The 48,978-nt window shown below is 72.3% G+C and carries 45 protein-coding genes; 23 read left to right on the top strand and 22 right to left on the bottom strand.

The genetic code is table 11. The features are described 5' to 3' along the window. Window positions 1–328 precede the first annotated feature (328 nt). Entirely contained in the window at window positions 329–1,498 is a 1,170-nt protein-coding gene (locus ACYU96_RS17240; RefSeq protein ID WP_460756253.1) for an ABC transporter substrate-binding protein, read from the top strand. Window positions 1,499–1,577: 79 nt separating this feature from the next. Here ACYU96_RS17240 and ACYU96_RS17235 read toward each other — a convergent pair whose 3' ends face one another. Further along, the gene (locus ACYU96_RS17235) at window positions 1,578–1,937 is read right to left on the bottom strand and encodes a hypothetical protein (RefSeq protein WP_460756250.1); all 360 of its coding nucleotides are present in this window, start codon (window positions 1,935–1,937) and stop codon (window positions 1,578–1,580) included. Between the two features lie 384 nt (window positions 1,938–2,321). On the opposite strand from ACYU96_RS17235, the gene ACYU96_RS17230 reads away from it, so the two are divergent. Continuing rightward, window positions 2,322–2,570 carry a WhiB family transcriptional regulator gene (locus tag ACYU96_RS17230; protein WP_123813288.1) on the top strand — a complete coding sequence of 83 codons (249 nt, stop codon included), beginning with the start codon at window positions 2,322–2,324 and terminating at the stop codon, window positions 2,568–2,570. 187 nt (window positions 2,571–2,757) lie between these two features. Here the strand turns inward: ACYU96_RS17230 and ACYU96_RS17225 are convergent, their stop codons facing one another. Next, window positions 2,758–4,263 carry a sensor histidine kinase gene (locus ACYU96_RS17225; protein WP_460756265.1) on the bottom strand — a complete coding sequence of 502 codons (1,506 nt, stop codon included), beginning with the start codon at window positions 4,261–4,263 and terminating at the stop codon, window positions 2,758–2,760. Between the two features lie 140 nt (window positions 4,264–4,403). Here ACYU96_RS17225 and ACYU96_RS17220 point away from each other — a divergent pair, with 140 nt between their 5' ends. The 3 genes from ACYU96_RS17220 to ACYU96_RS17210 all read left to right on the top strand — a co-directional run bounded on the left by ACYU96_RS17220 (window position 4,404) and on the right by ACYU96_RS17210 (window position 7,849). Beyond that, entirely contained in the window at window positions 4,404–4,928 is a 525-nt protein-coding gene (locus tag ACYU96_RS17220; RefSeq protein WP_460756247.1) for a DUF2505 domain-containing protein, read from the top strand. Between the two features lie 268 nt (window positions 4,929–5,196). Further along, window positions 5,197–6,726 (top strand): GH1 family beta-glucosidase, encoded by a 1,530-nt coding sequence (locus ACYU96_RS17215; protein ID WP_460756245.1) that lies wholly within the window; start codon window positions 5,197–5,199, stop codon window positions 6,724–6,726. Window positions 6,727–6,811: 85 nt separating this feature from the next. After that, entirely contained in the window at window positions 6,812–7,849 is a 1,038-nt protein-coding gene (locus tag ACYU96_RS17210) for a LacI family DNA-binding transcriptional regulator (RefSeq protein ID WP_460756242.1), read from the top strand. Between the two features lie 63 nt (window positions 7,850–7,912). Here ACYU96_RS17210 and ACYU96_RS17205 read toward each other — a convergent pair whose 3' ends face one another. Beyond that, window positions 7,913–11,491 carry a proline dehydrogenase family protein gene (locus ACYU96_RS17205; RefSeq protein ID WP_460756240.1) on the bottom strand — a complete coding sequence of 1,193 codons (3,579 nt, stop codon included), beginning with the start codon at window positions 11,489–11,491 and terminating at the stop codon, window positions 7,913–7,915. A gap of 251 nt (window positions 11,492–11,742) precedes the next feature. On the opposite strand from ACYU96_RS17205, the gene ACYU96_RS17200 reads away from it, so the two are divergent. Next, a complete protein-coding gene (locus tag ACYU96_RS17200) occupies window positions 11,743–12,501 on the top strand; it encodes a helix-turn-helix domain-containing protein (RefSeq protein WP_460756237.1) in 759 nt (252 codons plus the stop codon). Between the two features lie 131 nt (window positions 12,502–12,632). Here ACYU96_RS17200 and ACYU96_RS17195 read toward each other — a convergent pair whose 3' ends face one another. Next, complete coding sequence (locus ACYU96_RS17195; protein ID WP_460756234.1) at window positions 12,633–13,091, bottom strand: MaoC family dehydratase; 459 nt, start codon at window positions 13,089–13,091, stop codon at window positions 12,633–12,635. A gap of 233 nt (window positions 13,092–13,324) precedes the next feature. Here ACYU96_RS17195 and ACYU96_RS17190 point away from each other — a divergent pair, with 233 nt between their 5' ends. The 3 genes from ACYU96_RS17190 (at window position 13,325) to ACYU96_RS17180 (ending at window position 16,723) form a co-directional block, all read left to right on the top strand. Beyond that, a complete protein-coding gene (locus ACYU96_RS17190) occupies window positions 13,325–13,942 on the top strand; it encodes a biotin transporter BioY (RefSeq protein WP_460756232.1) in 618 nt (205 codons plus the stop codon). A gap of 241 nt (window positions 13,943–14,183) precedes the next feature. Then, window positions 14,184–15,464 carry a Glu/Leu/Phe/Val family dehydrogenase gene (locus ACYU96_RS17185; RefSeq protein ID WP_460756263.1) on the top strand — a complete coding sequence of 427 codons (1,281 nt, stop codon included), beginning with the start codon at window positions 14,184–14,186 and terminating at the stop codon, window positions 15,462–15,464. 287 nt (window positions 15,465–15,751) lie between these two features. After that, entirely contained in the window at window positions 15,752–16,723 is a 972-nt protein-coding gene (locus tag ACYU96_RS17180; RefSeq protein ID WP_460756229.1) for a class I SAM-dependent methyltransferase, read from the top strand. Between the two features lie 90 nt (window positions 16,724–16,813). On the opposite strand, the gene hemQ is transcribed toward ACYU96_RS17180, so the two are convergent. From hemQ to ACYU96_RS17165, 3 genes are all read right to left on the bottom strand, one after another. Then, window positions 16,814–17,611, bottom strand: coding sequence for a hydrogen peroxide-dependent heme synthase (hemQ, locus tag ACYU96_RS17175; protein WP_460756227.1), 798 nt, complete (start codon window positions 17,609–17,611; stop codon window positions 16,814–16,816). Continuing rightward, window positions 17,608–18,798 (bottom strand): ferrochelatase, encoded by a 1,191-nt coding sequence (locus ACYU96_RS17170; RefSeq protein ID WP_460756224.1) that lies wholly within the window; start codon window positions 18,796–18,798, stop codon window positions 17,608–17,610. The genes hemQ and ACYU96_RS17170 overlap by 4 nt, the downstream gene beginning before the upstream one ends. Before the next feature lie 132 nt (window positions 18,799–18,930). After that, window positions 18,931–19,842: a LysR family transcriptional regulator gene (locus tag ACYU96_RS17165; protein WP_460756221.1), complete on the bottom strand. Its 912-nt coding sequence runs from the start codon at window positions 19,840–19,842 to the stop codon at window positions 18,931–18,933. Window positions 19,843–19,914: 72 nt separating this feature from the next. Here ACYU96_RS17165 and ACYU96_RS17160 point away from each other — a divergent pair, with 72 nt between their 5' ends. After that, window positions 19,915–21,168 carry an MFS transporter gene (locus ACYU96_RS17160; RefSeq protein ID WP_460756218.1) on the top strand — a complete coding sequence of 418 codons (1,254 nt, stop codon included), beginning with the start codon at window positions 19,915–19,917 and terminating at the stop codon, window positions 21,166–21,168. Between the two features lie 176 nt (window positions 21,169–21,344). Here ACYU96_RS17160 and ACYU96_RS17155 read toward each other — a convergent pair whose 3' ends face one another. Continuing rightward, window positions 21,345–22,496 (bottom strand): glycerate kinase, encoded by a 1,152-nt coding sequence (locus tag ACYU96_RS17155; RefSeq protein ID WP_460756215.1) that lies wholly within the window; start codon window positions 22,494–22,496, stop codon window positions 21,345–21,347. Window positions 22,497–22,550: 54 nt separating this feature from the next. Then, a complete protein-coding gene (gene ald, locus ACYU96_RS17150) occupies window positions 22,551–23,645 on the bottom strand; it encodes an alanine dehydrogenase (RefSeq protein ID WP_460756213.1) in 1,095 nt (364 codons plus the stop codon). Window positions 23,646–23,748: 103 nt separating this feature from the next. Between ald and ACYU96_RS17145 the strand changes: the two genes are divergently transcribed. Next, entirely contained in the window at window positions 23,749–24,663 is a 915-nt protein-coding gene (locus ACYU96_RS17145; protein WP_460756211.1) for a LysR family transcriptional regulator, read from the top strand. On the opposite strand, the gene ACYU96_RS17140 is transcribed toward ACYU96_RS17145, so the two are convergent. Together ACYU96_RS17140 and ACYU96_RS17135 are read right to left on the bottom strand one after the other, a co-directional pair. After that, window positions 24,660–25,190, bottom strand: a complete 531-nt coding sequence (locus ACYU96_RS17140) for a MarR family winged helix-turn-helix transcriptional regulator (protein WP_460756208.1) — start codon at window positions 25,188–25,190, stop codon at window positions 24,660–24,662. The two genes, ACYU96_RS17145 and ACYU96_RS17140, sit on opposite strands and share 4 nt — an antisense overlap. 145 nt (window positions 25,191–25,335) lie before the next feature. Beyond that, on the bottom strand, window positions 25,336–26,097 hold the full coding sequence (locus ACYU96_RS17135) for an isoprenyl transferase (protein WP_460756205.1): 762 nt from the start codon (window positions 26,095–26,097) through the stop codon (window positions 25,336–25,338). 173 nt (window positions 26,098–26,270) lie between these two features. Between ACYU96_RS17135 and trhA the strand changes: the two genes are divergently transcribed. Then, window positions 26,271–27,086, top strand: a complete 816-nt coding sequence (trhA, locus tag ACYU96_RS17130; protein WP_460756203.1) for a PAQR family membrane homeostasis protein TrhA — start codon at window positions 26,271–26,273, stop codon at window positions 27,084–27,086. A gap of 16 nt (window positions 27,087–27,102) precedes the next feature. Here the strand turns inward: trhA and ACYU96_RS17125 are convergent, their stop codons facing one another. The 3 genes from ACYU96_RS17125 to mca are packed head-to-tail and all read right to left on the bottom strand — an operon-like array spanning window position 27,103 to window position 29,227. After that, on the bottom strand, window positions 27,103–27,915 hold the full coding sequence (locus ACYU96_RS17125; RefSeq protein WP_460756200.1) for a carbon-nitrogen hydrolase family protein: 813 nt from the start codon (window positions 27,913–27,915) through the stop codon (window positions 27,103–27,105). Continuing rightward, the gene (locus ACYU96_RS17120; RefSeq protein ID WP_460756197.1) at window positions 27,912–28,283 is read right to left on the bottom strand and encodes a hypothetical protein; all 372 of its coding nucleotides are present in this window, start codon (window positions 28,281–28,283) and stop codon (window positions 27,912–27,914) included. Before ACYU96_RS17120 ends, ACYU96_RS17125 begins: the two co-directional genes overlap by 4 nt. After that, window positions 28,280–29,227 (bottom strand): mycothiol conjugate amidase Mca, encoded by a 948-nt coding sequence (gene mca, locus ACYU96_RS17115; RefSeq protein WP_460756260.1) that lies wholly within the window; start codon window positions 29,225–29,227, stop codon window positions 28,280–28,282. Before mca ends, ACYU96_RS17120 begins: the two co-directional genes overlap by 4 nt. Before the next feature lie 173 nt (window positions 29,228–29,400). Here mca and ACYU96_RS17110 point away from each other — a divergent pair, with 173 nt between their 5' ends. Together ACYU96_RS17110 and greA are read left to right on the top strand one after the other, a co-directional pair. After that, window positions 29,401–29,817 (top strand): DUF4307 domain-containing protein, encoded by a 417-nt coding sequence (locus tag ACYU96_RS17110; RefSeq protein ID WP_460756194.1) that lies wholly within the window; start codon window positions 29,401–29,403, stop codon window positions 29,815–29,817. Window positions 29,818–30,096: 279 nt separating this feature from the next. Further along, on the top strand, window positions 30,097–30,576 hold the full coding sequence (gene greA / locus ACYU96_RS17105; RefSeq protein ID WP_460756191.1) for a transcription elongation factor GreA: 480 nt from the start codon (window positions 30,097–30,099) through the stop codon (window positions 30,574–30,576). 157 nt (window positions 30,577–30,733) lie between these two features. On the opposite strand, the gene ilvA is transcribed toward greA, so the two are convergent. Continuing rightward, window positions 30,734–31,936, bottom strand: a complete 1,203-nt coding sequence (ilvA, locus tag ACYU96_RS17100) for a threonine ammonia-lyase (protein WP_460756188.1) — start codon at window positions 31,934–31,936, stop codon at window positions 30,734–30,736. A gap of 143 nt (window positions 31,937–32,079) precedes the next feature. Next, window positions 32,080–33,372: an AI-2E family transporter gene (locus ACYU96_RS17095; RefSeq protein ID WP_460756185.1), complete on the bottom strand. Its 1,293-nt coding sequence runs from the start codon at window positions 33,370–33,372 to the stop codon at window positions 32,080–32,082. Between the two features lie 197 nt (window positions 33,373–33,569). On the opposite strand from ACYU96_RS17095, the gene ACYU96_RS17090 reads away from it, so the two are divergent. Continuing rightward, a complete protein-coding gene (locus ACYU96_RS17090; protein WP_460756182.1) occupies window positions 33,570–34,148 on the top strand; it encodes a hypothetical protein in 579 nt (192 codons plus the stop codon). A 67-nt stretch (window positions 34,149–34,215) separates the two neighbouring features. After that, entirely contained in the window at window positions 34,216–34,890 is a 675-nt protein-coding gene (gene msrA / locus ACYU96_RS17085) for a peptide-methionine (S)-S-oxide reductase MsrA (protein ID WP_460756180.1), read from the top strand. Window positions 34,891–34,904: 14 nt separating this feature from the next. On the opposite strand, the gene ACYU96_RS17080 is transcribed toward msrA, so the two are convergent. From ACYU96_RS17080 to ACYU96_RS17070, 3 genes are all read right to left on the bottom strand, one after another. Continuing rightward, the gene (locus tag ACYU96_RS17080; protein ID WP_460756177.1) at window positions 34,905–35,057 is read right to left on the bottom strand and encodes a hypothetical protein; all 153 of its coding nucleotides are present in this window, start codon (window positions 35,055–35,057) and stop codon (window positions 34,905–34,907) included. A 7-nt stretch (window positions 35,058–35,064) separates the two neighbouring features. Beyond that, a complete protein-coding gene (locus ACYU96_RS17075; protein ID WP_460756174.1) occupies window positions 35,065–35,745 on the bottom strand; it encodes an LPXTG cell wall anchor domain-containing protein in 681 nt (226 codons plus the stop codon). A 387-nt stretch (window positions 35,746–36,132) separates the two neighbouring features. Beyond that, window positions 36,133–37,113: a LysR substrate-binding domain-containing protein gene (locus ACYU96_RS17070; protein ID WP_460756171.1), complete on the bottom strand. Its 981-nt coding sequence runs from the start codon at window positions 37,111–37,113 to the stop codon at window positions 36,133–36,135. A 22-nt stretch (window positions 37,114–37,135) separates the two neighbouring features. Here ACYU96_RS17070 and ACYU96_RS17065 point away from each other — a divergent pair, with 22 nt between their 5' ends. The 3 genes from ACYU96_RS17065 to ACYU96_RS17055 all read left to right on the top strand — a co-directional run bounded on the left by ACYU96_RS17065 (window position 37,136) and on the right by ACYU96_RS17055 (window position 40,937). Further along, a complete protein-coding gene (locus ACYU96_RS17065; RefSeq protein ID WP_460756167.1) occupies window positions 37,136–37,534 on the top strand; it encodes a DUF5997 family protein in 399 nt (132 codons plus the stop codon). A gap of 96 nt (window positions 37,535–37,630) precedes the next feature. Further along, window positions 37,631–38,821 carry a class I SAM-dependent methyltransferase gene (locus ACYU96_RS17060; RefSeq protein ID WP_460756165.1) on the top strand — a complete coding sequence of 397 codons (1,191 nt, stop codon included), beginning with the start codon at window positions 37,631–37,633 and terminating at the stop codon, window positions 38,819–38,821. Between the two features lie 88 nt (window positions 38,822–38,909). Next, the gene (locus ACYU96_RS17055; RefSeq protein ID WP_460756162.1) at window positions 38,910–40,937 is read left to right on the top strand and encodes an adenylyl cyclase; all 2,028 of its coding nucleotides are present in this window, start codon (window positions 38,910–38,912) and stop codon (window positions 40,935–40,937) included. 114 nt (window positions 40,938–41,051) lie between these two features. Here ACYU96_RS17055 and ACYU96_RS17050 read toward each other — a convergent pair whose 3' ends face one another. After that, window positions 41,052–41,453 carry an FKBP-type peptidyl-prolyl cis-trans isomerase gene (locus tag ACYU96_RS17050; protein WP_460756159.1) on the bottom strand — a complete coding sequence of 134 codons (402 nt, stop codon included), beginning with the start codon at window positions 41,451–41,453 and terminating at the stop codon, window positions 41,052–41,054. 56 nt (window positions 41,454–41,509) lie between these two features. Beyond that, entirely contained in the window at window positions 41,510–42,436 is a 927-nt protein-coding gene (locus ACYU96_RS17045; protein WP_460756156.1) for a LysR family transcriptional regulator, read from the bottom strand. Between the two features lie 199 nt (window positions 42,437–42,635). Here ACYU96_RS17045 and ACYU96_RS17040 point away from each other — a divergent pair, with 199 nt between their 5' ends. Both ACYU96_RS17040 and ACYU96_RS17035 read left to right on the top strand, forming a co-directional pair. Beyond that, window positions 42,636–43,568, top strand: a complete 933-nt coding sequence (locus tag ACYU96_RS17040; protein WP_460756153.1) for a DMT family transporter — start codon at window positions 42,636–42,638, stop codon at window positions 43,566–43,568. A gap of 193 nt (window positions 43,569–43,761) precedes the next feature. Further along, window positions 43,762–45,771 carry a glycoside hydrolase family 15 protein gene (locus ACYU96_RS17035; RefSeq protein ID WP_460756150.1) on the top strand — a complete coding sequence of 670 codons (2,010 nt, stop codon included), beginning with the start codon at window positions 43,762–43,764 and terminating at the stop codon, window positions 45,769–45,771. Between the two features lie 70 nt (window positions 45,772–45,841). Here ACYU96_RS17035 and ACYU96_RS17030 read toward each other — a convergent pair whose 3' ends face one another. Next, window positions 45,842–46,693, bottom strand: a complete 852-nt coding sequence (locus ACYU96_RS17030; RefSeq protein WP_460756148.1) for a Bax inhibitor-1/YccA family protein — start codon at window positions 46,691–46,693, stop codon at window positions 45,842–45,844. Between the two features lie 305 nt (window positions 46,694–46,998). Here ACYU96_RS17030 and ACYU96_RS17025 point away from each other — a divergent pair, with 305 nt between their 5' ends. Together ACYU96_RS17025 and ACYU96_RS17020 are read left to right on the top strand one after the other, a co-directional pair. Continuing rightward, on the top strand, window positions 46,999–48,072 hold the full coding sequence (locus ACYU96_RS17025; RefSeq protein ID WP_460756145.1) for an ABC transporter ATP-binding protein: 1,074 nt from the start codon (window positions 46,999–47,001) through the stop codon (window positions 48,070–48,072). Then, window positions 48,069–48,947 carry an ABC transporter permease subunit gene (locus ACYU96_RS17020; protein ID WP_460756142.1) on the top strand — a complete coding sequence of 293 codons (879 nt, stop codon included), beginning with the start codon at window positions 48,069–48,071 and terminating at the stop codon, window positions 48,945–48,947. The genes ACYU96_RS17025 and ACYU96_RS17020 overlap by 4 nt, the downstream gene beginning before the upstream one ends. Window positions 48,948–48,978 lie beyond the last annotated feature (31 nt).

The following is a 48,978-nucleotide window of genomic DNA, read 5'->3' as shown; positions in this document are numbered from 1 at the left end:
CCCTCCTGGTCTACATCCTCCTCGGCAAATACTTCATCGGCGGCCTCATGTCCGGCTCCGTCAAAGGCTGAACTCCACCACGCCGCACGTTCGCTATGCTCCTGGGCACCATCTCCCGCCGGGCGCGGGTGCCATCACCAGCCGGGGTCCGGGCATCTTGTCTGCCCGCTCTCCGACGACGAAGGAAGCTCAGGACGTTCAGATGCGAGTGACTCGGACGACGACCGCGGCAGTGGCGGCAGCTGCCGTGCTCGGCATGACGCTTGCCGCCTGCGGCAGCACATCAGGAGACGCGACCTCCTCTCTCAGGACCCACAAGGATGTCGGCGTGTACACCTGGTGGTCAGACGGGACCGAGAAGCTGGGTCTCGACAAGCTCGAGGAAGTGTTCGAGAAACAGCACCCCGACCTCGAGTTCGTCAACGACGGCGTCTCCGGCGGCGGCGGTTCGGCGGCCAAGGACCACCTGCAGTCACGCCTCGAGACCCAGGACCCGCCGGACACGTTCCTGGTCCACGCGGGTGCAGAGCTCAACGACTACATCGAGGACGGCTACGTCGTGGACGTGTCGGACCTCTACAAGGAGTACGGCCTGAACAAGGTCTTCCCGAAGGACCTGCTCGACCAGCTCTCCAGCGACGACGGCAAGATCTACTCGGTCCCCACCAACATCCACCGTGCGAACGTGATGTGGGCGAACACCCAGGTGCTCGAGCAGAACGGCATCAACCCGTCCGCCGAGTACAAGGACATGGACTCCTTCATCGCCGACCTCGAGAAGCTCGACCAGGCCGGCGTCACGCCGCTGTCGGTGGGCACCACCTGGACCCAGGTCCACCTCCTGGAGACGGTCCTGCTGGGCACCATCGGCCCGGAGGCGTACAACGGGCTCTGGGACGGCAGCACGGACTGGAACGGCCCGGAGGTCACCGCCGCGCTCGAGAACTTCAAGACGGTGATGTCCTACACGAACGAGAACCGCGAGGACTGGGACTGGCCCGAGGCCACGGGCATGGTCATCGAGGGGGAAGCCGCCTTCAACATCATGGGCGACTGGGCACTGGCCGCCTTCGACGAGGCGGACATGACCATCGGCCAGGGCTACGTCGCCGTCCCGTCGCCTGGCACGGGCGGTTCGTTCGACTTCCTCGCCGACTCCTTCGCGATGTCCGCGGACATCCTGGACCCCGACAGCACCAAGGCCTGGCTGGAGACAGTCAGCTCGCAGGAGGGGCAGGTCGAGTTCAACCGGATCAAGGGCTCCATCCCCGCGCGCACCGACGTCGACCGCAAGCAGTTCAACGAGTACCAGCGGACGGCGATCAAGTCGTTCGAGGAGGACGCGATCGTGTCCTCCATGGCACACGGAGCCGCCGTCCCCGTCGCGCACCTCAACAGCGTCAGCGACGCCACGCTGAAGTTCTCCAACCCCAACGGGGAGGCGTACGGCAACGTGGCTGCCTTCCAGGCCGCGCTGGCGGCCGCTGCAGGTAGCTGACGCGTGAAGCCGGCGGGCGTGATCCCGCAGTCAGGAGGCCGGGTGCTGAGTGAGCACCCGGCCTCTTGCCGTGAATGTACTAATCCTCATGGACGCTCGTCCTAGTCGTCGCGTCTATTACCGGCGGCAGCATCAGGATCACCACTACCGCCACTGCGAGCAGGACGATCGTCCATCCACCGGCCATCACCCACGGCGGACCTCCGCCCAGCGCGACCATCAATCCCGCGAGGACCTGGAACAACTGCCACGTGACGGCGAATCCCCGCGCCACGCGACTTCCCCGCTGGAGGGCCCGTCCGGCGGTGACCAGCGCCCATGCGGCGCCACCCAGCGCCAGCACCAGGAAGACCGACACCTCGACGGACTCGGCGCCGCGGAACGCCAGCTCTCCCAGGATGGCCAGCGCGAACGCAGCAACCCCGGCAGCCTCTACCACAAGGAGTGCCAGAAGTGAACGCAGGAATGGCAAAGATCTGCTCACAGTATCGCTTTCAGGTACGGTGTTGACGTCTCGGGATAGCGGTGAAGTGCGGATTCACATTAGTGTGACGGAAACCTCACCGGCTGTAACGGGGAAAGTTTGCGACAACCCCTTGTGCCCGGCTTCACGAGATGTGAACCTAGTACCAGCAAGCCCAACCCCCCGAACACGCCTGAAGTTCGAGCGCCCTCGGCGCACTGCGGCCGAAAACGTTGCACAGCCGCCCGTCCACGGACGTAGTGCATGCCCGGCCAGTCTGCGCCCCCAGAACGCACGACGACGGCACGGGCCATCTCGCGGCTCGGACGGAAGGCTGTTCCACCACAAGGAGTATCCGACATGGACTGGCGCCACCGCGCAGCGTGCCTCGAAGAGGACCCTGAGCTGTTCTTCCCCATCGGCAACACCGGCCCTGCCTTGCTGCAGATCGAAGAGGCCAAGGCAGTTTGCCGTCGTTGTGATGTCGTGGACACGTGCCTCAAGTGGGCCATCGACTCCGGCCAGGACTCCGGCGTCTGGGGCGGCATGAGCGAGGACGAGCGTCGCGCGCTCAAGCGTCGCACCGCCCGCGCCCGCCGCGCCGGCTGAGTCCCACCCCACGCAGTCACGCACCCCCCTTTTCGCACGACGGGGCGCCCGGGCATCCCCCACCGCCCGGGCGCCCCGTCGTGTCTCACGACTCCCCCGAGGCGGACCACCGCTGCACGGTCGCCGCGACTCCACGGCCCCTCGCGGCCGGCCCGGGGCCGCCGTCGGCCCTGGGCAGCTACCGCGCTCAGGACGCCCCTCCGCCGCCGTCACGCAGCACCAGGCTCAGCGCCACCTCGGTACCGCCGCCCTCGCGAGCGGACCACGCGATGGTCCCGCCGAGCTCGTTGACCACGAGCGTCCGCACGATCTGCGTGCCCAGGCCGCTGCCCGGACCGCCTGCCGCGCTGGACGTGTCACCGGACGTGTCACCGACCTCGGGCCCCAGCCCGACGCCGTCGTCGGACACGACGACCCGCATGTCGCTGCCGCTGCGTTCGACGTTGACCTCGATGGTGCCCGACGGGCGCCCCGGGAACCCGTGCTCCACGGCGTTCGTCACGAGTTCCGTCAGGACCAGCGCGAGCGGCGTCGCGTCCTGCGCCGGGACCAGCCCGAACGACCCGTTGCGCAGCGTCCGGACCGAGGTCGACGCCGACGCCACGTCGGCGGTGAGGCGCAGGGCGCGGCCCACCATGTCGTCGAGCTCCACCTGCTCGTCGAGCGTCTGCGAGAGCGACTCGTGCACCAGGGCGATCGTCGCGACGCGACGCATGGCCTCCTCCAGGGCGGCGCGCGCCTCGGGCACGTCCATGCGGCGCGCCTGGAGGCGCAGCAGCGCCGCGACGGTCTGCAGGTTGTTCTTCACCCGGTGATGAATCTCACGGATCGTCGCGTCCTTCGTGATCAGCTCCCGCTCCCGGCGGCGCAGCTCGGACACGTCGCGGCAGAGCAGCACGGCCCCGATGCGCTGACCGCGGTCGGTGAGCGGCATCGCGCGCAGCGACAGCGCGACGCCCCGCGCCTCGACGTCCGTGCGCCACGGAGCGCGGCCCATCACCACCAGCGGCATCGACTCGTCCACCGGGTTCGCCTGCTTCTCGACGACCCGGGCCACGACCTCGACGAGCGACTGCCCGCCGAGCGGCCCGATGACCCCCAGCCGGTGGAAGCACGAGAGCGCGTTCGGGCTCGCGTACAGCACCTCCCCCTCAGAGTTGAGCCGGATGAGCCCGTCGCCGACACGCGGCGCGCCGCGGCGTGGACCGGTCGCCGCGTTGGGCAGCGGGAACTCCCCGCGGGCGATCATGGCCACGAGGTCGTCCGCGGCCTCGACGTAGTTCAGCTCGAGGCGCGAGGGCGTGCGCCCGGACCCCAGGTTCGTCTGCCGCGAGACGACGGCGATCGCGCGGCCCTGGTGCACCACCGGGACCGCCTCCTCACGCACGGCGTACGCGCCGAACCACCGGGGCTCCCGGGCGCGCTGGGCGCGCGTCTCCTCGATGGCGCTCACGAGCTGCGGCCGCTGCCCCTCGGGCGCGTAGGAGCCGACGATGTCGTCGTAGTGCACCGTCGACCCCGTCGAGGGCCGGCACTGGGCGAGCGCGACGAACCGGCCGTCGGTGGTCGGCACCCAGAGCACCAGGTCGGCGAAGGCGAGGTCCGAGACGACCTGCCAGTCGCCGACCAGAAGGTGCAGCCACTCGACGTCGGCCGGTTCCAGCTCGGCATGCTCGAGGATCAGGTCACTCATCGCGGACACTGCTCCACCCTAAGAGATCCCGCGGGCACGGCGGGCCCGGCCCGCCGGTCCGGACGAGCCCGGGAACCGGTCGGCAGGTCCCACGCGTTAGAGTTCTGATCACCGGCGCGAACGACCCGGAAGGAGAGCACGTGCACCTGACGGTCGACCTGACGTATCCCGCCAGCACGAACGATGTCTCGGCGATGCTCGCCGACGAGCGGTTCGTCCGGTGGCGCTCGGAGCGCACCGTGCGCGCCGGCACCCCGGGCGGTGGCACCGTCGAGCAGGTGAACGTCACCGGCTCCGTGGACGGCGGATTCACGGTCGTCGTGCGCCGCACGCTCGCCACCGACCAGATCCCGGCCCAGGCTCGCTCCTTCGTGGGCGGTGCCCTGGAGATCCGCCAGGCGGAAGCCTGGGAGGCCCCGGCGAACGGCCGCCGCCTCGGCACCCTCTCCGTGGAGATCCTCGGCGCCCCCGTGCGCATCTCCGGGATCCTCCGCCTGGAACCGCGTTCCGACGGCGGCACCGCGCTCAGGTACGAGGGCGAGGTCAAGGCGACCGTCCCGCTCTTCGGCGCTGTCGTGGAGGACGCGGCCTCGCGGGCCGTGCGCACCGCACTGGAGGCCGAGGCGGAGGCGGGCCGCGCCTGGCTCGCCGGCGAGCGGCCGTAGTCGCAGGTCGCACACCCCTGCGCGAGCGGCTCGACACCTAACCGCTTCACACCGCACCGGGTGCTCGACACGTCACGCGAGGACGACGGAGACTCCACACGCCGTGTGACGCGTGCGTGGCACCCGTCCGGGCTTGACACGGCGCCGGGGATGGGACGACGATCGTTCCGGCATGGGAGCGCTACCACAGTGACGTGAACGGTGCGCCCCCAGGCCGGAAGCCGACCCGGGTCGCACGGCCGCACCCGCACACGTCGAAGGGAACACAATGGACGTCGAGACCGCAGCAGCGACCGGACCTGCGCAGAGCACCGTCGCCGCGCCGGGGACCGCGCTCCCGTACACGCCGACCGCGCCGCGCCCGGCGCGCGGCGCCAACGGGACGGGTCGTGTGGACTTCCCGCAGGAGTTCCTCTGGGGCGCTGCGACCGCGGCCTACCAGGTCGAGGGCGCCGCCCACACCGACGGGCGGGAGGACTCGATCTGGGACGTCTTCGCACGGGTCCCCGGGGCCGTCCTGAACCAGGAGGACGGCGAGGTCGCCTGCGACCAGTACCACCAGTACCCGGCCGACGTCGCGCTCATGAAAGAGCTCGGCATCAAGGCCTACCGGTTCTCCACGTCCTGGGCCCGCATCCAGCCCGGCGGCCGGGAGTTCAACGAGGCCGGCCTGGCCTACTACGACCGCCTCGTGGACGAGCTGCTCGCCGCCGACATCCTGCCCTGGCTCACGCTCTACCACTGGGACCTCCCGCAGGGCATCGAGGACGACGGCGGCTGGCCGGCCCGCGACACGGCCTACCGCTTCCGCGACTACGCCGTCGCCACCCACGAGCGCCTCGGCGACCGGGTCGGCGTGTGGACCACGCTCAACGAGCCGTGGTGCGCCGCGTTCCTCGGCTACACGGGCGGCCAGCACGCACCCGGCCGGCAGTCCCGCGAGGACGGCCTGGCCGCCGCCCACCACCTCATGCTCGGGCACGGCCTCGCCGTCCAGGCACTGCGCGAGCGCGCACCGGAGGCGAACCTCGGGATCACGCTGAACTTCGAGCTGCAGGACCCGCTGGACCCGCGCGACCCGGCCGACGTCGACGCCGCACGCCGGCTCGACGGCGGTTTCACCCGCATCTTCGCCGACCCGATCCTCCGCGGCGCCTACCCGGAGGACGTGCTGGCCGACGTCGCACCGTACGGCCTGACCGACCGCATCCAGGACGGCGACCTCGAGATCATCTCGACGCCGATCGACACGCTCGGCGTGAACTACTACCACGGCAACGCGGTATCGGCCGTCCCCGCGGAGAACCCGCTGGTCGGCGACGCCCCGCTCGACCGGGCGACGTCCTCCCCGATGCCCGGCGGCGACGGCGCGTACGCGCACCCGCGCGGCCTGCCCACCACCGACCAGAACTGGGAGATCCAGCCGGAAGGCCTCACCCGCCTGCTGCTGCGGCTCCAGGAGGACTACACGGGGCCCCGCGGCATCGCCCTGTACGTCACGGAGAACGGCTGCGCCTACGACGACGTGCCGGATGCCGGTGGCTACGTCGAGGACACCGACCGCATCGAGTTCATCGACGGGCACCTGCGCGCCATCAAGGACGCCATCGACGAGGGCGCCGACGTGCGGGGCTACTTCGGCTGGTCGCTGCTCGACAACTACGAGTGGGCGTGGGGCTACGGAAAGCGCTTCGGCCTCGTGCGCGTCGACTACGAGACCCAGGAACGCATCGTGAAGGCGTCAGGACGCTGGTACGGTCAGGTCGCAACGGGCAACTCCCTGCCGGAGCTACCCTGAGAGAGGTCGCGCGAGCAGGTAGCGTCGCCGCCGGTGGTGCGCAGGTTCGGGCACCGCGCGGCGGACGTGCGCGGCTCGCAGGACCTTGTCCACCGACTCGAAGGGGAGCGCGCTGACGCCCGACGGACCACCGACGCTGGACGATGTCGCGCGCGCTGCCGGAGTCTCCCGCTCCACCGCCTCCCGCGCGATCAACGGCGGCCTGCGCGTCTCCCCGGAAGCGCAGGCCGCCGTCGACGACGCCGTCACCCGGCTCGGCTACTCACCGAACCGCGCCGCCCGCTCCCTCGTGACGCGGCGTACCGACTCGATCGCGCTCGTCGTCCCCGAGCCGGACGGGCGCATCCTCACCGACCCGTTCCTCGCGGCCACGCTGCGGGGCATCTCCAACGGGCTCGCCGGGACGGACCTCCAGCTCGTCCTGCTGCTGGCGCGGCCCGGTGAGCACCCCGGACAGATGGCGCGCTACCTGGGCCACGGGCACGTCGACGGCGTGATCGTCGCCTCCCACCACCGGGACGACCGGCTCGAGCCGGAGCTCGCCGGCAGCTCCCTGCCGGCGGTGTTCGTGGGGCGCCCGTTCGCGGACGACGGCCTGTGCTGGGTCGACGTCGACAACGTGGGAGGCGGGCGGCTGGCCACCCGGCGGCTGGTCGAGCGCGGCTGCCGCCGCATCGCGACCATCACGGGGCCGCTCGACATGACCGCGGGCGTGGACCGCCTCGCGGGCTGGCGCGCGGAGATGAAGGAGGCCGGGATGCCCGCCGACGCGGTCGTCGAGGGGGACTTCACCGTGACCGGCGGGACCGAGGCGACCCAGCGCCTGCTCGACGAGCACCCGGACCTGGACGCGATCTTCGCGGCGTCCGACCTCATGGCGGAGGGCGCGCTGCACGCGCTCGCCGCCCGCGGCCTGTCGGTGCCCGGCGACGTCGCGGTCACCGGCTTCGACGACCTCGGCATCGCAGCGTCCACCGCCCCGCGGCTGACCACCGTGAAGAACCCGGTGGTCGAGATGGTCAACGCGGCCACGAGCACCCTCCTGGCGCTCCTGGCCGGCGAGGACGTCGCCCCCGAGCCCCAGGTCTTCGAGGTGACCCTCATCGAGGGCGCCTCAGCCTAGGAGACCGTCGAGGCAGGAGGCCAGCCGTGCGACCTCCCGCCTCGGCGCCGTCCAGGCCGTCCGTCAGCGGCGGATGTGGCCGTAGCGGTGCCTCGTGCGGCTGATCGCCTGCTCGCGGAGCATCGTCAGCAGCTCGCGGCGGCCGCTGGCCACGACCGGGGCGTCCAGGAGCGTGACCGTCGCCAGACGGCTCACCGCCGCCTCGCGCAGTCCCGGAGCCTCACCGATCACCCTGATCCGGCCCGTCACCAGGCCGTCGGCCACCGCCTCGGCGAACTCGTCGTGCGTGAGGTGCCCCATGGCGCTACGGGGCGTGCCCGCGGCGACGGCGTGGTCGGCGACGACGGAACGTGACACGTCGACCGGGACGCCCGCGCGCCGCGCGGCGGCGAGCACGCGGCGCACCTCGACGTCGAGCGCGCCGTCCCCGACGCGCAGCGTCAGGCCGGGCACCGGGCGGTAGCGGAACACGTTCGTCTCGGCCTCCAGCCCGGTCGGGTCGTGCTCGACGGCGAACTCGCGAGCCCACCAGAGCTCGTCGTCGGCCGTCGCCGCGTCGAGCCAGGCAGCCGGGTCCTCGTGGCGGGACGGGACGTCGGCGGCGTCGGACCAGGTGCCGAGCTGGGCCACGTAGTTCGGGCCGCCGGCCTTCGCGCCCGGTCCCACGGACGACGCCTTCCAGCCGCCGAACGACTGCCGCTGCACGATCGCCCCGGTGATGTGCCGGTTCACGTACGCGTTGCCCACCTCGACCGTGTCGAGCCACCGGTCGATCTCCGCCTCGTCCAGGGAGTGCAGCCCCCCGGTGAGGCCGAACGAGACCGCGTTCTGGAGCGCGATCGCCTCGTCCAGGGTGCGGGCCGTCATGATCCCGAGCACCGGACCGAAGACCTCGGTCAGGTGGAAGAAGGAGCCGGGCCGGACGCCGTCCCGCACACCCGGCGTCCACAGGCGCCCGTGCGAGAGGCCCGCGTCGCGGGCCGCGGCGTCGAGGCGGCGCGGCCGCACCAGCCAGGACTCGCCAGGCTCCAGCGTGGTGAGCGCGCGCAGCAGCTTGCCCTGCGCGGGCTCCGTCAGCGGCCCCATCACCGTGGACAGGGAGGTCGACGGCCCGACGGCGAGCGACCGGGCAGCGTCGACGAGCTGGCGGCGGAACCGCTCGCCGGTCGCCGTCCTCGGGTCGCCCACGGACCCCACGAGAATCACCAGCGACGCCGCGGAGCACTTCTGCCCGGCGTGCCCGAACGCGGAGCGCACCACGTCCGCGACCGCGAGGTCCAGGTCCGCCGACGGCGTCACGATCAGCGCGTTCTTGCCGCTGGTCTCCGCGAGGACCTGGAGGCCGGGCCGCCAGGAGGCGAACATCTCGGCGGTCTCGATCGCGCCGGTCAGCACCACGCGGGCCACGCCGTCGTGGGTCACGAGACGGCGGCCGAGGTCGCCGTCGGGCACGCGGACGTACTGCACGACGTCGCGCGCGACGGCCGGGTCCAGCCCGATCTCGGGCGCGACCTCGTCGAGCGCGGCGTGCACCGCCTCGACCGCGAGCTCGTAGCAGCGCGGCGTGGGCGGCGCCGGCTTGGCGATCACTGACGACCCGGCGGCCAGCGCCGCGAGGACGCCGCCGATCGGGATCGCGACCGGGAAGTTCCAGGGCGGCGTGACGAGGGTGACGCCCTCCGGCCGGAACTCCGCGCCGGGGTACGCGCCGGACGCCGGGTCGAGGTGCTCCGCGCTGACCGCATAGTAGGCGGCGAAGTCGATCGCCTCGCTGATCTCGGGGTCCACCTCCGCCACGGTCTTGCCCGCCTCGTGCACGGCGGCCACGACCAGGTCGGTGCGGGAGGCCTCCAGATGGCGGGCGGCGGCGCGCAGCACGCGGGCGCGGTCCGCCGGGGCGACCTCGGACCAGGCGGCCGCGGCGCGCCCGGCGGTCGCGACGACGTCGTCCACCTGGGCGGTGGTCGCGAGCGGCTCGGTGATGACGGGGACGTAGCCGGAGCGGTCGCTGATCGTGTGCGCGGCCCACTCGCGTGAGGCGGCGACCGCGGGGTCGGTGTCCACCGCGTTGCGGAACCCGGTCGAGTCGTCCGCCGGGTCGGCGCCGGCCCCGTCGGGGTGTGCGTCGTCCCCGGCGGGACGGGCGTCGCGCGGGACCCGGCGGGGCGCGACGTCGGACGGCTCGTAGTGCACGCCGTCGGTGACCGACGCACGGAACGCCGCCTCCTGCAGCTCCATCGGGTCGGCCGCCGTGCCCGCGTCCTGCGTCTCGGCGAACATCGCGTAGACGAAGTTCTCCTTGGTCGCGTTCTCCTCGAGGCGGCGCACGAGGTAGGAGATGGCGACGTCGAAGTCCTCGTCCCGCACCACCGGCGTGTAGAGCACCACACGGCCGCCGTCGGGCCGGATCTCGTCCCGCACCGCCGCCGACTCGGCGGGCGCCATGCCCTGCAGCATCTCGATGTCGAGGGCGTCGGCGACGCCGCGGCCGCGGGCCAGCAGCACCGCGAGCGCCACGTGGTAGAGGTTGTGCGACGCCGCGCCGATCCGGACGGCCGCGCCCCGCTCCGGACGCAGCGCGTGGTCCAGGAGCCGCACGTAGTTGGCGTCGACGTCGGGCTTGGTCGGGTAGGGCGCCTGCGGCCAGTCGTGCAGGGCGGCCTCGACGCGCTCCATGGACAGGTTCGCACCCTTGACGAGGCGCACCTTGATGCGGGCGCCGCCCGCGGCGACGCGCCGCTGTGCGAACGCGGTGAGGTCGTCCAGCGCGGCCTGGGCGTCGGGCAGGTACGCCTGGAGGACGATGCCGGCCTCCACGTCCTGGAACTCGTCGCGGTCGAGGACCGCCTGGAACACCTCGGCCGTCAGGGCGAGGTCGCGGTACTCCTCCATGTCGAGGTTGACGAAGACGCCGTGCTCGCGCGCCGCGCGGTACAGCGGGAGCAGGTGCTCGACGACGCGGTCGCGGGAGCCGGGCAGGTCCCAGGTCACGAGCTGTGCCGCGACGCTGGACACCTTGACCGACACGTAGTCGACGTCGGGCCGCTCGACCAGCTCGATGGTGCGCGCGAGACGCCCGGCCGCCTCGGCCTCGCCGAGCACGGCCTCGCCGAGCAGGTTGACGTTGAGCGTGTAGCCCTGGGCGCGGGTGCGGGACAGGTGTGCGGTGAGGCCGGGGCCGGCGTCGGCCACGAGATGACCGACGAGCTGCTTGAGCCGGGCGCGGGCGGCGGGGACGACGACGGCCGGCGCGAGGGGCGCGGCCAGCGCCCCTGCGCGGAACAGCAGCCTGTCGACCGGCCCGAGGAACGTCGCGGACCCCGCCTGGTCACCGAGCCGCGAGAGGGCCCGGGCCGCGACGCGCGAGTCCTGGGGGCGGGCGACGTCGTCCACGAAGCTCATCGCCAGCTCCAGGCCGGCGGGGTCCGAGACGAGGGAGCTGAGCGACGCCGAGGCGCGCGCGGCGGCGCGGTCTGCGGCCGACGGACGGGCGGAACGTTCCTCGCTCGCGCTGATCCAGCGGCGGGCGAGGACGACGGCGTCGTCGGCCAGGGACTCGGCGGAGACGGCGGCGCTGGTGGCGCCGGCCGGCACGTCGTCGTGCACCGAGACTGCACGGGGATGCTGAGCAAGACTCTTCATCCCCCCAGGATGCACCCGTGCGGACCAACCGTATTGGCGGATTTCCCCGCGTCGGGGAGGGAATCCGATCAACACCGCCCGTGGTGGACGACGCGGACGGCGAGCGGCGCGGCGGGCAGTCCGGCGGAAGGCACGGCGAGAGGTGCGGCGGGCAGGCCGGCGGGCAGTGCGGCGGGCGATCCGGGAGAGCGCGGCAAGTGCTCGGCGGCCAGGGCGCGGACGGCATGTGGTTCAGCGGGGATGATGGGGCGATGAGCATTCCCGCGACCGAGGCGTCCTGGCCCGAGGCGAAGGCGCTGCTCGACGCGCTCAGTCCGGCGATGGTCTCGCTGATGGACGAGCTGACGGGGGTCATGTTCTGCGCGAAGGACGCCGGCGGGCGGTACGTACTGGTCAACGAGGTGTTCGTGGCGCGGACGCGAGAGCGGTCGCGGCGCGACGTCGTCGGGCGCCGGGCGCCGGACCTCTTCGTCACGGACCTCGCGGAGCGCTACGAGGACCAGGACGGCCAGGTCCGGGCGACGGGGCGCCCGCTGCGCGGGGAGCTGGAACTCATCCGGCACGTCGGCGGGGCGCCGGGCTGGTTCCTCACGGCCAAGCTGCCCGTGCAGGACGCGGACGGCGGGTTCGTGGGGCTGGTCTCGGTCTCGCAGGACCTGCGTTCCGGGGACGCCGACGACGCGACGATCCGCGACATGGCGCACCTGCGTCACGAGGTGGAGTCGTGGCTGGACCTCGGCGAGGTGCCGTCGGTGGGTGACCTGGTCGCGCTGTCCGGCTACGCCTCCGGGGCCCTGGACCGCCGCGTCCGCCGGGTGTTCGGCCTCTCGCCGAAGCAGCTCGTGCTGCGGCTGCGGGTGGACCGCGCGACGCACCTGCTCACGTCGACGACGGTACCGCTGGCGCAGGTCGCGACGGCGGCAGGCTTCGCCGACCAGGCTTCCTTCACCCGCACCTTCGCCCGCGTCACGGGCGAGACCCCAGCAGCCTTCCGCCGCCGCACCCCCTGACCCCCACCTCCCCCGCCCCGCCCCACCCCACCCTCTCTCCCCCCAACCCGAACCAGGTTGGGTTCAACAGGGTTTCGAATCCATTTATCGGGGTCTGAAAGGTCTGCGAGACCCTGTTGAACCGCTGTCAGTCAGGCGGTGGCGGCCGGGACGTGGAGGGCGATCGCGCGGGCCACCAGGGCCGGCTTGTCCTCGTTCTCGATCTCCACCGTGACGTCGCTCTCCACGCGCGTGCCGCGGGGGCCGGGCGTGACCTCGGCGACGACCGCCGTCGCGCGCACCCGGCGGCCGGAGCGGACCGGGGTGAGGAAGCGGACCTTGTCCGAGCCGGCGTTGACCACCATCGCGGCGCCGTCGACCTCCAGCAGGCCGTGCATCAGCCGCGGCAGCAGCGAGAGCGTGAGGTAGCCGTGCGCGATGGTGCCGCCGAACGGCCCGACGGCGGCACGTTCCGCGTCCAGGTGGATCCACTGCGGGTCCTCGGTCGCCTCGGCGAACTGGTCGATGCGCTCCTGGGTGACCTCGACCCAGTCGCCCGGGCCGAGCGTCGTCCCGACCAGGCTCTCCAGCTCTCCATACGTGGTCTGCATCGTTGCTGATCCTCTCAGGTAGTGACCGGTGGGTGCCGGCCGGCGCCCCGGGGACCGCTGCGGCACGAAGCCCGGTATGCCGCATCGGCGCGAGCACCAGGTAGCAGTGTGCATCAAATTTCAGAATGTTGTAACCCCTTGGCCGGATTGTGGGCTTCCCACAAGTTGACCGCGCTTTCACGGGCACCTGATCCCGACGACTCCCCACACCGTCCCCACGTACTGTCGTCGGCATGACAAGCCTTGCCTTCCCCCTCGTGCCGCGCTCGAACCCGCGCCGCGTCCTCGCCGACCTGATCCCCGCGGAGTCGAGCCGCGCCCGCGTGATCGCCCGGAACGTCACGCTCGTCGTCGCCGTCGCCGCCATCACGGCCCTGGCCGCCCAGATCCGGGTCCCCATCCCGGGTCTCCCCGTCCCGATCACCGGCCAGACCTTCGCCGTACTGCTCGGCGCCGCCGCGCTCGGCCCGCTGCGCGGCTCCGCCGCCCAGCTGCTGTACATCGGCGTCGGCCTGGTCGGCGCGCCCGTCTTCACCGGCGGCGAGGCCGGGACGCAGGTCCTGTTCGGCGCCTCCGGCGGATACCTTGTCGGCTTCGTCGTGGCCGGGTTCGTCGTCGGGGCCCTCGCCCGGCGGGGCATGGACCGCGGCGTGCTCGGCACCGTCGTCGCCTACGCCGCCGGTTCCGCGGTGATCTACGCGATCGGCGTGCCGTGGCTCGCGGTGGTCGCCGGCATGGCGCCCGGCGAGGCCCTCGTGGCCGGGGCCGGCGTCTTCCTCGTCGGCGACGCGATCAAGGCCGCCCTCGCGGGCGTCCTCCTGCCGGCCGCGTGGCGTCTCGCCCGCGACTGAGCCGGACGCCCGTCCGTCACCCTCCGGGCACATCGTCCAGCGGGACGTTTGCCGTATCGTCACGATTCGATCCGGCATTCGTCCTGCTGTTGCGAGTCCCGGAGGGATAGATTGAAGTTGGGACGCAGATCCCGCGCCCCTCTGACCCGCGCCATCGGCCCCACAAGGGTGTCGGCGCCCGTTCTCCCCGGAGGACCATGTGACAACGACGTCCGTCACCGAGGCCGCTGAGGCCGCCCCGGTGGCACCCACCACGCCCGTCGACGAGACCGCTCCGGCCGCCGGCTCGGCGCTCGACACCGCCCACGCGCAGCTCGCCGCCGCCGTCGACATCCTCGGCTACGACGACGGGCTGCACACGATGCTGCGCATGCCGCGCCGCGAGATGCACGTCGCCGTCCCGTTGCGCCGCGACGACGGCACCACCGAGGTACTGCACGGGTTCCGCGTGCAGCACAACGTCAGCCTCGGGCCCGGCAAGGGGGGCCTGCGCTACCACCCCGACGTGGAGATCGGCGAGGTCCGCGCCCTGGCGATGTGGATGACCTGGAAGTGCGGCGTGGTCAGCCTGCCGTACGGCGGTGCCAAGGGTGGCGTCGCCATCGACCCGCGCGGCTACTCCACCGGCGAGCTGGAGCGCGTCACGCGCCGCTACACGTCCGAGATCATGCCCATGATCGGCCCGGACAACGACATCATGGCCCCCGACATGGGGACCGACGCCCAGACGATGGCCTGGGTCATGGACACCTACTCCGTGGCCAAGGGCTACACGATCCCCGCCGTGGTCACCGGCAAGCCGCTCGCGGTAGGCGGTTCGCTCGGCCGCGGCACGGCGACGTCGGCCGGCCTGGTGCACGTCACCGCGGCCGCCCTCACCGACGCGGGCGTCCCGCTCGAGGGCACCACCATCGCGATCCAGGGCTTCGGCAAGGTCGGCGGGCACGCCGCCGGGATCTTCGCCGAGCGCGGCGCGAAGGTGGTCGCCGTCAGCGACCAGTACGGCGGCGTCCGGAACGACGGCGGCCTCGACATCCCCCGCCTGATGGAGCACGTCGAAGGGGCAGGCTCGGTCATCGGGTTCGACGGCGCCGACCCGATCACCAACATCGAGCTGCTCGGGCTCGACGTCGACGTCCTCGCCCCGGCCGCCATCGAAGGCGTGCTCGACGAGCACACCGCCGGCACGGTCCGTGCCCGCTGGGTGGTCGAGGGCGCGAACGGCCCGACGACGGAGGCGGGCGACGTGCTGCTGGCCAAGAACGGCGTCACCGTGGTGCCGGACGTGCTGGCGAACGCGGGCGGCGTCGTCGTCTCCTACTTCGAGTGGGTGCAGGCGAACCAGACGTACTGGTGGACCGAGCAGGAGATCGCCGAGAAGCTCGAGCACCGGATGCACCAGGCGTACCGGGACGTCGCCGACCTGGCCCGGCGCGAGCGCCTCTCGCTGCGCGACGCGGCGATCACCATCGGCGTGCAGCGGGTCGCGGAGGCCCACCAGATCCGCGGGCTGTACCCCTGAGCCAGGGGCATCGAGGTGGCGTGACTGCCCGATGCCCCGCGTTCGGGTGGGATCCTTGCGGAACTCGGATCCTGGAGGTCGTGACCCGCTGTGGCACGGCCTCCAGGATCGCCCTCACCGGCGCTCTCCTGCCCGCCACTCCGCGCACCCGCAGGTCTCTGCTCGGCGAGCAGCGCGACCCCGGTCGACCGGTCCGGCAACGAGCTGGACGTGCGGCAGGTCGTGGAGCTCGCCGCCGACCCCGGCCCGTGCCGCGGGCCCGCAGGTCCACGCACTACGATCAGCCGGTGCACGAGGATCCCGAACTGGTCGCGCGCCTCCGGGCCGCCGGTTGCGTGTTCGCCGAGGACGAGGCGGCGCTGCTGAGCGAGGCCGCCCGCACCCCTCCGACGGTCGACCACCGCTCCGGCGGGACTCCGCCCGGCGGTCCCATCGATCCCGACCTGCTGGAACGTCTGGTCGCCGCGCGGATCGGCGGCGCGCCGCTGGAGCAGGTGCTCGGCTGGGCGGAGCTCTGGGGCCGGCGCTGGACGGTGACGCCGGGAGTCTTCGTCCCCCGGCATCGGTCCGAGCTCCTGGTCGCGGAGGCGCTGTCACACCTGCGCACGCAGCACGGAACACGACAGACCACCGGGGCGAGGCCGCACACCGACGAGGCCGCACCGGACTCCGACACCTGGCCCGCGGACGCCGTCGTCGTCGATCTGTGTTGCGGGTGCGGGGCACTGGGGGGATCCGTGGCGCTCGACCTGGCCGGTGCCGGGGTCGACGTCGAGCTGCACGCCTCGGACGTCGACCCCGCCGCCACCGAGTGCGCACGGAAGAATCTGGCCGGCGTCCTGGCCGGGCCCGGCACGGACTCTCGGGCCGGGCGGCTCACCGCCGTCGTGCAGGACGGCGATCTCGACTCCTGCCTGCCCGCATCGCTCCGGGAGCGGGCCGACCTCCTGCTGTGCAACGCCCCCTATGTGCCGACCGGTGCGATCGCGCTCATGCCCCGCGAGGCCCGCGACCACGAACCTCGCCTGGCGCTCGACGGCGGAGCCGACGGTCTCGGCGTCCTGCGCCGCGTCATCGCGGCCGCGCCCACGTGGCTCAGGCCCGGCGGCGCACTCCTCTTCGAGACGGGCCACGACCAGGCCGAGGCGGCCGCGACCGCCGCCCGGGACTCCGGACTCACCCCGCGCGTGGTGTCCGACGACGCGCTGGGCGCGACGGCGATCATCGCCCACCGCCCACGACCCGCCGCGAGAGCGTGAGGTCGGTCCGTTCGTGAGTGATCGGCAGTCCAATCTGCCGATCACTCACGAACGGACCGACCTCGGCGGTCGCGTGTGCGCGGCGGAGGGTCAGCTCTGCGGTTGGCGGGTCGCCCAGTCCGTGAGGGTCGTGCGGGGGCCCGTGAAGAACGGGACCTCCTCGCGGACATGACGGCGGGCCTCCGTGGCACGCAGGTCCCGCATGAGGTCCACGATGCGGTGCAGCTCGTCGGCCTCGAAGGCCAGGATCCACTCGTAGTCGCCCAGCGCGAACGCGGAGACGGTGTTGGCGCGCACATCCTTGTACCCGGCGGCCGCCATGCCGTGATCGCGCAGCATCGTGCGGCGCTCGTCGTCGGGCAGGAGGTACCAGTCGTAGGACCGCACGAACGGGTAGATGCAGACGTAGTCCCGCGGCTGCTCCCCCGCGAGGAACGCGGGAACGTGCCCGCGGTTGAACTCGGCCGGACGGTGCATCGCGGCCACGGACCAAACCGGCTCCAGGTACCGCCCGAGCGTCGTGGCACGCAGCCGCTGGTAGGCGCCCTGCACCGCCTCGATCGACGGCCCGTGCGTCCACAGCACGAGGTCGGCGTCGGAGCGGAGCCCGCCCACGTCGTACCAGCCGCGCACCACCAGGTCACCGTCGGCCCGGGCGCTGTCCCGGCCCGCGTCCGTCGTCGTCCCCCAGGCGGCGTCCTCCGCCTCGGCGACGAGCGCCTTGCGCTCCCCCTCGTCCTCCGGCAGCGTCTCCGTGAGACTGAACACCGAGAACATCGTGTAGCGGAGGGTCGCGTTGATGGCGTCGGCGTCGACCTCGTGGCCCGTGTCGCCGTGGACGTCGTGGTTGCCCGGCGCCGCGGCGCCGGACTGGGTGCTGTCGCTCACTGGTGCATGTCCTCCGAGCAGAGTGCGGGGGTGTCGCTGGGCTCCTCGTGGCGCCGCAGGCAGCAGTTCGGGCGGTCCACCGACGACACCGCCGGCAGGTCTCCCACCGTGGCCTCGACGACCTGCTCGCCCCGGGCGAGTGCCGCGCGCTCCAGCAGGAGGTCGACCAGGCCGCGGACGAACGGCTCACGCGTGCCGACCGTTCCGGCACGCACTGCCGTGATGCCGAGCTCCTTCGCCGTGGCGAGGGCCTCGGTGTCGAGGTCGTAGGCGACCTCCATGTGGTCGCTGATGAAGCCGATCGGCGACATGACCACGTCGTGCACGCCGTCGCCGGCCAGGGCCTCGAGGTGGTCGTTGATGTCCGGCTCGAGCCACGGCTGGCTCGGCGGGCCCGACCGCGAGCAGTAGGCGAGGTCCCACTCGACGTCGTGCCCGAGCTCTGCGGAGATCGCCTCCGCGACGAGCGCGGCCACGCTCCGGTGCTGCTCGGAGTACGTGGCGTGCCAGATCCCCGAGGCCGCCTCCATCGTGTCCGGGATGGAGTGCGTCACGAAGACGAGGCGTGCCCGATCCCCGGCACCCCCGGCGGCGGCGAGCGCCGTGTAGCCGTCCAGCGCGGCGTCGATGTTGGCCTGCACGAAGCCCGGGTGGTTGAAGTACGGGCGGACCTTGTCGAACTGCACGCCGGTGGAGCCGTCGGGGCCGAGCTGCCCGCGCTCGCGCAGCGTGACGGCGAGGTCCTCACGGTACTGGCGGCAGCCGGAGTAGCTGCTGTAGGCGGAGGTGACGAGGGCGACGGCGCGCTGGGCACCGCGCTTCTCCAGCTCTTCGACGGCGTCGGTGGTGTACGGAGCCCAGTTCCGGTTGCCCCACACGACGGGCAGGTCGAGCCCGCGGCGTTCGAGCTCGGCCTCGAGCGCGGACTTCAGCGCGAGGTTCTGCTCGTTGATGGGACTCTTGCCACCGAACTGGTAGTAGTGCTCGCCCACCTCCTCGAGCCGCTCGTCGGGGATGCCCTTGCCCGCGGTGACGTTCCTCAGGAACGGCACGACGTCTTCGGGCTTGTCGGGCCCGCCGAACGAGTACAGGAAGAGGGCATCGTAGGGCGCGACGACGCTGGTCTCGGACGTGACGGCCGGGCTCGCGGCCTCCGTTGCGGCCGCCGGACGGAGCGTAGGGGGCATGGGTCCCATCTTCCCACCGGCGCTGAACGAGGGTCACATTTTCGGGCGCCGAGCGACGTGACATCGATGCGACGTCCTGTCAGGAACCGCCTGGCGCCGGAGCACCGTGCGGTCGGGCCGCTGATCCGCTGATCACACGTCCGGCGGCACGCCGGCTCCGGGCCCGCTCCGCCGTGCGTGCACGTTTCCTTCCCGGAGCCGCTGCCGAAGCCCGGGCAGCGCGCCGAGGAGCACCGTCGGTGCCGGGCTGCGGCTCACCATCGAGAGCCGGACCCGGCCCCGGACCGGTGACGGCTCGATCCGATCGCCGGGCGCCGCGTACCAGCGCGCCACCATGTCGGGCACGACGACCGCACAGCACCGCTCCCGCGCCGTCCGCACCGCCGACTCCGCCGTGGCCGAGTGCCTTGCGTGCGCGCCCAGACCGGTCAGCCGGCGCAGCAGCAGGTCGCGGGACTCGTCGAGCGCACAGCAGATCACGGTCTGTCCGGAATAGGGGCGCCGTCCTGTCCCGCGCCCCGGGGCGCCCTGGGGCAGGAGCGAGACCAGGTCGTGCTGCCCCACCTCCGTGACCACCAGGCCGCGCGCGATCGGGACCTGCTTCGCGATGGTCACGAACGCCGCGTCGAGCGTGCCGCGCTCCACCCATTCCAGGAGCCGCGGACCGTGCTCCACCTCGGGCTGGACCACGACGTCCTCCAGCAGCACGTCCAGCGCGGCGAACAGCGTCCCCGCGAGGCTCGGGATCGTACCGGCCGACGTGGTCCGCGCCTGCGCGGCGGCGAGCGAACGCTCGGAGATCCCGCGCAGGTGGTCCAGGACGTGCGCGGCCTGAGCACAGAACTCCCGGCCTGCCGCCGTGGGCCGCGCTCCCGTCGTGTCCCGGTCGAACAGGCGGACGCCGACTCGCCGTTCGAGCGCCGCGAGCCGCTGGCTCGCCGAGGGCTGGGTGACCAGCAGCTCGCGCGCCGCCGCGCCGAGGGACCCGTGGCGCACGACGGCGTCGACCAGCCGCAGGTCTTCGACGCCGGGCAATGAACTCATAGGATCATTTTATGACCGGCGCCGGTGACCGGACGCCTACCGGACGGGCCGTGCGGACCGCAGGATCGATGGGTGAACCGCAGCCTCCTCACCCTCACCGCCACCACCTTCGTCACGTGGACCGGCCAGCGCATCACCGCTGTCGCGCTCCCGCTCGTCGCCCTCGACCAGACAGGCGACGCCTGGACCACCGGCCTGGTCGGCGGGTTCGCCGGCCTTCCGCTGCTCACGTCCGCGTGGTGGGGACGCCCGCTGCGGCACCTGCTGACCTCGGGACGAGCGCTGGCGCTACTGCTCCTGACCCAGGCGGCCGGCCTCGCGCTGGTCCCGGTCGCGGCCGCGACCACCGGCGTGAACGCCGTGGTCCTGTGCGCCACCGGATTCGTCACCGGCGCCACCGGCGCCCTCCTCGCGCCCGCCCAGCGGTCCCTCACCGCCGACCTCGCCGACGACGTCGCCCCCGGTGTCGGCGCCAAGGCCCTCGCCTGGCAGGACATGGCGCACCGGTCGTCGATGATCTTCGCGCCGCCGCTCGGCGCGTGGCTGCTGGTGGTGTGGGGCGCGATGCCGCTGCTCTGGTGCGAGGCGGTCGCGGTCGGGCTCGCGGCGGTCGCGATGGTCAGGGTGCCGGGTGCGGGCCGCGCCGCGGCACCGGGCGCGAGGGCGCCGTCCCCTCCGTCGGACAGCGGGACGGAACACGACCCGCGCGACAGCGCCACCGTGCGGGACGTGCTGCGTGGCGACCGCGACCTCGCGATCGGGATCCTCCTGGCGGGGGTCGCCGGTATCACCTGGTTCGCGTTCCCGCTGGGCCTCGCGCTGCTGGGTGCGGAGCTCGACCGGCCCGGGCAGATCGTCGCGGCCGGGATGTCCGGTTACGGGGCGGCGACCGTCGGCGTCTCGTTCGTCGTCCCGCTGGTGATCGACCGGGTACCACGGATGCTCGCGATCCTCGCGTCCTGGGCGATGCTCGGGTTCTCGTTCCTCCTGTTCCCTCTTGCCGCGCCCGACCTGGTCGCCGTGGCCGCCGTCGCCGCCCTGGGCGGGATCACGATCCCGTTCGGGATCGCCGCGCTGAACGCGCTCATCACGGAGCGGACCACGGGCGCCGCCCGACGCGCGGCATTCACCGCGGAGACCGTCCTGCACAGCGGCGGCGCCTCCGCCGGCCTCCTGGTGGGCGGCGCGATCATCGGCACGTTCGGCGCGGGCCCGGTCCTCGTGGTGACGGGCCTGATCCAGGTGGCGGCAGTCCTTGCGGCACTCCCCCTGCTCGGCCGAGAACGCCGTCCCGTCGACCGGACGGCGACCACCACCACTCCCTGAAGGAAACCGCCGGCCCTGCCACATCGCGGAGTGGGCTACCGACCGCGCCAGCTTCGGGGTGGGATCGATGCCGCCCCGCGAGCTGGCGCGGTGGCGTGGTGGCGTTCACCGGATGACATGGTCGGCGGCAGATCTCCCGCTGCGCGGGGCGGGGGCCGTGAGCGGCGCCGGCGCGTTCAGGGGCCGCCCGCGAAGAACAGGTTCGTGACCTGGGCCGTCAGATCGGTGAGACGGGCGGGCGTGCGGTGGATCAGGTCGTCCAGCTCCACCGGGCCGGGCGCGATCGAGAACGCCGCCGTGATCCCCGCCTCCCAGGCCAGCGGCGCGGGCAGCAGCACCTGCCCCGCGAGCACGACGACCGGCGGTTTCGCCGGCGACACCGCGGCGATCCTCGCGATCCCGTCGGCGACCTTGCCGCGCACCGACTGCGAGTCGAACGAGCCCTCGCCGGTGAACACGAGGTCGGCGTCCGCGAGCGCCTCCGGCAGCCCGATCGCCTCGGCGACGAGCAGCGCGCCCTGCTCGGTCTCGGCGCCGAGCGTGGCGACGAGCCCGGACGGGACGCCGCCCGCGGCACCGGCGCCGGGCAGGTCGTGGGTGCGTACGCCGGTCTCGCGTTCGAGGACGTCGGCCCAGCGGCCGAGCGCGGCGTCCAGGTAGGCGGCGTCACCGTCGCCCGCGCCCTTCTGGCGTCCGAACACGCGGGCGGCGCCGTGCTCGCCGACGAGCGGGTTGGTGACGTCGACGGCGAGCCGCCAGCGGACCTCGCGGGCTCGCGGATGGAGTCCGCCGAGGTCGACGCGGGCCACCCGGGAAAGGCCTTCGCCGCCGTCGGGCACCTCGGCGCCGTCGTCGTCCAGGAGGCGTGCGCCGAGGCCGGTGAGGATGCCGGCGCCGCCGTCGGTCGAGGCGGAACCACCCAGGCAGACGAGGACCTCGTCGACCCCCGCGTCGAGGACGGCGCGGGCGACCGCGCCCGTGCCGCGCGCGCTCGCGTGCAGCGGCTGGAGGGGCGCGTCGCTGACGTGCGGGAGGCCGCTGGCCTCGGCGAGCTCGACGACGCCGGTCCGGCCGTCGGGCGAGGCTGCCCACCGGGCCCGGCAGGGTCGTCCGATCGCGTCGACGGTGTCGACTGTCCGGGGCGCGACTCCCCAGGCGGCGAGGAGGGCTTCGAGGGTGCCTTCGCCGCCGTCCGCCATGGGCAGGCGGGTGACGACGGCGTCCGGCCGCACGGCGTGGACGCCGTCGGCGATGCGGGCGGCGACCTCGGCAGCGCTCAGGCTGCCCTTGAAGGAGTCGGGGGCGACGACGACGCGCTTGGTGGTCACGGCCCCGATCGTAGAGGGAGAGTCCCGCGCGGGGGCGAGAACGCTCGCGAGGCGTCAGGCCAGGGGCAGGCCGAGGGCGTCGGCGACCTCCTTGCTGCGCAGCTCGCCCGCGTGGGTGCTCAGGCCCTTCGCGAGGGACGGGTCCGCCACGAGCGCCTGCTCCCAGCCGCGGTCGGCGAGCGCGGCGACGTACGGCAGGGTCGCGTTGGTCAGCGCGCGCGTGGACGTCTGCGGCACGGCGCCCGGCATGTTCGCGACGCAGTAGTAGAGCGCGTCGTGCACGGTGAAGGTCGGGGCGTCGTGCGTGGTCGGGCGCGACCCCTCGAAGCAGCCGCCCTGGTCGATGGCGATGTCCACGAACACGGTCCCGGGCTTCGCCGACTTGACCATCTGGTCGGTGACCAGCCGGGGCGCCGCGGCCCCGGGCACCAGGACGGCTCCGACGACGAGGTCGGCGTGCTCCACCTGTTCGGCGATCTCGTACTGTGTCGAGTACCGGGTGTGGACCTGCCCGGCGAACCGGTGGTCGAGCTCGCGCAGGCGCGGCAGCGAGATGTCGACGACGGTCACCTCGGCACCCATGCCGAGCGCGTTCGCCGCCGCGTGCTCGCCCGCGACGCCGCCCCCGACGACCAGCACCTTCGCCTTCGGGGTCCCGGGGACGCCGCCCATCAGGAGGCCGGCGCCGCCGGCGGCACGCAGGAGGTGGTAGCCCCCGGTCTGGATCGACAGCCGCCCGGCCACCTCGCTCATCGGCGCGAGCAGCGGCAGGGAGCGGTCGGGGAGCTGGACGGTCTCGTACGCGACGGCGGTCGTGCCGGCGTCGAGCAGCGCCCGTGTGCAGGCCTCCGACGCCGCGAGGTGCAGGTACGTGAACAGCACCTGGTTCGCGCGCAGCCGGCCGTACTCGGGCTCGACCGGCTCCTTGACCTTGACCACCATGTCCGAGTCCGCCCACACCTCGTCGGCCATGGCGAGGGTGGTCGCGCCGGCCACGTGGTAGGCCTCGTCGGTGAAGCCCGAACCGGTACCAGCCCCTGCTTGTACGAGGACCTGGTGACCGCGACGAACGAGCTCGTGCGCGCCGGCGGGGGTGATGCCGACGCGGTTCTCGTTGTTCTTGATCTCCGTGGGGATTCCGATCTTCATCCTTCGACGGTAGGCCGGTCCGACTGTGCGGTCCAGGTCACATTTCCGCATAGAATGTTCGGCGAATCCGAACAGCGCCCGAACCACCGACGGGAGGCGCGCAGTGCTCGACCCGTGGCGGCTCCACTTGCTGCGCCAGCTCCACCAGCTCGGCACCGTACGCGCCGTGGCGGACGCGCAGCACCTGAGCCCGTCGAGCGTGTCGCAGCAGCTCACCACGCTGGAGAAGGAGGCGGGAGCGCACCTCCTGGAGCGCACCGGGCGGCGCGTCCGGCTCACCCCGGTAGGGCTCGCGCTGGCCCGGCACGCGGCGGAGATCCTCAACCACATCGAGTCGGTCGAGGCCGAGATCGCCGGCCTGCACTCCGAGCCGACCGGCACGGTGCGGGTCGGCGTGTTCACCAGCGCGGTCCACACCATCCTGATCCCGGCCGTGCGCCGCCTGCGCGACACCCACCCCCGGATCTCCGTCGTGCTCACCGAGGCGGAGCCGTCCGAGGCGCTGCCCGCGCTGCACCGCGGCGAGCTCGACCTCGTGATCAGCGGCGACTTCCCGGACTCCCCGGAACCGTCGGACCCGGACCTCCTCCGCACCCCGCTGGCGAGGGACGACGTCGTCCTCGTGCTGGCCGAGGACGCCTCGCTGCCGGGAACGCCAGACACCTCGGGACCCGGCGACTCCGTGCGCCTGCAGGCGCTGGCGGACGCGACGTGGGCGTTCGAGAACCCCGGCGCGCACCTCGCGGACCTGGCCGAGCGCCTGTGCCTGCGCGCCGGGTTCCGGCCGCGGGTCACCGCCCGGTGCACCTCGTACAGCGCGCTGCTGCGCTACGTGGAGGCGGACCTGGCGGTGACGCTGCTGCCGCGCCTGGCGGTGGACGACCGCTACGCGGTCCGCATCCTCCCGTTCCGTGACCCGCTGGAACGCAACATCCACCTGGTGACGCGGCGCGCGGCGATGTCCCGTGTCGCGGTCCGCGAGGTCTCGGGCGCGATCGCCGAGACCACCGGCACCTAACCGATCGGCCGCGGTTCCCGGAACCTCCGGGCGTCATGGACCTCGGCGGGCTCGCCCGCGCGGTCCGGGATGCCCGACTGAGCCGCGCGGAGCTTGTCGAGGAGGGCGCGGAGGTTCGCCAGGTCGTCGGCACGCATCGCCGAGCCGACGTAGTGGCTGATCGACCGCACGTGCCGCCGCCCGACCTCCCTCTGCAGCCCGACTCCGGCGTCGGTGAGCACGACCTTCACGCCCCGCCCGTCCTCCGGCGCCGCCTCGCGGCGCACGAGGCCCCGCCGCTCCAGCCGATCGACCAGCCTCGACAGCGAGGACTGGGCCATGAGGATGCTCTCGTTCAGGTCTCGCAAGCGCATCGAACCGTCGTCACCGGAGAGCGTGAACAGCACGTCGTACTCACGCATGCTCAGTTCGTCCCAGATATCGTCGGCGAGCAGCCGTCGCATGAGGGTGACCTGCGTGCGGAAGAGCGACTCCCACGCCTCCGCCGCTTCCCTGGCTGTCGGGATCGGCCGATCTGTCGGTGTCATTCGACTTCCTCTCCTGCCTGGGTTGGCACGCTACCCGAGGACGGCTCAGATTTCCGCAGGAAGGGAGAATATGACGCAGGTTTTCACGAGAGGCGCCTCGACGCGGAAACCCCCGCCAGAGACCGCCCGGCCCGGAGGCGCGGCCTCAGCGCCCGAGACGGCGCTCCCGCTGGGCGAAGTCACGCAGCGCGCGCAGGAAGTCCACCCGCCGGAACGCCGGCCAGTAGGCCTCGCAGAAGTAGTACTCGGAATGCATCGACTGCCACATGAGGAACCCGCCCACGCGCTGCTCGCCCGACGTGCGGATGACCAGCTCGGGGTCCGGCTGGCCGCGCGTGTACAGGTGCTCGGCGATGTGCTCGACGTCGATCCGCTCGGCGAGGCCCTCCAGCGTCGCGCCGTTCTTGGCCTCCTCGGTGAGGTAGGAGCGCACGGCGTCGGCGATCTCCTGCCGGCCGCCGTACCCGATCGCCACGTTCACCTGCAGCCCGCCGACGCCGGCCGTGTGCTCCTGCGCCTTGCGCAGCGCACCCGAGAGCCGCTCCGGCAGCAGGTCGAGCCGCCCGATCACACGCAGCCGCCAGCGACCGGACTCCGCCAGGTCGCTGACCGCGTCCTCGATGATCTCCAGGAGGTTCTCGAGCTCGTCCGCCGAGCGCCGCAGGTTGTCGGTGGAGAGCATCCACAGCGTCACGACCTCGATCCCCAGCGGCTCGGCCCAGCCGAGCAGGTCCGCGATCTTGTCGGCACCGCGCCGGTGCCCGGTCGCGGCCGTCTCACCGAACGACTTCGCCCAGCGCCGGTTGCCGTCGAGCATCACGCCGATGTGCCGCGGCAGCGATGCGCCGTCGAGGCTGCGCGCCAGACGGCGCTCGTAGAGTCGGTAGAGAGGTGAGGGCAGACGCACGGGAAAACGCTACCGCGCCCCGGGATGCCCATAGCACGGGCACCGCGGCCAACCCGCCGCAGGATCTTCACACCGCCGACGCCGGTCTCCGTACCCGCCACCTACCCTGAGAGAAACCTACGCTACCGTAGGTTTGCGATCGTTCACCGAGAACCCGGAAGAAGAGGATGTCGATGGCTGCGGCAACAGACCCGTCCGACCGACCGCCGTCGGGCCCCGTGGAGAACGTGCGCGACAAGGTGTCGGGCACGATCGAGGGCACCATCGACCGTGTCGGCGGCACCTTCGACGAGGTGCGCGGGAGCGTGACGAACGTCGTCCAGACCCTCTCGACGACGGTCTCGACCACCGTCGACCGGAGGATCAAGCCCCACCTGCGCGGCTGGATCCACGCGGGAACCTTCCCCCTCGCCCTCGCCGCGAGCATCACCCTCGTCACGCTCGCCCCGGGCGCCGCGGCCAAGTGGTCCGTCGCGGTCTTCGGCCTCACGGCCGCACTGCTGTTCGGTACCAGCGCCGTCTACCACCGCGGCACCTGGTCCCCGAAGGTGGCAGGCATCCTGCGCCGCGCCGACCACTCCAACATCTTCCTCATCATCGCCGGCACCTACACGCCGCTCGCGGTCACGCTGCTCGACCGGCAGTCCGCCACGGTCCTCCTGTGGATCGTGTGGAGCGGCGCCCTGGCCGGCCTGACCGGGCGCATCGTGTGGCTGCACGCGCCCCGGTGGGTCTACACGCCGATCTACGTGGCGCTCGGCTGGGTCGCCGTCGGCTACGTCAAGCCGTTCTGGGAGGCCGGCGGGCCCGCCGTGGTGTGGCTGATCCTCGGGGGCGGCCTCGCCTACACCCTGGGCGCGGTCGTCTACGCCACCAAGAGACCCGACCCCAGTCCTCGCTGGTTCGGCTTCCACGAGATCTTCCACGTCCTGACGGTGCTGGGCTTCGCCTCGCACGTCCTGGCGATCTATCTCGCCGTGCTGTCCTGAGCTCTGCCCTCCCGAGCTACCTCGGGACGACGTCGTAGCGGCGGTTGGCCAGCGACGGGTTGGCGTGCCGGGCGGCCGTGACGCCCGACGGGTCGAGATCGACCGTCCGGATCTCCGGCCCCTCCCCCAGCTCCAGGCCGACGACACCGTCCGGACCCACCAGCAGCGACCGCCCGGTGACCCCCGCGCCCGCCATGCCGACGCCGAGCACGATCGCCGTGTTCTCGATCGCCCGCGCCCGCAGCAGGGTGTGCCAGTGGTCGGTCTTGAGCGGCCCGGCCATCCACGCCGCCGGGTAGACCAGCACGTCGGCGCCGGCGTCCACGACCCGCCGCGCCGACTCCGGGAAGCGCAGGTCGTAGCAGGTCAGCACCCCGAACGTGAGCTCACCGAGGCGCAGCACGACCGGCTCCGCGCCGGCCGGTCCGGGCTCCAGTCGGTCCGACTCCCGGGTCCCGAACGCGTCGTAGAGGTGCACCTTGCGGTAGGTCCCGGCGAGCGTCCCGGCGCCGTCCACCACGACGAGCGCGTTCGCCGCGCGCCCGTCGTCGCCCGGGAGGGTCACCCCCGCGATCACCGCGATGCCGCTCTCGGCGGCACGCCGCCGCAGCATCGAGACGAACGGCCCGTCGAGCGGTTCGGCGTGCTGGACGCCGACACCGCGCGGGTCGTACGCCGAGGCGTACTCCGGCACCACGAGCAGGTCGGCGCCCACCCGGGCTGCCTCGCGGAAGGTCTTCTCGACCGTCGCCCGGTTGGCGGCCGCGTCGTCGGACACGGTGAGCTGCGCGACCGTGACACGCACCCGCGCGAGATCGTCGTCCGTCACGCGGGCCCCCCGCCCGGCGGGACGTCCGCGGCGCCGTGGCCGTCGGGACGGGCGTCCTGGTGCCGACGAGGGTCCGCGTCGGGCTGGATCTCGATGCCCTTCTTCCGGCCCTCGTCGACGTCCAGCCCCTGCTCCCGCGCGTTGTGTCGCGTCCTGCGCAGGTGGCGCGAGAGCGAGAGGAAGAGGAGCACGCAGGCGATCGCCACGGCGAACGTGACCAGGAACCCGGTCAGGCCCGGCGTGATGTCCGTCGTCTCCAGGCCGGGGCGCAGCCCGCCCTCCGTCGGGTCCGGGACGGGGGTCGCGGCGGCCAGCTCCGACAGCCGCAGGCCGACGACCGCGGCCAGGGCGGACATCGCGGTGCTCACGCGTTCACCTCCGCGGTCTCGCGCCCCTCGTCACCGGTTCCGGCGTCCTGGGCACCGGTGCCGGCGAGCGCCTCGCGCACACCGGTGAACAGATCGCTCTCGTGCTCACCGGGCGCACGCTCCGGGAGCGGGATGTTCGACGCTGCCAGCTCGTACTCGTCCCACGGCCACACGTCGGCCTCGATGTCCCGCGGCACGGCGAAGAAGAACCCGCCCGGGTCGATCTGCGAGGCGTGGGCGCGGAGGGCGTCGTCGCGGTTGGCGAAGTAGTCGGACACCTCGACGTAGGTGGTGACCTCCCGCTCGGGGATCTCCCGGGCGGTGCGGGACTCGATCCAGTCGCCGAACGGAGACTCCAGGCCGGCGCCCTCCATCGCCTCGTGCACCGCGCGCAGGCTCGCCATCGAGAAGCCGTGGTCGTAGTACAGCTTCATCGGCTCCCACGGTGCGCCCGACTCCGTGTAGCGCTCCGGGTCGCCGGCGGCGGCGAACGCCTCGGCCGACACGTCGTGGCACTTGATGTGGTCCGGGTGCGGGTACCCGCCCGACGGGTCGTACGTGGTGACGACGTGCGGGCGGAACTCACGGATCAGCCGCACGAGCGGCTCGGACGCCTCCTCGAGGGGGACGAGTGCGAAGCAGCCCTCGGGCAGCGGGGGCAGCGGGTCGCCCTCGGGCAGCCCGGAGTCCACGAAGCCGAGCCAGTGGTGCCGGACACCCAGCGCCTCGGCCGAGCGCGCCATCTCGGTGCGGCGTACCGCGGTGCGGCCCTCGAGCGACTCGAACTCGTGACCGTCGGGCACGACGAACGACGGGTTGAGGACGTCGCCGCGCTCCCCGCCGGTGCACGTGACGACCAGCACCTCCATACCCTCGGCCGCGTAGCGCGCCGTGGTCGCGGCACCCTTGCTCGCCTCGTCGTCGGGATGTGCGTGGACCGCCATGAGACGGAGCGGCTCGCGCTCGTTTACGGACACCTGGACCTCCTGGGACCGGCGTGGGATGCCAGTGCTGTTCGTCGGCATCTGCTCAGGTCCGGCTGCGGGTACGGGCTGCGGCCCGCGCTCTGCGCCACGTCCCTTCGTCGATGCCGGGGGACATGGACCATGATTGCACTATGAGCAGCGATCCCCTTGCAGACCGATACGGGCGCACGGCACGCGAGGCCGGGCCGTCCGGACGGCCGCGTCTCTCCCTGCGCGCGCGGGTCGCCATCGGTCTGGCGCTGGCGGCGGGCGTGGCCGTCGCAGCCTGGTTCGCCTGGTCGGACGCGCAGCGCAACCCGGTCTCGTTCCGGGACATCGGGTTCTCGATCGAGAGCGCCGAGCAGGCGACGATCACGTTCGACGTGATGATGCCGCCGGGGACGGCGGCGGTCTGCACGCTCACGGCGCTCAGCCCCAGCTACGCGGAGGTGGGCTCGCTCGACGTCGAGGTGGGGCCGTCCGGCCGCGACACCATCCGTGCCACGGCGGACATCAGCACCACCCAGGAGGCGACGACGGCCGTGGTGGACCACTGCGCCGAGGCCTGAGCCGGAGACCGGCGCGAGCGGGCCGCCGACAGGACGCCGCGCCCGGGCGACACGCCGACCCGCGCGGTGCGGCTCGCGCGGAACTTCGCGCCGCACGGCCCCCATCCCAGGTAAGGGCTTGACAGTTCCTGGGCGGTTAGTTGATAGAATTGACGTTTCACACGCCGTAGACCCGCTGAACGGGACGTGGCAGTGCGTGTCGACCCGTTCGGCGGGTCTTGCGCTGTCACCGCACCCAGGATCGCCGCTCGAACGAGCTACCACGAAAGGAGAGACCCTGTGACCGACACCTCCGTCACCTGGCTCACCCAGGACGCGTACGACCGGCTTCAGGCCGAGCTGGATCGCCTCTCCGGCCCCTATCGCGCGGAGATCACCGAGCGCATCGCCGCCGCCCGCGACGAGGGAGACCTCAAGGAGAACGGCGGTTACCACGCCGCACGTGAGGAGCAGGCCAAGAACGAGGCCCGCATCAAGGAGCTCACGGAGAAGCTGCGCACCGTCCAGGTGGGCCAGCCGTCCGACGACGGCACCGTGCAGCCCGGCATGGTCGTGACGGTCTCCATCTTCGGGGACAGCGAGACCTTCCTGCTGGGCTCCCGCGAGATGGCAGGAGACACGGACATGGACGTCTTCTCCCCCACCTCGCCGCTGGGTGCCGCGATCGTCGAGAAGAAGGTCGGCGACAGGACCAGCTACGAGGCGCCGAACGGCAACACGATCGAGGTCGAGATCACGGACGCCAAGCCGTTCGCCTGACTGCCTGGCAGGTGCGCGTCACGTGACCTCGGCGTCGCACTCCTCGACGTCCCGCGGGTGCCCGACGACGGCGGTGGGCGGCATGGTGGCCGCCCACCGCCGTCGTCGTCGTTCGGCTCAGGCGCGGTCGAACCGACCGCCCCGCGGACGGACCGGGCTACATGACCTCGACCGCGAACTCGCTGCCGCGCAGCCGTTCGACGACCGACGTGCGGTGCTCGGTGCTCTTCGTCTCCACCTGCAGGTCCACCAGCACCTCCGACACGGACAGCGACACGTCCATGCGTGAGTGCTCCACCTGCACGATGTTCGCGCCCGCCGCGGCGATCGCCTCGACGAGCCCGGCCAGGGCGCCCGGCCGGTCCTGGACCCGCACACGCAACCGCAGGTAGCGGCCCGCCGCGACGAGACCGTGCTGCACCACGCGCAGGAGCACGAGCGGGTCGATGTTTCCCCCGCTCAGCACGGGCACGATGGGCCCGGTGAACTCTCCCGGGGCGGCGGCCAGGAGCCCGGCCACCGCTGCCGCACCTGCCGGCTCCACCATGAGCTTGTTCCGCTCCAGCACCATGAGCAGCCCGCGCGACAGCAGGTCCTCGCTCACCGTGCGGACCTCGACGCCGCGCTCCGCCACGATGCCGAACGGCACCAGGCCCGGCGTCCCGATCGCGATGCCGTCGGCCATGGTCGGCGCCGGCGTGACCGCCGTCGGGCGGCCGGCGTCGAGCGACCCGGGATACGCGGCGGCCTGCGCGGCCTGCACACCGACCACGCGCACCTGCGGCGCGACGTCGGCCAGCACCGCCGCGATGCCGGCCACGAGACCGCCGCCGCCGAGCGGCACGACGATCGTCCGGACGTCCGGCACCTGCTCCAGGATGTCGAGGGCGATCGTCCCCTGACCCGCGACGATGTCGGCGTGGTCGAACGGGTGGATGAGGATGCGGCCCGAGCGGGCCGCCTCGACGCGCGCGGCGGACAGTGCCTCGTCGACGCTGCTGCCGACCTGGCGCACCTCGGCGCCGTAGCCGCGCGTCGCGGACAGCTTGGGCAGGGGGGCGTCGACCGGCATGAACACGAGTGCGTCGATGCCGAGCATGCTCGCCGCGAGCGCCACGCCCTGGGCATGGTTCCCGGCGCTGGCAGCGACGACGCCGTGCGCGCGCTCCTCGGGTGTGAGCCGGGAGAGGCGCGTGTACGCGCCGCGGACCTTGAAGGAGCCCGCTCGCTGCAGGTTCTCGCACTTGAGCATCACCTGGGCACCGGCAAGCTGGGACAGTGCTCGGCTCTCGACGACCGGCGTGCGGGTGATCACGCCGTCGAGAAGGTTTGCGGCCTCGCGGACGTCGTCCGCGCTCACGGAGGGAACAGTACTGGGGGTCACCCCGCGACACTAGACTGCCCGCGGCCCCGGCCGCACGTGGGCAGGTGATCGCGCGGTGCTGCCCCGCCGCCGGCGGGATCTTCGCCGGCGAGAGGGGCAGCGCACCCGGCGCGCCAGGGTTATCCCGCCGGGCCGGACTCCCCGTCCGGCGTGGCCAGGAGGCGTGGGAGGCGGATCGGCTGCGCGTCCGGGCCTCTCCATCTGATGGGGAGCTTGTCGTCGTCGCCGAGCTCGGGGAACTTGTCGTGCCCGTTGAGGTAGAGCACGACCGTGTTGACGAGCGCGACGAGCGGCACGGCGAAGAGCGCACCGGCGATGCCGGCCAGGAACGACCCGGCGGCCACGGACAGGATGACGGCCACCGGGTGCAGGGAGACCGCCTGCCCCATGAGGAACGGCTGCAGCACGTGGCTCTCGATCTGCTGCACGAGGATGACGATGCCGAGCATGATGAGAGCGGCGACCCAGCCCTTGGCGACGAGCACCACCACGGTCGCGATCGCGCCGGTGACGATGGCGCCGACGACCGGGATGAACGAGCCCACGAACACCAGGACCCCGATCGGTACGGCGAGCGGCGGCACGAAGAACACCGAGCCCAGGCCGATGCCGATGGCGTCCACGCCGGCCACCAGGATCTGGGTGCGCGCGTAGGCGGACAGCGTGACGACGCCGCGTCGTCCCGCCTGGTGCACGTGGTCCCGCGCGGCCACCGGGAGCAGGCCGACCAGCCAGCCCCAGATGCTGCGCGGGTCGTGCAGGAAGAAGAACGCGCAGAACAGTGCGATCAGCGTGCCGATCAACAGGTTTCCCGCGGTGGCGGCGGCGCCCAGCGCACCCGCGATGATCGCGTCCCGCTGGCTCTCCAGCTCGTCGAGGACGTCGGTCTGGTAGTCGGTCAGGGTGAGCCCGAACTGTTCGTCGAGGAGGACGGCCAGCTCGTTGAAGCCTGCCACGACCTCCTCGGACAGCTCGGCGAACCCGGTCGCGACCTGCTGACCGGCGAAGGTCACGAGCCCGGCGGCGACGGCGATCATGCCCAGCAGGGAGAGCCCGGCGGCGAGCCCGCGGGGCAGCCGGAGGTGGTCCTCCAGGAACCGCCGCACCGGGGTGAGCATCACCGCCAGGAGCAGCGCCACCGCTACGGGGAGGACGATCACCTGGAGCTGGGCCAGCAGCCAGCCCACCGCGGCGACCGCGGCGCCGATCAGGAGGACGCGCCACGACCACGACGCCCCCTCGCGGATGGCGCGGGGGACGGTGCTCGCGCCGTCGGCCGCGCCGTCGCCGGGGGCGGCCGGCTTCTTCACGTCATCGGCCACCTGCTCCGCCGGATCGCCCGCCGCGGCCTGCGCCCCACCGGCCCCCGGTGCTGCGTCTGCGGCCGCGACGGCGGACTTGTTCTCGCTCACGCTCCCCAAGGTAAGCGATCCGCAGGCAGGCACCACCCGCAACCACGCGCAGGTCACAGGGACACGCCAGTTCCTGCACAGAAACGCCGTCTACCACAGCCGGAGTACCGTGCCGGGCGATTTCGGTCAGGGCTGAAACATGGGCAGGACCCGGGATTTTCCTTTCACCTCGTCGCACCTCTTGCCATCCTGAAAGGGTGTCCGAGACCTACACGCTCCACTGCACCGACGGCGACCCCAGCAGGGTCGTCACCGTCCTGCCCGGGCAGGGTTACACCGCGATGGGGCCGCTCCTGTACTACCCGCGCGCGGCGCTGGACGCACTGGGCTGGACCGTCCGCGTCGTCGAGTGGCAGGGCGAGGTCGACCTCGACGCCGCACGCACGGTGGCCGCGGAGGTGCTGGAGGGCGAGGACGCACCGGCGGCGGACGCGACGCACATCGTGCTCGGCAAGTCCCTCGGCACCCTGGCCCTGCCGGTCGCCGCCCGGCTCGCGCTGCCGGGCGTCTGGCTGACGCCGCTCCTCACGCGGGACGACGCCGCCGACGTCCGGACCGCCGTCGCGGGCCTCCGGTGCGACCACCTCCTGATCGGCGGGACCGCCGACCCGACCTGGGATCACGACCTCGTCTCCGGCCTCCGCGCGGACTTCGTGGAGGTGTCCGGCGCCGACCACAGCCTGGAGATCCCGGACGACTGGCGGAAGAACTCGGAGACCGTCCAGGACGTGACGTCGGAGATCGAACAGTTCGCGGCATCCTTCGACGCCGACTGACCGGGCTGGAACAGGGGACGGCGGTCAGGCGTTGCAGGGGTGTCACGTTCCACGGGAGGTAGCACCCATGTCGTTCTTCGATTCGCTGTTCGGTCAGGGAAAGACCACGATGGTCGCCCCCGAGGAGGCTCTCGCGGGCCGCGAGTCACCGATCCTGCCGGCGCCGCGCTCCCACACCGTCCTCGGCACGTCGCTCACCGGCCCCTGGGAGCCGGGCACGCGCGTGCTGTACCTCGCGATGGGGTGCTTCTGGGGCGCCGAGGAGATCTACTGGCAGCTCCCCGGGGTGGTGTCGACCGCAGTCGGCTACATGGGCGGCACGACGCCGAACCCCACCTACGAAGAAGTCTGCTCCGCGCGGACGGGCCACACCGAGACGGCCATGGTCGCCTACGACCCGGCGCGCGTCTCCGAGGAGGAGCTCCTGAGGATCTTCTGGGAGCGCCACGACCCCACGCAGGGATTCCGGCAGGGGAACGACGTCGGCACCCAGTACCGCTCGGCGGTCTACTGGACCACGCCCGAGCAGGCCGACGCGGTCCGTGAGACGGCCACCCGCTATGCGGAGGTGCTCGCGGCCAAGGGGTACGACCCGATCACCACCGAGATGCGCCCGGCCGCGGAGGTGGGCACCTTCTACCTCGCCGAGGACTACCACCAGCAGTACCTGAGCGACGCGAAGAACCCGAACGGGTACCGCTGCCACGCCACGACGGGCGTCCCGTTCCCCGACGCCGCCTGAGCGCGCGCGGCTCGTCACGGCGGCCCGGCCGCGAACGACCCGGCCGCCGTCGGGGTCGCCCGCACGACGGCCGAGAGGACGACGACGGCACACTCGCCGGAAGACGGCACCGCCGGGGTGACGGCCTGACGGGTCAGGCCGTCACCCCGGCGGTGCCAGGTGATCACCGAGTGATCAGGACATCCGGCGCCGACGCAGCACCAGCAGGGCGGCGCCGCCGCCGGCCAGCGCGAGCGCGAGCAGGGTGTAACCGATCGCGGGGCCGGCACCCGTCGAGGCGAGGACCTCGTCGTCCGGGGTGGTGGGCATGACCGACGGCTCGTCGGTGGGCTCGGCGACCGGCTCCGAGGGCTCCGCACCGGGCTCGGACGGCTCGGTCACCGGCTCCGAGGGCTCGACGCTGGGCTCCGACGGGGTCGGCTCCGGCTCGGACGGCTCGACGCTGGGCTCCGAGGGGGTCGGCTCCGGCTCGGGCTCCGTCGGGGTCGGGGTCGGCTCACCCGGAGCGTCGGTGTAGGTCACGGTGTAGTGGCTGATGTCCTTGCAGGACGAGTGCTTGATCGTCACCTCGGCGACCGGAGGATCGAACGTCTTGTACTCCGGCCCGAGCCCCTGCTTGGCCGACCCTGCCTTGACGCAGTAGCCGGTGATCAGCTTGCCCTCGGGCGCGGTGATGGTGATCTTCTTCTGATTACCCTCGACGTCGATCTTGCCGTCCTTCGGGCAGGTGTCGCCCTTGCCGAGGGTGTTGATCGACGCGGAGGTCTCGTGCGCGACAGGGGCAGCGGCGGCCGGGGCGGCACTCAGACCGACCGCGAGGAGCGCGATGGCTCCTAGAGCGGTGATGCGGTTCATGCGGGGGTGCTCCTTCAGCTGAGATGTCGCGCCACGGTGCACGCAACGAGCCGAAGGCTAGCGAGGATTCACAATTCTTCCAAAGCCCCAGGTAGTAGTTATGCCCGTGGAAGTAGCGGTATACCACGACCCGACCGTTTTTCACCCTTCCCGGTCGGCGCAACAAACCCGGGATGATTGCCTAAATTAGCCCGGACGACGCCTTTCCACGATTGCCGCGAGAGAATTCTTTGCCTTCCCTTTTATTTCTTTGCCCGTCGCCCTGCCCCGCCCCGCAGCCGCGAGGCGGGGCACGGGAGCGCGATGGCGGCCTCCTGGCAGCGCGAGCTTCACCCGCCGAAAGCAGCCTTCGTGCGACCCAACCACGAAAAAGCGAGCGATAACCTCTTATCGCCCTTTTCGCCGTTTCTTGTGGGTCGAGGAACCCTTCTTCTGCGCAGAAGCGCCCTGCCCACGCTTCTGCGGTGAAGCGCCCTGCCCACGACGGCGGACCTGGCCTGCCGACGAGCGGTCGCTCCCCTTCGCGCCTCTCGGAGCCCTCCGCTCGCGGGCCGGCTCCGAGGAGCCGGCCGGGGCGGCCCCCTCAGCACCGGACGGCCGCGACCGTCCCCGCCCTCGCGAGCTGTTGACGGTCCGCCCGCGGACGATCCCGATCATCTCCTCGACGAGATCGGTGGTGCGGTCGGCAGGCCACACGAGACCGACCGGCGCGGTGGGCCCGTCGTCGAGCCGCCGGAACACCACGTCCTTGCGATGGTGCAGCCGGGCGAGCGACATCGGCAGCACGGTGATACCCGCCGCCGCGCCGACGATCGCGAGCGCGTCCGCCGCCGTGGCAGGCCGTTCGAGCGGCGCCCCGTCGGGATCGACGGGCGCCCGCCCGGGCACCGCCGCGGAACCCGTCACCGGCGCGGCGCCCGAGACCCCGCGAGGCACGACCTCGGCACCGGGCCGCGCGGGCCCGTCGGGCCCCGTCGTCGCGTCGAGCGGCGTCGTCATCGCGGGATCGCCGGCACGACCGCCGGGAGCCGCGTAGAGCACGTCGTCGGCCGGGAGCCAGACGGTCTCGTCCACGAGGTCGCCCGGCGCGACCGTCTCCTCCGGCTCGAGGGCCGCCAGGAAGTGCTCGCGGTGCACGCAGACCACCGGGAGCTCCTCGTACAGCGGGATGCGGGAGAAGACCTCGGTGTCGACGGGGAGCCGGGCGATCGCGATGTCCGCCCCGCCGTCCCTGAGCACGGCGGGCGCGTCGGAGGGGTCGACCTGGACGAGCTCCAGCGCGACGTCGGGCAGCCGCTCGCGCCACACCCGCGCCCACTTTCCGGGTGTGGAGCCGGGGACGTAGGCGAGGCGGAAGGTCTCTGACACCTGCAAAGCATAGGCTTGGGCCATGGCAACTCCCTTCTCCCAGCAGGTTCTCAAGCCGACCAACGCGGCCAAGCGGCTCGGCGTCTACCTCCCCGCGACGCCGCCCGAGTTCCAGGAGAAGGGAATCAGCCGGGCCGAGATCGAGGAGCTGGAGAAGAACCCGCCCGAGTGGCTCTCCAACCTTCGCCGCAACGGTCCGCACCCGCGCCCCGTCGTCGCCGGGCGGCTCGGCATCTCCATCTCCGGCCTGGCCCGCGGCGGCGTGACCGAGCCGCTCACCACCGAGCAGATCGACGAGCTGCGCGCCGAACCGCCGGAGTGGCTGGTCCAGGAGCGCGCGAAGCACGCCCAGGTCCTCGCCGAGGAGCAGGCCGCCGAGAAGAAGCCCGCGCGGCCGCACCGCACCCGCAGCACCACGTAGGGCAGCGGAGGGGGCGCCGGAGCACCACCGCGCCGTCGAGCACCGCCGACCGCACCGGACCAGCCGCTCCGCGGCACCGCACCACAGAGGCCACGCGTGACCGACCCACTGACCACCATCCTGGACGCGCTGCGCCCCTACCCCGAGGACGGCACGCGCGCCGACGGCCCGGTCGCCGTGGACGCCACGGACCGTCTCCTGCTCGACGAGGCGCGCGACGCGATCACCTCCGCCGGGCCCGGCGAGGTCGTGACCCTCGGCGATCGGTTCGGCGCGCTCACGCTCGGCGCACTCGGCCTGGGCGCCCGCGACGTGCGCGTCCACCAGGACCCTGTCGACGCCGAGGCGGCGCTGCGCGCCAACGCGTTCGTGGCGCGGCGCAGCTCCTTCGACCACCACCCGCCCGGGGCCGGGCTGCTCGGCGGCGCGCGCGTGGTCCTGCTCCAGCTCCCGAAGTCCGCGGCCGAACTGACGGAGATCGCCGAGCAGGTGGCCCGGCACGCCGCCGACGACGTCGTGCTGTTCGCGGGCGGGCGCGTCAAGCACATGTCTCGCACGATGAACGACGTCCTCGGCACGGTCTTCGAGCAGGTCGTGCCCTCGCTCGCGCGCCAGAAGTCCCGGCTCCTCGTGGCCCGCGGCCCGCGGCCGGGCGTGCGCGAGCGCCTGCTGACCTACCCCGTGCGCGAGGTGCTGGACATACCGGGGTGCGCCGACGGCATCACCGTCGTCGCGCACGGGGGCGTGTTCGCGGGCGCCGCGCTCGACGCCGGCTCCCGGCTGCTCCTCCAGCAGTCGGACGCGTGGCCGCCGGCGTCGTCGGCGCGCCGGTCCGCCGTCGACCTGGGGTGCGGCAGCGGGATCCTGGCGACCGTCCTCGCGCTGCGCGGTCTCGACGTCGTGGCGACCGACCGCAGCGCGGCCGCCACCGCCTCGGCGAGTGCGACCGCGGCGGCGAACGGCGTCGGCCACCTGGTCAGGGTCCTGCGGGACGACGCCGGAGCGGCCCTTCCGGACGGTTCCGCCGACCTGGTCCTGCTCAACCCGCCGTTCCACGACCGGACCGCGGTCAGCACGGACGCCGCGCACCGCATGTTCGCGACGGCGGGCCGGGTCCTGCGGCCCGGCGGTGAGCTGTGGTCGGTGTTCAACTCGGCGCTGCGGTACCGGCCGGCGCTGGAGCGCGCCGTCGGCCCGACGGAGCAGGTCGCGCGGGATCCCCGCTTCACGGTGGCGCGGTCGGTCCGGAGGACCGGTGTCACGGATGCTGCGGCAACCACTTACTGACGCGTCAGTACACGGCTGCTAGATTCACCCGGTACGGAACCGCGCATCGCCGCCCGGGTCTCTCCGGGCGCAGAAAGGACTGTCGACGATGACACCCCAGTCCCCACGGACACGACGGCGCACAGGCGTCGGTATCGCCGCCGCGCTGGTCGTCGGAGGTGCCGCGGCCACGCTGCCGACGCTCGCCTCGGCGGACACCAGCGACGACGCCACCGCGGCCGCCGACCCGGACTTCGGTCCCAACGTCACGTTCATCGACGAGTCGTGGTCCACCGACGAGATCAACGCCACGCTGAACGAGCTCGACGACATCGAGCACTTCGGCACGGAGCGCCACCAGGTCTTCTTCGAGCCCGGCACCTACGGCAGCCCGGACGGCGCGGACGACCCGGCCACGGCTCCGGACATCGTCAACGCCGAGCTCGGCTACTACGAGTCGGTCGACGGCCTCGGCGCCCGGCCGGACGACGTCCTGATCAACGGTGCGATCCACGCGGAGCCCGAGGTGACCTGCCCCGACGCCCCGTGGGAGTGCCCCGGGCCCGGCTCGCTGAACAACTTCTGGCGCTCCATGTCGAACCTGGCGTTCAACCCGATCCAGCGCCCCACCCCCGAGGACGCCCAGCGCCCCCACCCGGCCGGCGTCGTCGAACCGCACCAGATGCGTTACGCGGTCTCGCAGGCGGCGCCGCTGCGGCGCGTCGACATCCAGGGCGACCTGACGATCTTCGGCCAGTTCGGCGAGTTCGGCTCGGGCGGCTACATCTCGAACTCGCGCATCGCGGGCACCGTCGCGAGCGGTTCCCAGCAGCAGTGGTACACGCGTGACAGCGAGATCGGCGGCTGGGACGGCGGCGTCTGGAACATGGTGTTCTCCGGCGTCGAGGGCGCGCCTGCCACCGACTTCGGCGACGCGCTCGGCGACGGCGCGGTCGGCGTGAAGACCACGCTCGACACGAACCCGGTCACCCGGGAGAAGCCGTTCCTGTACCGGGCCGACGACGGCGCGCTGCACGTCTTCGCGCCGCACGCCACGACGGAGACGTCGGGCGTCAACTGGTCGACCGACGCCGACGCCGGCGAGTCCCTGCCGCTCGACGACTTCTACGTCGCGAAGGCGGAGACCGACACGGCCGCCACGATCAACGCCGCGCTGGCCGAGGGCAAGCACCTGCTCCTCACGCCGGGCGTGTACGAGCTGGACGAGGCGATCACGGTCGAGAACGCCGACACCGTCGTGCTCGGCCTGGGCTACGCCTCGCTGACGCCCACCGCGGGCAACACCGCGCTGGTCACCTCCGACGAGCCCGGCATCCACGTCGCCGGGATCACGGTCGACGCGAACGTGCCGGAGTCCGAGACGCTCGTGCAGGTCGGGGCCGCGGACACGACGGCGTCGAAGGGCCACGGCAAGGGGCACGGCAAGGGCAAGGGCCACGGCAAGGGCAAGGGGCACGGCCACGGCCACGGCCACGGCCACGGCGAGCAGACCGCCGCCGACGCCGCCGACCCCGTCACCCTGACGGACGTCTTCATCCGCGTGGGCGGCCCGTGGGAGGGCAAGGCCGTCACCTCGATCGAGGTGAACAGCGACGACGTGCTCATGGACCACATCTGGGCCTGGCGCGCGGACCACGGCAACGGCGTGGACTGGGACGGCAACACCGGCGCCCACGGCGTCGTCGTCAACGGCGACCGCGTCACCGCGACGGGCCTGTTCGTGGAGCACTACCAGGAGAACCAGACGATCTGGAACGGCGAGGACGGTCGGACCGTCTTCTACCAGAGCGAGCTGCCGTACGACCCGCCGAACCAGGAGAGCTGGATGGACGGCGAGACCAACGGCTACGCGTCCTACAAGGTCGCGGACGACGTGGCGAGCCATGAGGCCGCCGGCATGGGCGTGTACTCGTACTTCTGGAACGAGATCGACATCCGCCTCGACTCGGCGATCCAGGTGCCGAACGCGCCGGGCGTCTCGCTCCGGTCGATGACGAGCGTGTACCTGGACGGCGACGGTGGCATCGACCACGTCGTCAACGGCCAGGGTGACCTGGTCGAGAACGGCAAGGCGACCGAGCAGATGATCGCCTACCCGGGGGCCGACGCCTCCTGAGGCCGACGTACTGACCGGGGACGACGACGGCCGCGCGGCCGCCTGTCGGACACGAGAGCCGAGGCGGTGGGTCCACGTGGGACCCACCGCCTCGGCGTCGTCGTGCGGGAGGGCTTACTGGACGCCCCTGACCTCCACGACGAAGACCAGGGTGGCCCCGCCCGGGATGCCGGCCTGCGGCACGCCGCGCGAGCCGTAACCGTGCTCGGCGGGGATGGACAGCAGGACCTTGTCACCGACGTTGCGGCCGACCAGGCCCTTGTCCCAGCCACCGATCACGGCGCCGACGCCGATCGGGAAGTCGATGGTGGTGCCGCGGTCGTAGCTGTTGTCGAACACGCCGCCGCCCCAGGTCTGCCCCAGGTAGTCGACGACGATCGTCCGGCCGGCCTCGACGACCGGGCCGGTGCCCTCCTCGAGCACCTGGACCTGCAGGCCCGCGGGGGCCTCGCTCTCAGGGAAGGTGAGTGCCGGCTTGCCGCCGGCCTGCCACTCGACGGTGGGAAGCGTAGTCACGGAAAGTGCCTCTCGGTCGGATTTGACGCCAGCCCCTGGCGCCCAACCGCTCCACCCTACGACGCACGGCCCTCGACGCGATCGCGGCGGGTGCGTTCGCGGGCCGCGGCCTGGCGCAGGGTCTCCAGGGCGGTGCGCACGGGGGGCGTGTCGGCGATCGGGTCGGCCACCACCGCGTACACCGAGCGGACCGGTGTGGGGCGCACGACCCGGACCCGCACGGCACCGGGCGGCAGGCTGATCGCCCCGAGCTCCGGCAGGACCGTGGGGCCGATCCCGGCGTCGACGAAGGCGAGGGCCGTCGGGTAGTCGTGCGCCTCGACGTGGAAGGTCGGGCTGAAGCCCGCGGAGGCGCACGCCTCCAGGAGCGCGCGGCGGCACCAGCCCTGCGTGAAGTCGTTGTCGATCCACGGCTCGTCGGCGAGCTCGGCGAGCTCCACCTCCTCCTTGCCCGCGAACCGGTGCCCGGCGGGGACGACGGCGACGTAGGCGTCGTCCAGCAGGTGGTGCGCTGTGAAGCCCGGCGTCCTGCGGTACTCCTGCATCATGACGACGAGCTGCAGGTCCGGCCGGTCCTCGGGACGGTCGGGGACGTCCTCGCGCAGCTCGAGGTCGAGGCGCAGGCCGGGGAAGTCGGTGATCAGGCGGCGGACGACGTCGGGCAGCCACGACGCGCCGACCGAGCCGAAGTACGCGAGGCTCAACGACCCGGTTCGCCCCGCACGCAGGTCGGAGACCAGGGTCTCGGCCGCGCCGAGGCGCGCGAGGACGCCGTCGGCCTCGCTCGCCAGCGTGAGCCCGGCGGCCGTGGGCCGCAGGCCACGGCCGGCCTTGGTCAGGAGCGTCAGCCCGGTCTCGCGCTGCAGCGCCGAGATGTGCTGGCTGACGGCTGACGAGGTGTAGCCGAGGTTGGCTGCCGCCGCGGCGACCGAGCCGCTGGCGACCACGGACCGGAAGACCCTGAGGCGGTGGACGTCGAGCATGGACCGATGATACAGCGACACTGAACAGTGATGCAGAAATAGTCGCTTGTGCTTGATGGTTGCCGAGGGTCAACATCGTGCCATGACCACCACCGGCGCCCCACCCCACACCCCGCCCGAAGCCTCCTCCGACGCCTCGTCGACCACCGTGTCCGGAAACCGCCGGACAGGACCCGTGGGCCCGGACGACGCTCACGACATGAAGACGGCCGTCACCCCGGAGCTCCAGGACCTCGACCGACACGAGGCCCCCGACCAGCGCGCCCGCTACCTCGTGCCGGTCGCCGCCGGCGTGACCGTGGTGCTGTGGGCCTCGGCGTTCATCGGGATCCGGGCCGCCGGGCACGACTACTCCCCCGGCGCGCTCACGCTCGGCCGGGTCGCCGTCGGGACGCTGGTGCTCACCCTGCTGGCCGGCGTCGCGGGGAAGCTCCGCGTCCCGCGCGGGCGCGTGCTCGCGGGCGTCCTCGTGTGGGGCGTGCTCTGGTTCGGCGTCTACAACATCGCGCTGAACGCCGCCGAGCGGACGCTCGACGCCGGGACCGCCGCGCTCCTCGTCCAGCTCGCACCGATCCTCACGGCGGTGGTCGCCGGGCTGACGCTGGGCGAAGGGTTCCCTGCCCGGCTGCTGACCGGGATCGGGATCGCGTTCACCGGTGTCGCGGTGATCGCGTGGGCGTCGTCGTCGGGCACGTCCGAGATCGGGGCCGTGCTGCTCGGGCTCGGCGCCGCGGTCCTGTACTCCGCGGGCGCCCTGCTGCAGAAGCGGATGCTGCCGAAGGTCGACGCGCTGACGATGACCTGGCTCGGCTGCCTCGCGGGCACCGTCGCCACCCTGCCTTTCGCGGGGACCCTGGTCACGGAGCTGGCCGCGGCGCCGGTGGCGGCCACGCTCGGCGTGCTCTACCTCGGCGCCTTCCCGACGGCGATCGCCTTCGCCACCTGGGGCTACGCGCTGTCGCACACGACGGCGGGCCGGCTGTCCGCCACCACCTACGCGGTCCCGCCGATCGCGGTGCTGCTCTCCTGGTGGCTGCTCGGCGAGGTCCCGGCACCGATCGTGCTGGCCGGCGGCCTGCTGTGCCTGGTCGGCGTGGTCCTGGCGACGCGCCGCCCCCGGGCCGCCCGCTGACCCGGCGGCGCCCGCACCCACCGAACGGGCCCCGCGCCTGGCGCCTGCCCGCGCTGCCGGCGCTCCGTCGCGGGATCGGTAGCTCCGGCTGTCGATCCCGCGGCCTTCCCCCGGCCGTATGCACGCCCCAAGAAGTCCGACACCCGCACCCACGGTTTGTCCAAGTGCACGCACGTGCGTAACCCTTTAGTCCATGACGACGGATTCACCCGAGGCCGCGGCTCCACAGGCGGCCCGGCGGCGCCCGCAGAAGCGCGCCGACACTCCCAAGCGCCCGGTCAAGGGCCACACCTCCAGCGACGGCGCCTCACCGCGGGCCTGGGACTGGCGCAGCAAGTTCCCGTCGATCGCCGACTACGGCTTCCTCTCGGACTGCGAGGCCAACGCCCTCATCGCGCCGTCCGGCGCGGTGGAGTGGATGTGCGTGCCCCGCCCGGACTCGCCCAGCATCTTCTCGGCGATCCTGGACCGCGGCGCCGGCCGTTTCCGGCTCAGCCCGTACGGGGTCCGGGTCCCGGTCGCCCGGCGCTACATCCCCGGCACGCTCATCCTCGAGACCACCTGGCAGACGTCCACCGGCTGGCTCATCGTGCGGGACACGATGCTCATGGGGCCGTGGCACGACGTCGAGGACCGGTCCAAGACGCACCGCCGCACCCCCACCGACAACGACGCCGAGCACATCCTGCTCCGCACGGTCAAGTGCGTGTCCGGCACCGTCGACCTCGAGGTGATGTGCGAGCCGCGGCCGAACTACGCGCGGAACGAGCCGAGCTGGTCCTACGACAACAGCGGCTACTCGAACGTCACCGCGAGGCTCGGCAAGCACAACCCGGACATCAGCCTGACGTCCGACCTGCGCTTCGGGCTCGAGGGCCGCCGGGCCATAGCGCGCACCCGGATGACCGAGGGCACCACGCACTTCGTCGCCATGTCGTGGGGCTCGCAGCCCGCGCCCAAGACCTGGCCCGACGCCGTCGAGGCGATGTGGCGCACCGAGCAGTACTGGCGCGACTGGATCACCCAGGGCAAGTTCCCCGACCACCCGTGGCGCATCTACCTGCAGCGTTCCGCGCTCACGCTGAAGGGTCTGACCTACTCCCCCACGGGCGCGCTGATCGCCGCGGCGACGACGTCGCTCCCGGAGACCCCCGGGGGCGAGCGCAACTGGGACTACCGGTACTCGTGGATCCGCGACTCGACGTTCGCCCTCTGGGGCCTGTACACCCTCGGCCTGGACCGGGAGGCGAACGACTTCTTCGCGTTCATCCACGACGTCTGCCGCGACAACAAGCAGCTCCAGATCATGTACGGCGTGGGCGGTGAGGAGACCCTCGAGGAGGCCGAGCTCGCCCATCTGTCCGGCTACGAGGGCGCCCGGCCGGTGCGCGTGGGGAACGGTGCCTACAACCAGAAGCAGCACGACGTCTGGGGTGCCGTCCTCGACTCCGTCTACCTGCACACACGCTCGCGCGAGCAGTTGCCCGAGTCCCTCTGGCCGATCCTGAAGCGCCAGGTGGAGGAGGCCGCGAAGCACTGGCACAAGCCGGATCGCGGCATCTGGGAGGTGCGCGGGGAACCGCAGCACTTCACGTCGTCGAAGCTGATGTGCTGGGTCGCCATGGACCGTGGGGCGAAGCTCGCGCGCATGTACGACGAGCACGACTACGCCGAGCAGTGGCAGAAGATCGCCGACGAGATCAAGGCCGACATCATGGCCAAGGGCGTCGACGACCGCGGCGTGTTCACCCAGCGCTACGGCGACTCCGCGCTGGACGCGTCCTTGCTGCTCGTCCCCCTGCTGCGGTTCCTGCCGCCGGAACACGAGAGCGTGCGCGCCACGGTGCTCGCCATCGCCGACGAGCTCACCGAGGACGGTCTCGTGCTGCGCTACCGCACGCACGAGACCGACGACGGTCTGGCCGGCGAGGAGGGCACGTTCACCATCTGCTCGTTCTGGCTGGTTTCCGCGCTCGTGGAGATCGGCGAGGTGGAGCGGGCCAAGGCGCTGTGCGAGCGGCTGCTGTCGTTCGCGTCGAGCCTGAACCTCTACGCCGAGGAGATCGACCCGACGAGCGGGCGGCACCTGGGGAACTTCCCGCAGGCGTTCACCCACCTCGCCCTCATCAACGCGGTCATGCACGTGATCCGCGCCGAGCGGGGCGACCCGCAGGACCACTACTTCGGATCCCGCCCGTCCTGACGGCGCCGGGGACGACGACGGCCCGGGTCACCTTCGCGACGAAGGTGGCCCGGGCCGTCGGGTTCAGCGATCAGTCTCCGCTGAAGATGTTGATGATCGCGATCAGGCGCAGGATCTCGGTGTAGAGCCAGACCAGCGTGACGATCAGGCCGAACGCCGCGGTCCACGCGAGCTTCGCCGGGGCACCGCCCTCGACGCCGCGCTTGATGAAGTCGAAGTCGACCATCAGGGACATGATCGCGAGCACGATCGCCACGGCCCCGATGATGATGCCCATCGGGCCGTTGCGCAGCCCGAACTCGCCCAGCACCCCGGTCCAGACCAGGACCAGGTTGACGACCGAGAACAGCGCGTAGCCGACCAGCGCCATCATCAAGAAGCGCGTGAACTTGGGCGTCACGCGGACCTTGCCGCTCCGGAAGAGGAACAGCGAACCCGCGAACACGGAGATCGTGCCGATCACCGCCTGCGTGACGGCGCCCTCGGCGATCCCGTTGTACACGAACGAGATGCCGCCCACGAACATGCCCTCGAACACGGTGTACGCGATGATCAGGAACGGCGACGGGTTCTTCTTGAACGCGTTGACCAGACCGAGCACGAGCCCACCGATCAGGCCGATCCACAGCAGGCCCGGCGCGAACAGGAACGTCGCCGCCGCGACGACGACCAGCAGGGCCAGCAGCCCGCCGGTCTTGACGATCACGTCGTCGTAGGTCAGGCGCTTGGTGTCGGCGCTGGTGGCCGACGGGGCGTCATACATCGCGCCCAGCTGCGACGGGTCCATGCCCTGCTGGCCCGCAGAGCCGTACTGGGCGTAAGGGTTGGGGGCGGTGGCAGTACCACCACGGGCGCCTCGCGGCGCTCCGGTGCGACGTGGTTCACCGAATACGTCGCTATTCGAAAAGACGGGGTTGCTCATGTGCTCCTCCTGGTAGTGGCACCCATGCTAATGAACGTCGCCGGTGCCCGGACAGTTCCCGGGCCTGGCGCGGCACGGCACGGCAACGGCAACGGCACGAGGGTCTAGACCGACCGGAGGACGTCCGTTTCCCCCTTCAGGATGATTCCTGGCGCCAGGAGGATGAGCCGGGCGGGTTTTCGGTGACGGACACCGGTGCCCCGGCTTAGTGTCGGGGTATCCGGCGTCGTCGGCCCGGACCGACCGGCGCCCGCACCCGGAGAACGAAAGCCACCACACATGACTTCAGCCACAAGGAGCGCACCATGATCGAGGCCCACGGTCTCGCCAAGCGATATGGCTCCAAGACCGCCGTCGACCACGTCAGCTTCACCGTCCCGCCCGGCCGGGTGACCGGCTTCCTCGGCCCCAACGGCGCCGGGAAGTCCACCACCATGCGCATGATCATGGGCCTGGACCAGCCCACGGCCGGCACCGTCACCGTGAACGGCCAGCCGTACGCGAAGCACGCGCGGCCGCTCGCCGAGGTCGGCGCCCTGCTCGAGGCGAAGGCCGTGCACTCGGGCCGCTCCGCCTTCAACCATCTGCGCGCGCTGGCCGCCACACACGGCATCCCCCAGCAGCGCGTGGCCGACGTCATCGACCTCACCGGGCTCGACTCGGTGGCGAGGAAGCGGGTCGGCGGGTTCTCGCTCGGGATGGGCCAGCGCCTCGGTATCGCGGCCGCCCTGCTCGGCGACCCGCAGACGCTCATCCTGGACGAGCCCGTGAACGGCCTCGACCCCGAGGGCGTCATCTGGGTACGCAACCTCGCCAAGCACCTCGCGTCCGAGGGCCGCACGGTGTTCCTGTCCAGCCACCTGATGAGCGAGGTCGCGCTCACCGCGGACCATGTCATCGTCATCGGCAGGGGCCGCATCCTGGCCGACACGTCCGTCGACGACCTCATCGCGGCCTCCGAGCGCAAGCACGTCCGCGTGCGCTCGCCGCAGGCCGGGGATCTCGCGAGCCTCCTGAAGGAGAAGGACGCGCAGATCAAGACGCCCGAGGCGGGCGTCCTGGAGGTCACCGGACCCGATGCCGCGTCCGTGGGCGAGCTCGCGGCCGCGAGCAAGATCGTGCTGCACGAGCTCACCCCCATCCAATCCACGCTGGAGGAGGCGTACATGTCTCTCACCGCCGACGCGGTGGAGTACCGCTCCGAAGACCTGGCCGCCTCCGCGGAGAGCTCGCGGCCCGAGCCCGCCGCGGCGCCGGCGGCCGCGCACCTCGCTGATCCGCCGACCGCGCCCGCCGGCGATCCTGCCGCCTCGGGCAACGGGAGGCACGCCGCCGACGCGACGGCGGCGACGTCCTCGCAGGAGGTGAGCGACCGATGAGCACGACGACTCTCGACACCCCGGCCCGCACGTCGCCGCCGTCCGGCGTGACCGTGAAGAAGGTGACCTTCGGACGGCTGCTGCGCTCGGAGTGGATCAAGCTCTGGACGCTGCGCTCCACCTGGTGGACGCTCGCCTCGACGGTGGTGATCCTCGTCGGGTTCGGCTTCATGATGGCGATCGTGGCGCAGCTCGTCGCCGACCAGACGGAGGGCATGGCCCCCGAGGAGCAGGCCGCCTCCGGGAGCTTCTTCACCGGGCCCATGGTGATCACCGGCGGCTACGAGTTCGCGGCCCTCGTGGTCGCGGTCCTGGGCTCCATGCTGATCACCGGCGAGTACTCCACCGGGATGATCCGGTCGACGTTCACGGCCGCGCCCCGCCGGCTGGGGGCCTACTTCGCGAAGGCCACGGTGCTCGCCGTGGTCACGGCCGTGCTCGTCACGGTGTCGCTGGGACTGGCCTGGCTCGTGACGTACCCCATCCTCGACAGCAACGGGATCACCGTCGACTGGGGCGACGGCGACCAGGTCCGCCAGCTGTACGGCACGGTGCTGTACACGGTCCTCGTGGCGCTGTTCGCCCTGGGGATCGGCACGCTCATCCGGCACACCGCGGGAGCGATCTTCACGGTCGTAGCCATCTTCATGGTGGTGCCGATCGTCTTCAGCATCGCCACGATCGCCGCCAGCCAGGTGCCGTGGGTGCTCGACGTGAACAAGTTCCTGCCGAGCATCGCCGGTTCGGCGATCACCCCGGCGGCGATGCAGACCCCGGAGGTCCTGGACCCCTGGGTCGGCATCGGCACCCTCGCGGCCTACACCGCAGCCGTGCTCGTCGCCGGCGCGGTCTCCCTCAAGACCCGGGACGCCTGAGACACCACGCGGCGGCGGCCGGGTCCGATTC

This window comes from Myceligenerans cantabricum, from assembly GCF_054777735.1.
This window is presented reverse-complemented; position numbering and strand designations above follow the sequence as displayed.

What these genes read in the sequence shown, in the direction of transcription:
- ACYU96_RS17230 (WP_123813288.1), top strand. Translation starts at nt 2,322, where the DNA reads ATGGACTGGCGCCACCGCGCAGCGTGCCTCGAAGAGGACCCTGAGCTG.
- ACYU96_RS17225 (WP_460756265.1), bottom strand. Translation starts at nt 4,263, where the DNA reads ATGAGTGACCTGATCCTCGAGCATGCCGAGCTGGAACCGGCCGACGTC.
- ACYU96_RS17215 (WP_460756245.1), top strand. Translation starts at nt 5,197, where the DNA reads ATGGACGTCGAGACCGCAGCAGCGACCGGACCTGCGCAGAGCACCGTC.
- ACYU96_RS17205 (WP_460756240.1), bottom strand. Translation starts at nt 11,491, where the DNA reads ATGAAGAGTCTTGCTCAGCATCCCCGTGCAGTCTCGGTGCACGACGAC.
- ACYU96_RS17200 (WP_460756237.1), top strand. Translation starts at nt 11,743, where the DNA reads ATGAGCATTCCCGCGACCGAGGCGTCCTGGCCCGAGGCGAAGGCGCTG.
- ACYU96_RS17195 (WP_460756234.1), bottom strand. Translation starts at nt 13,091, where the DNA reads ATGCAGACCACGTATGGAGAGCTGGAGAGCCTGGTCGGGACGACGCTC.
- ACYU96_RS17190 (WP_460756232.1), top strand. Translation starts at nt 13,325, where the DNA reads ATGACAAGCCTTGCCTTCCCCCTCGTGCCGCGCTCGAACCCGCGCCGC.
- ACYU96_RS17170 (WP_460756224.1), bottom strand. Translation starts at nt 18,798, where the DNA reads ATGCCCCCTACGCTCCGTCCGGCGGCCGCAACGGAGGCCGCGAGCCCG.
- ACYU96_RS17165 (WP_460756221.1), bottom strand. Translation starts at nt 19,842, where the DNA reads ATGAGTTCATTGCCCGGCGTCGAAGACCTGCGGCTGGTCGACGCCGTC.
- ald (WP_460756213.1), bottom strand. Translation starts at nt 23,645, where the DNA reads ATGAAGATCGGAATCCCCACGGAGATCAAGAACAACGAGAACCGCGTC.
- ACYU96_RS17140 (WP_460756208.1), bottom strand. Translation starts at nt 25,190, where the DNA reads ATGACACCGACAGATCGGCCGATCCCGACAGCCAGGGAAGCGGCGGAG.
- trhA (WP_460756203.1), top strand. Translation starts at nt 26,271, where the DNA reads ATGGCTGCGGCAACAGACCCGTCCGACCGACCGCCGTCGGGCCCCGTG.
- mca (WP_460756260.1), bottom strand. Translation starts at nt 29,227, where the DNA reads ATGGCGGTCCACGCACATCCCGACGACGAGGCGAGCAAGGGTGCCGCG.
- ACYU96_RS17110 (WP_460756194.1), top strand. Translation starts at nt 29,401, where the DNA reads ATGAGCAGCGATCCCCTTGCAGACCGATACGGGCGCACGGCACGCGAG.
- msrA (WP_460756180.1), top strand. Translation starts at nt 34,216, where the DNA reads ATGTCGTTCTTCGATTCGCTGTTCGGTCAGGGAAAGACCACGATGGTC.
- ACYU96_RS17075 (WP_460756174.1), bottom strand. Translation starts at nt 35,745, where the DNA reads ATGAACCGCATCACCGCTCTAGGAGCCATCGCGCTCCTCGCGGTCGGT.
- ACYU96_RS17065 (WP_460756167.1), top strand. Translation starts at nt 37,136, where the DNA reads ATGGCAACTCCCTTCTCCCAGCAGGTTCTCAAGCCGACCAACGCGGCC.
- ACYU96_RS17055 (WP_460756162.1), top strand. Translation starts at nt 38,910, where the DNA reads ATGACACCCCAGTCCCCACGGACACGACGGCGCACAGGCGTCGGTATC.
- ACYU96_RS17045 (WP_460756156.1), bottom strand. Translation starts at nt 42,436, where the DNA reads ATGCTCGACGTCCACCGCCTCAGGGTCTTCCGGTCCGTGGTCGCCAGC.
- ACYU96_RS17040 (WP_460756153.1), top strand. Translation starts at nt 42,636, where the DNA reads ATGAAGACGGCCGTCACCCCGGAGCTCCAGGACCTCGACCGACACGAG.
- ACYU96_RS17035 (WP_460756150.1), top strand. Translation starts at nt 43,762, where the DNA reads ATGACGACGGATTCACCCGAGGCCGCGGCTCCACAGGCGGCCCGGCGG.
- ACYU96_RS17030 (WP_460756148.1), bottom strand. Translation starts at nt 46,693, where the DNA reads ATGAGCAACCCCGTCTTTTCGAATAGCGACGTATTCGGTGAACCACGT.
- ACYU96_RS17025 (WP_460756145.1), top strand. Translation starts at nt 46,999, where the DNA reads ATGATCGAGGCCCACGGTCTCGCCAAGCGATATGGCTCCAAGACCGCC.
- ACYU96_RS17020 (WP_460756142.1), top strand. Translation starts at nt 48,069, where the DNA reads ATGAGCACGACGACTCTCGACACCCCGGCCCGCACGTCGCCGCCGTCC.